The organism is Paenibacillus zeisoli (genome assembly GCF_003994465.1).
GTDB classification, from domain to species: Bacteria; Bacillota; Bacilli; order Paenibacillales; family Paenibacillaceae; genus Fontibacillus; species Fontibacillus zeisoli.
Genome location: NZ_RZNX01000004.1, coordinates 115,343 through 173,013, shown reverse-complemented (window position 1 = coordinate 173,013; position 57,671 = coordinate 115,343). Strand labels below are relative to the sequence as shown.

57 protein-coding genes (2 of these 57 running past the window's edge) are annotated in these 57,671 nt (G+C 49.1%); 17 read left to right on the top strand and 40 right to left on the bottom strand.

Going from position 1 to position 57,671, the window contains the following annotated elements:
• From EJP77_RS12160 to EJP77_RS12150, 3 genes are all read right to left on the bottom strand, one after another.
• On the bottom strand, positions 1-658 hold the beginning of the coding sequence (locus tag EJP77_RS12160; protein ID WP_127199506.1) for a cbb3-type cytochrome c oxidase subunit I. The gene continues 1,325 nt to the left of window position 1, outside the view; the window shows 658 of its 1,983 coding nt (coding positions 1-658); it begins with the start codon at positions 656-658; its stop codon lies beyond the left edge, outside the window.
• A 24-nt stretch (positions 659-682) separates the two neighbouring features.
• Entirely contained in the window at positions 683-1,603 is a 921-nt protein-coding gene (locus EJP77_RS12155; RefSeq protein ID WP_127199505.1) for a ubiquinol oxidase subunit II, read from the bottom strand.
• Between the two features lie 278 nt (positions 1,604-1,881).
• Positions 1,882-2,142 (bottom strand): hypothetical protein, encoded by a 261-nt coding sequence (locus EJP77_RS12150; RefSeq protein WP_127199504.1) that lies wholly within the window; start codon positions 2,140-2,142, stop codon positions 1,882-1,884.
• A gap of 241 nt (positions 2,143-2,383) precedes the next feature.
• Here EJP77_RS12150 and EJP77_RS12145 point away from each other — a divergent pair, with 241 nt between their 5' ends.
• Both EJP77_RS12145 and EJP77_RS12140 read left to right on the top strand, forming a co-directional pair.
• Positions 2,384-3,163, top strand: a complete 780-nt coding sequence (locus EJP77_RS12145; protein ID WP_425464238.1) for a threonine/serine exporter family protein — start codon at positions 2,384-2,386, stop codon at positions 3,161-3,163.
• Positions 3,164-3,183: 20 nt separating this feature from the next.
• A complete protein-coding gene (locus EJP77_RS12140; protein WP_127199503.1) occupies positions 3,184-3,609 on the top strand; it encodes a threonine/serine exporter family protein in 426 nt (141 codons plus the stop codon).
• 3 nt (positions 3,610-3,612) lie between these two features.
• Here EJP77_RS12140 and EJP77_RS12135 read toward each other — a convergent pair whose 3' ends face one another.
• Positions 3,613-5,226 (bottom strand): S-layer homology domain-containing protein, encoded by a 1,614-nt coding sequence (locus tag EJP77_RS12135; RefSeq protein ID WP_246021879.1) that lies wholly within the window; start codon positions 5,224-5,226, stop codon positions 3,613-3,615.
• Between the two features lie 197 nt (positions 5,227-5,423).
• Here EJP77_RS12135 and EJP77_RS12130 point away from each other — a divergent pair, with 197 nt between their 5' ends.
• The 3 genes from EJP77_RS12130 to EJP77_RS12120 all read left to right on the top strand — a co-directional run bounded on the left by EJP77_RS12130 (position 5,424) and on the right by EJP77_RS12120 (position 9,103).
• Complete coding sequence (locus tag EJP77_RS12130; RefSeq protein ID WP_127199502.1) at positions 5,424-7,139, top strand: DUF2339 domain-containing protein; 1,716 nt, start codon at positions 5,424-5,426, stop codon at positions 7,137-7,139.
• Positions 7,140-7,229: 90 nt separating this feature from the next.
• Positions 7,230-8,207 carry an aldo/keto reductase gene (locus EJP77_RS12125; protein WP_127199501.1) on the top strand — a complete coding sequence of 326 codons (978 nt, stop codon included), beginning with the start codon at positions 7,230-7,232 and terminating at the stop codon, positions 8,205-8,207.
• Positions 8,208-8,311: 104 nt separating this feature from the next.
• Positions 8,312-9,103 carry an SDR family oxidoreductase gene (locus EJP77_RS12120; protein WP_127199500.1) on the top strand — a complete coding sequence of 264 codons (792 nt, stop codon included), beginning with the start codon at positions 8,312-8,314 and terminating at the stop codon, positions 9,101-9,103.
• Between the two features lie 104 nt (positions 9,104-9,207).
• Here the strand turns inward: EJP77_RS12120 and EJP77_RS12115 are convergent, their stop codons facing one another.
• The 3 genes from EJP77_RS12115 to EJP77_RS12105 all read right to left on the bottom strand — a co-directional run bounded on the left by EJP77_RS12115 (position 9,208) and on the right by EJP77_RS12105 (position 11,275).
• A complete protein-coding gene (locus EJP77_RS12115) occupies positions 9,208-9,819 on the bottom strand; it encodes an alpha/beta hydrolase (RefSeq protein WP_127199499.1) in 612 nt (203 codons plus the stop codon).
• Complete coding sequence (locus tag EJP77_RS12110; RefSeq protein ID WP_127199498.1) at positions 9,816-10,766, bottom strand: ring-cleaving dioxygenase; 951 nt, start codon at positions 10,764-10,766, stop codon at positions 9,816-9,818. Before EJP77_RS12110 ends, EJP77_RS12115 begins: the two co-directional genes overlap by 4 nt.
• A 68-nt stretch (positions 10,767-10,834) precedes the next feature.
• The gene (locus tag EJP77_RS12105) at positions 10,835-11,275 is read right to left on the bottom strand and encodes a MarR family winged helix-turn-helix transcriptional regulator (protein WP_127199497.1); all 441 of its coding nucleotides are present in this window, start codon (positions 11,273-11,275) and stop codon (positions 10,835-10,837) included.
• A gap of 184 nt (positions 11,276-11,459) precedes the next feature.
• Here EJP77_RS12105 and EJP77_RS12100 point away from each other — a divergent pair, with 184 nt between their 5' ends.
• Entirely contained in the window at positions 11,460-12,386 is a 927-nt protein-coding gene (locus tag EJP77_RS12100) for an exonuclease domain-containing protein (protein WP_127199496.1), read from the top strand.
• A 120-nt stretch (positions 12,387-12,506) separates the two neighbouring features.
• Here the strand turns inward: EJP77_RS12100 and EJP77_RS12095 are convergent, their stop codons facing one another.
• The gene (locus tag EJP77_RS12095) at positions 12,507-13,676 is read right to left on the bottom strand and encodes an MFS transporter (protein ID WP_246021878.1); all 1,170 of its coding nucleotides are present in this window, start codon (positions 13,674-13,676) and stop codon (positions 12,507-12,509) included.
• Between the two features lie 129 nt (positions 13,677-13,805).
• Positions 13,806-14,321 carry a mismatch-specific DNA-glycosylase gene (locus tag EJP77_RS12090; protein ID WP_127199494.1) on the bottom strand — a complete coding sequence of 172 codons (516 nt, stop codon included), beginning with the start codon at positions 14,319-14,321 and terminating at the stop codon, positions 13,806-13,808.
• Positions 14,322-14,893: 572 nt separating this feature from the next.
• On the opposite strand from EJP77_RS12090, the gene EJP77_RS12085 reads away from it, so the two are divergent.
• The 3 genes from EJP77_RS12085 to EJP77_RS12075 are packed head-to-tail and all read left to right on the top strand — an operon-like array spanning position 14,894 to position 15,937.
• Positions 14,894-15,532 (top strand): RNA polymerase sigma factor, encoded by a 639-nt coding sequence (locus tag EJP77_RS12085; protein WP_127199493.1) that lies wholly within the window; start codon positions 14,894-14,896, stop codon positions 15,530-15,532.
• The gene (locus EJP77_RS12080; RefSeq protein WP_246021877.1) at positions 15,505-15,675 is read left to right on the top strand and encodes a YvrJ family protein; all 171 of its coding nucleotides are present in this window, start codon (positions 15,505-15,507) and stop codon (positions 15,673-15,675) included. The genes EJP77_RS12085 and EJP77_RS12080 overlap by 28 nt, the downstream gene beginning before the upstream one ends.
• Before the next feature lie 4 nt (positions 15,676-15,679).
• Complete coding sequence (locus EJP77_RS12075; RefSeq protein ID WP_185897325.1) at positions 15,680-15,937, top strand: helix-turn-helix domain-containing protein; 258 nt, start codon at positions 15,680-15,682, stop codon at positions 15,935-15,937.
• Between the two features lie 199 nt (positions 15,938-16,136).
• Here EJP77_RS12075 and EJP77_RS12070 read toward each other — a convergent pair whose 3' ends face one another.
• The 6 genes from EJP77_RS12070 to EJP77_RS12050 form a co-directional block, all read right to left on the bottom strand.
• The gene (locus EJP77_RS12070) at positions 16,137-16,769 is read right to left on the bottom strand and encodes a DedA family protein (RefSeq protein WP_127199491.1); all 633 of its coding nucleotides are present in this window, start codon (positions 16,767-16,769) and stop codon (positions 16,137-16,139) included.
• Positions 16,770-16,982: 213 nt separating this feature from the next.
• Positions 16,983-17,156, bottom strand: a complete 174-nt coding sequence (locus EJP77_RS20665) for a hypothetical protein (protein ID WP_185897324.1) — start codon at positions 17,154-17,156, stop codon at positions 16,983-16,985.
• Positions 17,153-18,169, bottom strand: coding sequence for a TIR domain-containing protein (locus tag EJP77_RS12065; protein WP_185897323.1), 1,017 nt, complete (start codon positions 18,167-18,169; stop codon positions 17,153-17,155). Before EJP77_RS12065 ends, EJP77_RS20665 begins: the two co-directional genes overlap by 4 nt.
• A gap of 92 nt (positions 18,170-18,261) precedes the next feature.
• On the bottom strand, positions 18,262-18,852 hold the full coding sequence (locus EJP77_RS12060) for an SLOG family protein (RefSeq protein WP_185897340.1): 591 nt from the start codon (positions 18,850-18,852) through the stop codon (positions 18,262-18,264).
• A gap of 385 nt (positions 18,853-19,237) precedes the next feature.
• On the bottom strand, positions 19,238-19,681 hold the full coding sequence (locus EJP77_RS12055) for a hypothetical protein (RefSeq protein WP_127199488.1): 444 nt from the start codon (positions 19,679-19,681) through the stop codon (positions 19,238-19,240).
• A gap of 114 nt (positions 19,682-19,795) precedes the next feature.
• Positions 19,796-20,785 (bottom strand): Gfo/Idh/MocA family protein, encoded by a 990-nt coding sequence (locus EJP77_RS12050; RefSeq protein WP_127199487.1) that lies wholly within the window; start codon positions 20,783-20,785, stop codon positions 19,796-19,798.
• 172 nt (positions 20,786-20,957) lie between these two features.
• Between EJP77_RS12050 and EJP77_RS12045 the strand changes: the two genes are divergently transcribed.
• Complete coding sequence (locus tag EJP77_RS12045; protein WP_127199486.1) at positions 20,958-22,097, top strand: zinc-dependent alcohol dehydrogenase; 1,140 nt, start codon at positions 20,958-20,960, stop codon at positions 22,095-22,097.
• A 132-nt stretch (positions 22,098-22,229) separates the two neighbouring features.
• Here EJP77_RS12045 and EJP77_RS12040 read toward each other — a convergent pair whose 3' ends face one another.
• Complete coding sequence (locus EJP77_RS12040; protein WP_127199485.1) at positions 22,230-23,021, bottom strand: nucleotidyltransferase domain-containing protein; 792 nt, start codon at positions 23,019-23,021, stop codon at positions 22,230-22,232.
• 376 nt (positions 23,022-23,397) lie between these two features.
• On the opposite strand from EJP77_RS12040, the gene EJP77_RS12035 reads away from it, so the two are divergent.
• Positions 23,398-25,827 carry a putative bifunctional diguanylate cyclase/phosphodiesterase gene (locus EJP77_RS12035; protein ID WP_127199484.1) on the top strand — a complete coding sequence of 810 codons (2,430 nt, stop codon included), beginning with the start codon at positions 23,398-23,400 and terminating at the stop codon, positions 25,825-25,827.
• A gap of 152 nt (positions 25,828-25,979) precedes the next feature.
• Here EJP77_RS12035 and EJP77_RS12030 read toward each other — a convergent pair whose 3' ends face one another.
• The 4 genes from EJP77_RS12030 to EJP77_RS12015 all read right to left on the bottom strand — a co-directional run bounded on the left by EJP77_RS12030 (position 25,980) and on the right by EJP77_RS12015 (position 31,067).
• Positions 25,980-26,615, bottom strand: a complete 636-nt coding sequence (locus EJP77_RS12030; RefSeq protein WP_127199483.1) for a spore coat protein — start codon at positions 26,613-26,615, stop codon at positions 25,980-25,982.
• 91 nt (positions 26,616-26,706) lie between these two features.
• Positions 26,707-28,557, bottom strand: a complete 1,851-nt coding sequence (locus tag EJP77_RS12025; protein WP_127199482.1) for an ABC transporter ATP-binding protein — start codon at positions 28,555-28,557, stop codon at positions 26,707-26,709.
• Entirely contained in the window at positions 28,538-30,301 is a 1,764-nt protein-coding gene (locus EJP77_RS12020; protein ID WP_127199481.1) for an ABC transporter ATP-binding protein, read from the bottom strand. The genes EJP77_RS12025 and EJP77_RS12020 overlap by 20 nt, the downstream gene beginning before the upstream one ends.
• Before the next feature lie 31 nt (positions 30,302-30,332).
• A complete protein-coding gene (locus tag EJP77_RS12015; protein WP_127199480.1) occupies positions 30,333-31,067 on the bottom strand; it encodes an HAD family hydrolase in 735 nt (244 codons plus the stop codon).
• A 134-nt stretch (positions 31,068-31,201) separates the two neighbouring features.
• On the opposite strand from EJP77_RS12015, the gene EJP77_RS12010 reads away from it, so the two are divergent.
• Together EJP77_RS12010 and EJP77_RS12005 are read left to right on the top strand one after the other, a co-directional pair.
• A complete protein-coding gene (locus EJP77_RS12010; protein WP_127199479.1) occupies positions 31,202-31,492 on the top strand; it encodes an ArsR/SmtB family transcription factor in 291 nt (96 codons plus the stop codon).
• Between the two features lie 78 nt (positions 31,493-31,570).
• Positions 31,571-32,752 carry an MFS transporter gene (locus EJP77_RS12005; protein WP_127199478.1) on the top strand — a complete coding sequence of 394 codons (1,182 nt, stop codon included), beginning with the start codon at positions 31,571-31,573 and terminating at the stop codon, positions 32,750-32,752.
• 69 nt (positions 32,753-32,821) lie between these two features.
• Here EJP77_RS12005 and EJP77_RS12000 read toward each other — a convergent pair whose 3' ends face one another.
• Both EJP77_RS12000 and EJP77_RS11995 read right to left on the bottom strand, forming a co-directional pair.
• Positions 32,822-33,817, bottom strand: coding sequence for a Gfo/Idh/MocA family protein (locus tag EJP77_RS12000; protein WP_127199477.1), 996 nt, complete (start codon positions 33,815-33,817; stop codon positions 32,822-32,824).
• A 61-nt stretch (positions 33,818-33,878) separates the two neighbouring features.
• The gene (locus EJP77_RS11995; protein WP_127199476.1) at positions 33,879-36,491 is read right to left on the bottom strand and encodes a xyloglucanase; all 2,613 of its coding nucleotides are present in this window, start codon (positions 36,489-36,491) and stop codon (positions 33,879-33,881) included.
• A gap of 271 nt (positions 36,492-36,762) precedes the next feature.
• Here EJP77_RS11995 and EJP77_RS11990 point away from each other — a divergent pair, with 271 nt between their 5' ends.
• Together EJP77_RS11990 and EJP77_RS11985 are read left to right on the top strand one after the other, a co-directional pair.
• Positions 36,763-37,695 (top strand): helix-turn-helix domain-containing protein, encoded by a 933-nt coding sequence (locus EJP77_RS11990; RefSeq protein WP_127199475.1) that lies wholly within the window; start codon positions 36,763-36,765, stop codon positions 37,693-37,695.
• A gap of 130 nt (positions 37,696-37,825) precedes the next feature.
• The gene (locus EJP77_RS11985; RefSeq protein ID WP_127199474.1) at positions 37,826-38,725 is read left to right on the top strand and encodes an alpha/beta hydrolase; all 900 of its coding nucleotides are present in this window, start codon (positions 37,826-37,828) and stop codon (positions 38,723-38,725) included.
• 65 nt (positions 38,726-38,790) lie between these two features.
• Here EJP77_RS11985 and EJP77_RS11980 read toward each other — a convergent pair whose 3' ends face one another.
• From EJP77_RS11980 to EJP77_RS11955, 6 genes are all read right to left on the bottom strand, one after another.
• The gene (locus EJP77_RS11980; protein WP_127199627.1) at positions 38,791-39,057 is read right to left on the bottom strand and encodes a metal-sensitive transcriptional regulator; all 267 of its coding nucleotides are present in this window, start codon (positions 39,055-39,057) and stop codon (positions 38,791-38,793) included.
• Positions 39,058-39,203: 146 nt separating this feature from the next.
• Positions 39,204-39,659, bottom strand: a complete 456-nt coding sequence (locus EJP77_RS11975; protein ID WP_127199473.1) for an acyl-CoA thioesterase — start codon at positions 39,657-39,659, stop codon at positions 39,204-39,206.
• Between the two features lie 24 nt (positions 39,660-39,683).
• Entirely contained in the window at positions 39,684-40,109 is a 426-nt protein-coding gene (locus EJP77_RS11970) for a GNAT family N-acetyltransferase (RefSeq protein WP_246021876.1), read from the bottom strand.
• A 418-nt stretch (positions 40,110-40,527) separates the two neighbouring features.
• The gene (locus tag EJP77_RS11965) at positions 40,528-41,085 is read right to left on the bottom strand and encodes a GNAT family N-acetyltransferase (protein ID WP_127199472.1); all 558 of its coding nucleotides are present in this window, start codon (positions 41,083-41,085) and stop codon (positions 40,528-40,530) included.
• 62 nt (positions 41,086-41,147) lie between these two features.
• The gene (locus EJP77_RS11960) at positions 41,148-42,680 is read right to left on the bottom strand and encodes a carboxypeptidase M32 (RefSeq protein WP_127199471.1); all 1,533 of its coding nucleotides are present in this window, start codon (positions 42,678-42,680) and stop codon (positions 41,148-41,150) included.
• A 175-nt stretch (positions 42,681-42,855) separates the two neighbouring features.
• Positions 42,856-43,467 carry a TetR/AcrR family transcriptional regulator gene (locus EJP77_RS11955; protein WP_127199470.1) on the bottom strand — a complete coding sequence of 204 codons (612 nt, stop codon included), beginning with the start codon at positions 43,465-43,467 and terminating at the stop codon, positions 42,856-42,858.
• Between the two features lie 253 nt (positions 43,468-43,720).
• On the opposite strand from EJP77_RS11955, the gene EJP77_RS11950 reads away from it, so the two are divergent.
• A complete protein-coding gene (locus EJP77_RS11950; RefSeq protein ID WP_127199469.1) occupies positions 43,721-44,101 on the top strand; it encodes a DUF1259 domain-containing protein in 381 nt (126 codons plus the stop codon).
• 115 nt (positions 44,102-44,216) lie between these two features.
• On the opposite strand, the gene EJP77_RS11945 is transcribed toward EJP77_RS11950, so the two are convergent.
• From EJP77_RS11945 to EJP77_RS11920, 6 genes are all read right to left on the bottom strand, one after another.
• Positions 44,217-45,101 (bottom strand): carbohydrate ABC transporter permease, encoded by an 885-nt coding sequence (locus EJP77_RS11945; RefSeq protein WP_246021875.1) that lies wholly within the window; start codon positions 45,099-45,101, stop codon positions 44,217-44,219.
• A gap of 18 nt (positions 45,102-45,119) precedes the next feature.
• Positions 45,120-46,001 carry a carbohydrate ABC transporter permease gene (locus tag EJP77_RS11940; RefSeq protein WP_127199468.1) on the bottom strand — a complete coding sequence of 294 codons (882 nt, stop codon included), beginning with the start codon at positions 45,999-46,001 and terminating at the stop codon, positions 45,120-45,122.
• A gap of 47 nt (positions 46,002-46,048) precedes the next feature.
• The gene (locus EJP77_RS11935; protein WP_127199467.1) at positions 46,049-47,401 is read right to left on the bottom strand and encodes an extracellular solute-binding protein; all 1,353 of its coding nucleotides are present in this window, start codon (positions 47,399-47,401) and stop codon (positions 46,049-46,051) included.
• Positions 47,402-47,591: 190 nt separating this feature from the next.
• Positions 47,592-48,380: a response regulator transcription factor gene (locus EJP77_RS11930; protein ID WP_127199466.1), complete on the bottom strand. Its 789-nt coding sequence runs from the start codon at positions 48,378-48,380 to the stop codon at positions 47,592-47,594.
• On the bottom strand, positions 48,381-50,156 hold the full coding sequence (locus EJP77_RS11925; protein ID WP_127199465.1) for a cache domain-containing sensor histidine kinase: 1,776 nt from the start codon (positions 50,154-50,156) through the stop codon (positions 48,381-48,383).
• A 59-nt stretch (positions 50,157-50,215) separates the two neighbouring features.
• Entirely contained in the window at positions 50,216-51,109 is an 894-nt protein-coding gene (locus tag EJP77_RS11920; RefSeq protein ID WP_127199464.1) for a helix-turn-helix domain-containing protein, read from the bottom strand.
• 148 nt (positions 51,110-51,257) lie between these two features.
• Between EJP77_RS11920 and EJP77_RS11915 the strand changes: the two genes are divergently transcribed.
• The gene (locus EJP77_RS11915; RefSeq protein ID WP_127199463.1) at positions 51,258-53,387 is read left to right on the top strand and encodes a glycoside hydrolase family 52 protein; all 2,130 of its coding nucleotides are present in this window, start codon (positions 51,258-51,260) and stop codon (positions 53,385-53,387) included.
• Positions 53,388-53,612: 225 nt separating this feature from the next.
• Here the strand turns inward: EJP77_RS11915 and EJP77_RS20910 are convergent, their stop codons facing one another.
• The 6 genes from EJP77_RS20910 to EJP77_RS11885 all read right to left on the bottom strand — a co-directional run.
• Entirely contained in the window at positions 53,613-53,906 is a 294-nt protein-coding gene (locus EJP77_RS20910; protein WP_127199462.1) for a hypothetical protein, read from the bottom strand.
• A gap of 4 nt (positions 53,907-53,910) precedes the next feature.
• On the bottom strand, positions 53,911-54,111 hold the full coding sequence (locus EJP77_RS11905) for a helix-turn-helix transcriptional regulator (RefSeq protein WP_127199461.1): 201 nt from the start codon (positions 54,109-54,111) through the stop codon (positions 53,911-53,913).
• A gap of 112 nt (positions 54,112-54,223) precedes the next feature.
• Positions 54,224-54,796: a GNAT family N-acetyltransferase gene (locus EJP77_RS11900; protein ID WP_127199460.1), complete on the bottom strand. Its 573-nt coding sequence runs from the start codon at positions 54,794-54,796 to the stop codon at positions 54,224-54,226.
• Positions 54,797-55,118: 322 nt separating this feature from the next.
• Positions 55,119-55,727 (bottom strand): restriction endonuclease, encoded by a 609-nt coding sequence (locus tag EJP77_RS11895; RefSeq protein ID WP_127199624.1) that lies wholly within the window; start codon positions 55,725-55,727, stop codon positions 55,119-55,121.
• A gap of 151 nt (positions 55,728-55,878) precedes the next feature.
• Positions 55,879-57,111, bottom strand: a complete 1,233-nt coding sequence (locus EJP77_RS11890; RefSeq protein WP_127199459.1) for an MFS transporter — start codon at positions 57,109-57,111, stop codon at positions 55,879-55,881.
• 243 nt (positions 57,112-57,354) lie between these two features.
• Positions 57,355-57,671 carry the 3' portion of a DUF4261 domain-containing protein gene (locus EJP77_RS11885; RefSeq protein WP_185897322.1) on the bottom strand. Its footprint extends 472 nt past the window's final position, so the window shows 317 of its 789 coding nt (coding positions 473-789); its start codon lies off the right edge, out of view — the gene reads right to left on this strand; it ends in the stop codon at positions 57,355-57,357.

Sequence of the window (57,671 nt, the reverse complement as noted above, 5' to 3'; positions counted from 1 at the left end):
TACCTGGTGCACGCATCTTCAAGATCGTTACCAGGAAGTTAATCCCTGTTGCCAGGGAACCGATACCTGAGATCTGTATCCCCCATATATAGAAGTTCTCTCCGACGCCCGGACTGTGAGACAGCTCCGACAGCGGCGGATAACTGAGCCATCCCGCATCAGGAGATCCCCCGATAACGAATGACAGGTTGAACAACATGGCGCCCATCAGGAACAGCCAGAAGCTCAGGGAGTTCAGGAACGGATATGCTACGTCCCTTGCACCCAGCTGCAAAGGCACAACCAGATTAAATAGAGCGAACATCATCGGCATCGCCATGAAGAGAATCATGATCGTACCGTGTGTTGTAAATACAGCATTATAGTGGTCTGCCTGAAGGAACTTCATGTTCGGCAGAGCAAGCTGCGTACGCATCAGCAGCGCATCGACCCCGCCGCGGAAGAGCATAAGCAGTGAAGCGATGAGATACATGATACCAATTCTTTTGTGATCGACGGTAGTGATCCACTCCCGCCAAAGCCACGTCCACTTTTTGAAATACGTCAGTACAAAGACGATTGCGATACTCGTCAGCGCAATGGACACATCCGCACCATAAATTAGCGGATCACCGGTGACGAAGAAAGTGGAGGCGAAATCCTTAATATTTTCCCACATTACGTAACCCTCTTTCGCCTATCATTATGGTTTTGTTGAGCCGTTATAACTGCCGGAATTCATACTATCCATCTCATGCTTCATATAAATTCCGCCGTTCTTGTCCACAATCTCGGTGTACAGATCATCCGGATAAGATGAGAAAAATTCCTGTTTGGCTGTGCTTGGTTTCGCCAGCTGAGTGTAGCCCTCTTTGGTTAACTCTGGTGAAGAAGCCTTGACCTGTTTCACCCACTCATTGAATTCAGCCTGCGGCTTGGACTCCACCACGAACTGCATGTGAGCGAAATCCCTACCGCTAAAGTTGGCACCGGAGCCGAAATATTTACCTGGCTTATCTGCCTGCAGCCACAGCTGCATTGCCATACCCGGCATCGAATATTCCTGACCGCCGAGCTGCGGAATCCAGAAGGAGTTCATTGGTGCATCCGAAGTCAGTTGGAAGCGAATTGGAACACCTGCCGGAATTTGCACATAGTTAACCGTCGCAATCTTCTGACCCGGGTATTGGAACAGCCATTTCCAGTCCAGTGAAGTAACCTGAATCGTAATCGGATTAGCATCCGTTACAGGCGGTTTGGCCAGCTTATACGTATCACGCGCAGTGAAGATACCAAGCACAATAATAATAACGATTGGAATCCCCCACCAAATGGTTTCAAGCAGCTTGCTATCATGCCAATTTGGTTGATAAGGCGCATCATTGTCTGGAGTATCCCGGTATCTCCATACAATGTAGACCATGAGTACAATAACTGGAATCACGACAGCCATACATATTAGTCCTGTTAGAATGATCAGCTTTTGCTGAACTTCAGCCACAGGTCCTTTCGGATCAAGCACGATGAACTTATCCCATCCGAGTGCTACGGACACTGCGATGATCACAGCGTAGCTCAAGACCAGAATCGTGAGCAGTTTCCAGCCGGACCGCTTGCTTTTCATTTTCCCATCACCTCTTCATCAGGTACAGAATGGACCCCAAAACATCAGGAGTTCAAACTGCACTTATTAATGTAATTACCCATACACATCAAAGCTGTTTCAGTTTATCAGATTGCATGTGAGATTTGTCACGTGTTAACCAAATCGTCATAAATTCATTTCCATTTGAAGGCATTATTTTCACGAAGTGTTCACAACTACTAATATGGACGCAAAAAAACCCTTTAAGACATCAATCTTAAGGGTTTTTATAATTATTTATCTCACTTGAGAACTGTTCATTTGTTATCTTTATTCGAGTTGGATTGAACCAGATAAATCGAGGTTCCAATGGTATACACAAATACACTGGAGATCATGGCACCGAGGCCACCCATCAAGGCCATATTTCGGTCATTGAACTCCGCTAGGTTGAAGAGACACAGTACAACACCGAATGCAAGGAGCGCCCAAGATATTACGGTCATATAAAAGGCAACGGTATAGCCATCATCTTTCATTTGCTGAACTTTACTGAAAGGATATACTTTAGCTGACATGTTCATCACTCCTGGTTAAATGTTGAAAGGGCTTGCTTATGAATTAAGTATACCACAAACCGCAACAAAATGTTCATAATTTGTTCAAATTATTTTTATAATTCTGTCACATTTAGAACTTGCCACTACTTATTCATCTCTTACCCTTTCCCCATGATGCTAAACATGTCGGCCTCAGCTTCCGCATGATATAATGTGGACGGTCAAATCGAGTCAGAAGAGCCAAGAGGAGTAGATCAATTTGCAACTTACCCCGGGAATTTCAGAATCCAGCCACAAAGCCGATGTTGAAACCGCAACCGATTTGTGTCTGCTTGCCGGTAAAATCATGCTGCAAAGCGGTGCGGAAACCTACCGTGTGGAGGATACGATGACACGCATTGCAACAAGCCTCGGCATGCCCCTATCACACAGTTATGTCACACCTACGGGAATTATATTTCAAGCCGATAGCGGAGCTTCCTCCAAGCTGATCCGGATTGCAGAACGGACTACGGATCTCCAGAAGGTGACGGCTGTGAACAGTATCTCCCGCAAGCTCACCGGCGGAGCAATTCAGGCAGCAGAAGCGAAGCAGGAGCTGCTGAGAATCGATGCTGCCGCCCACGCTTTCCCGGTATGGGTATTGATCGCAGCAGCTTCCATTGCCAGCGCCTGCTTCACGATTATGTTCCAGGGCGGATGGAGAGACTTTCTGCCCTCGCTTATAAGCGGGGGACTCGGCTACTCCGCCGTCATTTATTTCCAGAGACTGGTGAGGGTTAAATTCTTCGCTGAATTATTCGCCGCCTTCCTCGTTGGTCTGATCTCCACCCTGCTGGTCCGTGCGGGGATTGGCGTCGCTCTTGACAAGATCATTATCGGCTCGGTCATGCCCCTCGTTCCCGGTCTTCTGATCACGAATGCCGTAAGAGATTTAATGGCCGGTCATTTGGTATCCGGCCTCTCCCGGGGAGCCGAAGCTTTCCTTACCGCTTTCGCGATCGGCACGGGCATCGCCGCCCTGTATTTATTTTTCTAAAATGAAAGAGGTCCTGTGATATGGTTACGGTGGCACAGCTGGTCGTCAGCTTTATAGCATCTTCCGCTTTTACAATTCTGTTCAATGCCCCTAAACGCTCCCTGCTCCAATGCGGTCTGGCAGGCATGCTCAGCTGGGTAATCTACCTGCTGCTGCAGCCGCGCTTTGGCCCTGTTCTGGCTTCCCTCTGCGCCACCGCGATTGTGGGACTGATCAGCCTGATCTTTGCCAGATTCTATAAGATGCCTGTCATTATCTTCAGTGTTGCAGGCATCATTCCACTGGTCCCCGGAGGACTTGCCTATGATGCCATGCGCAAATTCGTGGAAAATGACTATAACGCCGCCGTTCAGCTCGCCGCTGAAGCGTTCCTGATCTCTGGCGCCATAGCTATGGGACTAATTTTGTCCGAAGTATTGAATCAAGTGTTCCGCACTGGAAGGTGAGCTTCAGAAGGTGTACCCAGCATATCGGCTAGCATTGCGCAAAGCCGGCCAGATGTCCGCGCTCTCACTGCTAACATACCAATATGCGAACCCGGCGATTCCGCGGCTTGTCCCCATTACATATTTCCTCGATAGCGAACGCCCGTCTTCCAACCAAATCCGGTGACGAACCGTTCCAAGTGTATACTCGGCTGTGTACTGCTGAAGGGTTCCATTCCACTTGGGATGAAGTCCATATCCGGTTACCCGCTTATTCTGCTCTGCCAAAGTCAATTCGGCCGATGACGCCGCGGAGCCATCCTTGTTCAGCGACCAATCTCTTGTATATAGAGGAAGCCCAAGAATGACTTTCCCGGCAGGAACTGCGGCAATAAGCCGATCCAGGCCGTTTTGCTGCCAAGGCAGTGAAGATACTGAACCCGCCGCACTCCCCCCTGCCCAATGCTCATCGTATCCCATCAGCACCATATAATCCGCCGCTTTGCCAAGCGCCGCATAATCGAACGCCTCCGTCCAGTCTGTGCCTAGATCCGGGGATACACTGAAGGAGAGCACCGCCTGCTCATTATGAAGCCTAGTTGCAAGTCCTTGAACAAAAGAAGTCAATCCTGCTTTGTCATACGGATATACATTTTCGAAATCAAGATTAATACCATCCAAGCTGTAATTCCGCACCAGATCTCCAATCTGTTTGATTGCCGCCGCTGACTTGGATTTGTCTGTCAGCATAAGATGTGTGGCATCCGCATCAAATCGATTGCCTACCATCACCCATACCTTTTTGTTATGCTGTCCCGCCCAAGTAATGAGAGATCGGTCTATCGACTGGCTGATCGTTCCATTACTCTCCAGAAACAGCCACCGCGGGGAAAGAGTGTTGACCGCCGACTTTTGCACACTTTGCTCATACTGCGCTGTGGTCTGATTATACTGCCACCCCAGCTGAATTCCCGAAGCAGGAAGCTGATTAATCCTGGAGGCCCAATCCCCAGTCTCCAGGACCCTGTTCATCAAGACCGCCGTCTCCTGGCGTGTAATCGGAGCATTCGGACGGAACATTCCGCCGTCCCCCTTCATTAGTCCGAGTTCCTGTGCAATAGTAATTGACGGCACAGCCCAGACAGCCATCTCTCCCCGATCACGGAAGGCCGGCGCCGTATCCGCTGAAGTGCCTGATTGCTTCAAAGCCCGGACGAGCCATACCGCAGCCTCTTGGCGGGTCAAAGGCTGCTCTGGAGCGAACTCGCTGAGGCTGGTTCCTTCGGTTATTCCAACATCAACACCAGCCTGTACGGTACCGAAATACCACTTGCTTGCAGGTACATCCTTGAATGCGGCAATGGCTCCCTGAACCGGTTCTAGCTTCAGCAGCCGGATTAGTACAGTTAAGCTCTCGGCCCGTGTAATCGGCCTGTCCGGTGAGAACAGGGTTGGCGACGTTCCTTTCATAATACTTTTATTGTATAGACTGGCAATCTCGTAAGTTCCATAAGCACCGACCAGGTCCGTAAATGGAAGATTCTCTTCACCAGAATGGACCTTTCCCTGTGCACCTATGAAACCGCTTAACATACAAATGATCGATAACACCGCTGTTCTTGCTATAATCTGCCTCACCTTAGTCCACCTCTTCTGATAACTTATTGAACCCCGCAATACTATCAGAAAAAGATGTCTCTATCGACACGAAAATATTGGTAGACAAAGCGCGCCACACGCAGATATTTTAGATCTAGATTCGTGATATACTATTACCAAAATTGTGTAATTACAGCAGCCTGGTTGAACAGCAACTTAAAGGAGGCGCCTTAGTCTTGGATATCCATCGTCGGGTCGATGAGCTGGAGAAGAAAGTGCTGCAGCTGGAAAGGCAGCTTGAACGTATGCAGCACCAGAATACAGCTCCGAAAGTAAAGCCTTTTCCCCGATCAGAACGGGAACGCAAGCTCTCTCCTGCAGATCGGCACAACGCACCGGTGCATCATACGTTCCAACCTCATGAACTTAAACCCAAGATTGACTGGGAGCATCTGATTGCCCGGATTTGGCTTCCAAGAGTATTTATACTTGTCCTGCTGCTGGGCTTCTTGTGGGGATTCAATGCTGCGGTTAATTCCGGATTCATTACCGAGCCTGCCCGCTGCATATTGGGACTTGGTGCTGCGGCTCTTCTGTTCTGGTACGGGGAGATTCAATTCCGTCACAAGCGCCAGGCCCTGGGTCAGGTACTGCAGGGCGGATCCATAGCAATCCTGATGCTTACCCTGTTCGCAGCTCACATGTTATATGAGCTGATACCGGCTCCCCATTCGTTCGTTCTCTATATTCTGTCTATTGGAGCAGGCGTCTTCACAGCCATTCGTCACAGGTCTCAGGTGTTAATCATGATTACGATGGCCGGCGGTTATCTGATTCCTTTTCTGATCCGCTCGGAGGTGCCTAACGCCTGGATCTTCGCAGGATATGAAGCGTTGTTCTCGGTTGCGATTATGGTTATCGCGGTACTGTATTCTTTCCGTACTTCTTACTTCACAGCTTTCTTCATGCTTCATATCCCTTTGTTCGCCCTGTACCTGGGTTCTGGCACAGAGTCCATTCGCTATGCTTATCTAACCGCCCTGCTGCTTCAATATTTCGGGCTATTCTTCCTTTCATTCTTAAGACCGATTATTCCGGTCCGCGGCAACCCAGTTCTATTATTCACCGGGTTCGTACTGCTCTCAGGCTGGACTTTCCTCCTGTTTCATGGTGATAAAGCGATCACTTATGACATTGTAGTAGCTGGCTGGGCACTGATTTACAGCATAACCGCCCTCTGGAACTTCATTTGGAAAAAAGACTATTCTATTCACGTAAGCATCGCCTCCTTGGCCTGCTTCTTATGGCTCTTGGACATCCTGAATGCTGCCACGCTTGCCGCTGCCCTTATAACCCTGGGGACACTGGCCCTTCTGCTCGGAATCAAGTCAAGCCGAATTCTGCAGCTTGTGACAGGCGGCATAATTTATATCACAGGGATGTTATGGTTACTAATTCATCCTATTCATGAAGTCTTCTCAATGGAATCTGCAGCTTGGATCGTACTGCTAGGTTCTGCAGCTATAGTTGCAAGGGTGCTTAACGGCCTGCCGGAGCTGCCTTACTTCCTGCTTAAACGTTCTATATGGAATTGGGCCGATCCGATTCTGTTCTTAATATTCATGACTCAAATCACGGATGTTCTTACACACGGGCTCGACTTTGACAGCAGGCACCTTATTCTATCCGCGATATGGGCGCTGTATGCCGTAGCCATTATTATTGCAGGGATTGTTCTTAAGCTTCGCAGTGTAAGATTAACGGGCATTTTCTTCTTATTTCTAACGCTGGCAAAAGTAATCTATATCGACCTTCCGGGTGTATCTCTGGCTATCAGAGCAGTTCTGTTCATGGGTCTTGGCGCGGTTGGAATTGCTGCATCCCGGCTGCTGTACAGGCGAACTCCTCCTGATCACGACCAAGGCAGTCCATCAGATCGCCCTTCTACTTAAAAGATTGGTTATCATCACTTTCTTGAAAGGCAGTTCCTTAAGCTGTATGTTTAATGTGACTAACATCCTTGAATAACCATGGAGGTAACTATGAGAATTATGCCGCTTGAGACCAGAGGAATATCCACGAGCCGCCTTATTCTGGGCTGTATGCCGTTCGGCGGGGAATGGAATGATGCGCCCATTACCGAGGAGCATGTGCTCCAAGCTGAGAAGGCGGTTGATGCCGCACTATCTATTGGCATATCCATGTTTGACCATGCAGATATCTATACCCGCGGCAAGGCAGAACAGACCTTTGGCAGGATTCTGCAAGCCAGGCCCGGAATGCGTGAGCAGATTGTCATCCAGTCCAAGTGCGGTATCCGCTTTGGAAATGACGACGTCCCTGGTCGCTTTGATTTCTCCAAAGAGCACATTCTTGAGTCTGTGAACGGCATTCTTCAGAGACTTGGTACAGACTATCTGGATGTACTGCTCCTTCACCGTCCGGACCCGCTCATGGAGCCGGATGAAGTGGCCGAAGCCTTCGGCAAGCTGAAATCATCTGGAAAGGTGCGCTACTTCGGCGTATCCAACATGAGCGCTGCCCAAATCCGCTATCTCGAACAGGCCCTGCCTGAATCCCTGGTCGTGAACCAGCTGGAGCTCAGCCTGGAGCGGCTGGATTTCCTGGATCAAGGCGTCCATGTGAACCAGAAGGCCGGAACCTCAGTCAATTTCTCTGAAGGTTTAATGGAATATTGCCAATCCAACCGTATCCAGATTCAAGCCTGGGGGCCTTTGGCTCAAGGCAAATTCTCGGGACGGCCGCTGGACGATCAGCCTGAGAACATCAGAGCGACGGCCGCTCTTGTTCAGCAAATGGCTCATGATAAAGGCACCACACCCGAGGCTATTGTACTCGGCTGGTTAATGAGACATCCTGCCAAGATTCAACCGGTCATCGGCACAATCAATCCAGAACGAATTCGTGCCTGCCGGGATGCTGAAAGCCAGTCACGAATGATGACCCGGGATGAATGGTACAAGCTCTATGTCTCTTCACGGGGAGTTAATCTGCCATAATGCAGAAGTGGTATAGAGGGGTTTGATTCACGCTGGGGTACGAGGGTATTTAACTACTGTCTATGCAGTTACAGAACAGTACTTAGTACTTAGGAGGATGCCCTATGCCAGAACAGAGGTTGAAAGGTAAGGTTGCCGTTGTCACCGGAGGCGGCTCCGGTATCGGGAAAGCTGCAGCTATCCGCTTCGCCGAGCACGGAGCCACAGTGTATTTATTCGATCGTACTCATGACACTGCGGAGAAGACCAAGCGGATCATCGAGGAAGCTGGCGGCAAAGCCGTGGTCATTGACTGTGATATCGCAAGACCCGAAATGATTGAACAGGGCTTCAAGCAGGTTGCTGACCAATCTGGCAAGCTGGATATTGTATTCGCCAACGCAGGAATCAACGGCACTATGGCCCCGATTGAGACTATGCAGATTGAGGACTGGGATCAGACGATGAATATTAACCTGCGAGGTACATTTGCCACCGTTAAATATGCCGTACCTTACCTGAAGGATCAGGGCGGGAGTGTCATTATTACAAGCTCAATTAACGGCAACCGGGTATTCTCGGGTGTCGGCTTCTCGGCCTATGCCTCGACGAAGGCTGCTCAGGTCGCCTTCATGAAGATGGCCGCTCTGGAGCTGGCCCAATACAAAATCCGGGTTAATGCGATCTGTCCTGGCGCTATTGAGACGAATATTGATGAGAATACGTATCCTTCTGACGATCTAAAGGAAGTACAGATTCCAGTTGAGTTCCCGGAAGGCAGTCATCCGCTTGAGGATGAGCCAGGATCTCCTGAACAAGTATCCAATCTCGTTCTCTTTCTGGCAAGCAGCGAATCCTCTCATGTGACGGGAACCGAGATCTATGTGGATGGAGCCGAATCCCTGCTGCGAGGGTAATTTGCACAGTTAGCCAGTTTTCAGATTACTATAGACAAGCACAAGAAGCCCTGATCAACGATCAGAGCTTCTTCCTTATTCAGATCAAATTTAGGGTAACCGTTTCAGGATGTGAACTTCCCTTGATACCAAGAGGCTGCAGCACCGACTTCTGTCTGGGTAAGCTGATGCCCGCGCTGCTCCCAGTGAACTTCCACGTGTGCATTTGCTGATTCCAGCAGTGAGGCTAATTCTTCGGTCTCGGAAGGCGGACACATCATATCATTAGACCCAGCCCCAATAAAGACGGGAACCCCAGTTAAGTCAGGCAGCTGAATTCCCCGGCGGGGAACCATAGGATGATGAAGTATCGCTCCTCTCAGCGCATTCGGATAGTGGAATAACAGGCTGCCGGCAATGTTAGCTCCGTTGGAGTATCCAATAGCTACGACATTACTTCGGTCGAATCCGTACTGCGCCGAGGCTGTATTTAGAAAGGTGTCCAGTTCTTCAGTCCGGAAGATCAGATCCTCTTCATCGAACACCCCTTCAGCCAGTCTGCGGAAGAATCGCGGCATGCCATTCTCCAGCACATTCCCTCGAACGCTTAAGTACGAGGCTTTAGGATCGATCAGCCCTGCAAGGGGAACCAGATCCTGCTCGGTTCCCCCGGTTCCATGGAGCAGCAGCAGGGTTGGAGCTGCAGGATCAGTTCCCTTTTGAAATAAATGAATCATGCTTGATCCCCCTCCAATACACGGACTTTGAATGGTAGAAGTCCTGCCTCAATCTCAGCCCGGTTCGGTTCGTACCATTCGGGCAGCATCAGCTTCTCACCCAGCGCATCCGCAGGCTCATCATTATCGAAGCCTGGCGTATCCGTAGCAATTTCGAATAGAATCCCACCCGCTTCCCGGAAATATACGGCATTGAAATACTGGCGGTCCACAATCGGCGTAGGATTGAATCCTTGCTCAAGAATATGGGCTCTCCATTTGGCATGATCCTCATCATCTGCAGCCCGCCATGCAATATGATGCACCGTACCGCTTCCACCTCTTCCGAACTTCACGGGCCCTGAATTAACGTCCACCAGGTTACCTAAATCGCCATAGGCTTGATAACGGACCCACCCATTCTCCTCGCCCACTTTAATGAGGCCCATTACATTCTCCAGCAGATCCATCGTCTTGGCTGGTGCCATACTCAGAAGCTGTGCTCCGCCAAATCCTTTGATGGCTTTGTTCGCAGGGACGCCCCCAAATGACCATTCGCTCTCCGGTCCTTCTTCACGTTCCACAATTTCAAGATGAAGCCCATCGTAATCTTTGAAATTGAGATAGTCTTCGCCAAATCTCTGTGTTCTCTCTGCGGCTACGCCTAACCGCTCCAGACGTTCCTGCCAGAAGGACAGCGTTCCTGACGGTACGGCAAAAGTTATCGTTCCAACCTGTCCTCCACCCACCTCGCCAAGGCGAGATTCAGGCCATGGAAAGAAGGTAATGGCTGTACCCGGGCTGCCGATTTGGTTCCCGAAATATAAGTGGTAGACTTCCGGAGCATCAAAGTTAATAGTCTGTTTCACCAGTCTAAGTCCAAGTACCCCTGCATAAAAATCAACGTTCTCCTGCGGATCCCTTACAAAAGCGGTAATGTGGTGAATTCCTGCGGTTCTTTGTGCCATATTGAACACTCTCCTTAATAGTTTGATTTAGAATATCTTAATATTAAGATTTATAGTAAAAAAATATGTTAGACTGTTTTTTTCGCTGATTTGCCCAGTTTCTTTAGCAGCGTGATCGTCGTCTTCTTCTCTTCGGCTGACAGGCCCTTCATTAAGGATTCAATGACATCTGCGTGCTCGGGAAAAATTTGATCGAATAACGCCTGACCAGCTTCTGTAATTGCAGCATAGGTCACTCTGCGGTCGTCCGGACAGGGAACCCGCTTAAGAAGTCCCTTCTTCTCCAGCTTATCGATGTTGTAAGTAATACTTCCACTCGTTACCAGAATCTTGTCTCCAATCTGCTGAAGTGGAAATTGACCTTTGTGGTACAGCAATTCGAGTACAGTAAATTCGGAGGTAGACAATCCGTACTTCTTCATATCCTTGACTGCATGATCCATAATGATCTTGTGAGATTTGGACAATACAACAAGCAGCTTCAGCGAAAGCTCGCGATCGCTCTTCATAAGTGTCCCCCTTTCAGTGACTGATTATTTATCTCGATGTAATTTATCTTTAATTTAAGATAATTATACATCGCATAATTTCAGCTGTCAAATATTTCGTGAAAGGTTCTTCGTCCCTATTAGGAAACCCAACTCTATTTCGTGTAAAATAGAATAAGATACTAGAAAGCGTGGTGATACATCGATGAATTTTGTCTCGCTAGACTTTGAAACGGCGAATATGAGGAACCGGGGCAGCGTTTGTGCCGTGGGGATTGTAGTCGTCAGAGACGGTGAGGTCGCGGAGGAATTCTATTCACTTGTCAATCCGCTCGATGACTTCGACCCTTATGTTGTTCAAATTCATGGGATCACCGAAGCGATGGTACAAGATGCCCCTACTTTCAAGGAGCTTTGGGACTCCATCGGGCCTTTACTGAACAATCAGGTTGTTGTGGCGCACAATGCCGCTTTTGATATGAGTGTACTGAAGCACTGCATGACCGTCCATGAGCTGCCAAGCGATGGATTCCATTATTTATGCTCTTACCTTCTTGCCAAAAGAATCTGGCCAGGGCTGACCAGCTACCGGCTTAATTCCATAAGCAGACATCTGGAACTGGACGCATTCCGTCATCATGATGCGCTCGAAGATGCAAGAGCTGCCGCACTTGTATTCATCAAGTGCATGGAGAAGGCCGAAGCCGCACTTGCTCCTGAACTCGCTGCCCGCTGTGAATACCGGCTGGGTTCTATTCTGCCGGATTATACACATATTACTTTCGCCTCCACCCGAAGCAGCGGAGGAAGTGTCCGGGCAAGCCAAATTGCTCCGTCCGTATCCGAGTTTGATGAGAATCATGTCCTTTATCGTAAACATGTTGTATTCTCAGGTACGCTCTCTTCCCTGTCCCGCCGAGAGGCGATGCAGCGCGTGGCAGATGCCGGGGGACTTCTGGCTGATCAGGTGCTGCCGAATACTCACTACCTGGTAGTAGGTTCGAAGGATTATATGAAGCACCATAATGGGACCAAAAGCAACAGCAAGATTAGAAAAGCGGAGAAGCTGTCCTCCTCCGGCCGGAAGATTCGAATTCTGCCCGAAGAGGAATTCCTGCCTTTGCTCGGATGAAGCTATCAGAGAGATATCTTAAATAATTCATAAATAACAATATACCCCGGCAGAGAACGTGAGATCACGTTTCGGCCGGGGTATATTTCTATAACCTGTTCACATGGTGTCATATCTAAATTAAATGGCTTGCTCGGCAGCGCTATGCTTCATCGCCCTGGAGACATGCCAGAAGCAGGCTACACCCAAGACTGCGCTTAATGTACAAATTCCATACATTAGTGCCGGGCCCCCGGCATGCAGCAGATATCCATTGAACAAATTCCCCAGGATACCTGCAAATCCCCCGCTGACCATACTGAACAAGCTTTGACCTGTAGCCTGAAGCTCTTTCCTGGCCGCACCTGAGACATAATTTACTGCAGCGACATAGTAGAAACCGAAGGAGATTCCATGCAGTACCTGTACCGATATCGCGACAAACGGATACGGGAATACGGCCTGCAGTGCCCACCGCAGGGCATATACAAGAGACGCCAGAACCAGCGTTCTTTCACGTCCGTACTTGTTCATTACCTTGGCTGCCACGAGCATGGCAGGCACATTCGTTGCAGAAGCGATTGCAAAGGCAATACCGGTCGTTCCGAGTGACCCTCCGATAGACTTAAAGGCAAGCGCAAAATAAGTATTGAAGGCCGTCAAAGTCTGACTAACCAGAAGACAACCGCATAGAAAAATAATGAACCGGCGATCCCGCAGCAGTTCCTGTAACCCAGATCTCATGGAAGAGGCTACACCGGCATGAATGCTCATCGCAGGCCTCGGCATCGAGAAGGCAACTGCTGCTCCCGCCAGACCCAGCAGGGCATAAGGAATCCACAAGCTTGAAAGCGGATAATGTACCAGATAATATCCACCCAGGTATCCTCCGACCGAGAAGCCGATGCTTCCGAAGCAGCGAATCGTGCCATAGGAGGTATTCGCAGATTTGGCTGCCGTGACGGCATAAGTATCAGCAATTGCCGATTGAGGTGTGGAGAAGAGGGCGGTTGCACCACTGATCACTGCGAGCAGAATCAGACTGTGCGAATTATAGCCCATGGCAAGCACAGCCGGGATTGCACAGCTGACAATCAGGGTAAGACGTGTGATCTGGAAGCGGTCTACTGTCAGTCCCCAGATCGGCTGAACCAGCACAGAAATGAACATGCCGAGCGAGGTGACGAACCCAATCTGGCTGCTGGTAAGCTGATTATGTACAAGAAGCAGCGACAGGTAAGGGATGAACACGCCTCCGGAAAGTCCTGTCGCCAGATAGAATCCGCGAATTTTTGTAAGTTCTGTTTTCACCTGATGTTCACTCCCCCATATGAGGCGTCTTTAATCTGGTTTACGTATACAATTCTCTTCTATCAGTATAACAAGCCTCTCTCCAACTTTAAATCTCAATGTAGGCATACACAATCAGCCTTCTAGTTCCTATCCCCCTTCCGGAGAGACAAACTCCTTCAGCCTGCGATAGATTTCCACGATCTCTTCCATTGGCATTCTGACCAGGCCGCTTGAGGAGGGAGCTACAAATTCATGAATCCCTTCCACGAATGAATCCGGCTGTAAGCCCCAATCCACCTTTGTTCTTCGGGTGAGCTCGGTATATACCCCTTTGCCGACAAAGCAGGCAATCTGCGGCCGGAATTGCTCCAGCTTGCTCTTAAGAATCTCCCTTCCTTCGCGGTATTCCTCTCGGGTAATATCCTCAACCCCACGAGTCGGTCTGGCAACAATATTGGTGAAGCCATAACCAAGCTTCAGCAGCTCCTCATCCTCGGCAGCCTCATACAGCCTGGGTGTGAGTCCAGACTTATGAAGAATTCTCCAGAAGTTGTTGCGAGGATTGGCATAATGATGCCCAACTTCACCCGAACGCAGACTTGGATTGAAGCCAATAAAGACAATTTGAAGGCCATAATCAAGATGATCGGCAACTTCGTTCATGAAAGATCTCCTCCTCCTCTTAAAAGTAATTAACCATATAAAATGAATGATAGAGCCTCTCGAGGTTCGTGAGAAACCTCATTTACAAAATTAATAAGTGCAGGTAATATAGGTTGTTTTTCCTCAAACCTGGGACACTTTATTACTATAAGCTTAATATATGGAATGATAAATGAATGCTTCATTCATAGCTCAGGTCGTGTTCCAGAGGCTTAAATATTTAGAGGGAGGGGTTGTCATGGCAGGTTGATGATTCTGATAACTGTAGTCCCTACTCATGGTTATGTCGAGATTTACTTGGCCCGATTCGCTGAACTACCACCGCTATTTGCCGCCCCTCACTCAGCAAAAGTCCTTCTATTTGTCTAATGGATAACCAGCCTATAGACCCATGCCAATTAATTCCATTTATGAAATAATCTATATCTACTGACTTTTTTATTTTTTTCACTGAATTAGAACGTATGTTCATTAACAGGTTTATTTTGGATATAACCCTAATATCTTATTAATAAGAATTGGACGCAGGGAATGATGCTTGGTCAATCATACAAAGAAGGGGGTTTAGACTTATGAAAGTAAGAGCTTTAACCCGCGATGAGCTAAATATTTTTGAGAACTATTCAGCCGTGCATGAAGCCGCCTTCCGCAATCCTGTCATTAAGTCCTTCTTCAGCCACACGCCCCATGCCGTTATTCTGGTAAACGCTCTCAAAGGTCATATAGAAAGCTGGGATCGACTTCAGGAAGCTTTTCGGCAGCATTTGTTCCAGCTTCGCTTCGTAAGATATATGGCTACTGTTGTCCAGCTGTCTACTCTTTCCTTTATCCGCTCCACTCATAAGATTCATAAGAGGAATCCATTAATTATTGACCAAATGAGCTCTGAGGAGAGCCATGGAAGTGACTCTCTACTATTTGATTATTGCCCATCTGTTGATTACTATTTCAAAGAGTATTCGGCATTTGCCGAGAACATTGAAGATGAGAAGCTGTATGGCTCCTTTCGGCTGTTAACCCACAAGCAGCAGCAGATTGTACTTATGTCCTATGTTCTGTGCTACAGGGATACAGAGATTGCCGAAAGCCTACAGGTTAGCCCGCAGGCGATATTCAAGACTCGTCAGTCAGCGCTGAACAAGCTCCGTTCCTCCGTCCGTCCCGATAAAGGAGGTGATGAAAAGTGGATGAAGCACTGCTCAATTTCCTGATGCACGCCATAAACAATGTCGGTTTTCCTATCGTGGTAAGCGGGTATTTGTTCTTCCGATTTGAAAAGAAACTGAGTTCGCTGGATCATTCAATCCAAGAATTAGATGCAGATTTCCACAACACACAAAGAGCAAAGGAGTAGCCGCATGGAGAAGGATACAGATACACTGCTTGATCTGGTAGTCAAGGCACAGCAAGGGGACAGGGATGCGCTCTATCAAATTCTTCGCCAGTTCGCTCCACTAATTAAGAAGCACAGCAGGATGGCCCCCCCCTCCGATCAAGAGGATCTGGAGCAGAGTATACACGAGAAGCTAACCGAGAAGATTCTGTCATACGACCTCAGTCGTATCCCAAGCTTCACGGATTTCATAAGTTCGATAGATAGAGATGAGACGAAATAGAACTTCAACAACCAAAGGCGGCCGCTAACGCTTGTCCGCAATCGTTCGTCTCTCTCCGCAGGCTTCAGCCTAAGCTTTCGAATGCATAAATGGCACAAAGCAAAAGAAGCCAGTTCCTTGGGATGGAAGTGCGAGCAACCATGCCAAGGAGGGCTTCTTTTGGTCTGTCCTTTATGTACAGCTGCACATAACTCCCTTCTTAGTCCTGTTCCTTCTGGCGACTTAAATTTGTTAACCGATGGCGAATAGCCCGGAAGTTCTTCTTGATCAGGAGCACGAATATCACCCCCATCACTCCCGCCACAATAGCCGCTGTAGAATACTGGGAGATAAGGTGAAGCAGCAGCTCTATTTTCTGACCAAAAATTTTGCCGATCATCACATAAGTCAGGACCCAGAGAATTCCTCCTATGCAGTTATACACTAGGAAGGTACGCAGCTTAACCCTAAGAATGCCGGAGAGATAGCCGGTGAAATGTCGCAATCCCGGAACGAAATAGCTGATCAGAATGAGCTTGTCACCATATTTGCCGAACCATCTCGTCAGCTTGACCCTTCGACCCTCATTAAGAAAAAGAAACCGTCCGTACTTCTCCAAGAAAGGTGTTCCGAGCTTATAACCCAGGAGATAGGTAAGCAGTGTACCTAATATAGCTCCGCCATAAGAATAGGTAATAATAAGCGGGATGCTGAAGCTGCCATGCGTCGACAAATGGCCCGAAATGGCCATAGCAAGTTCTCCCGGGAACGGGATGGCCACAGATTCCGCAAATAGACCGCAGAATAGAACGAAATAGCCGTATTGTTCAAATAGATTGCTGATCCACTCCATGATTACGCCCCTAACCGTCTATGATTTACTCAGGTGCTTACCAGTTTACCTGTAAAAAACCATATTTGTAATTGGCTGGGGTTTAGTCTTTGAACTGGACTTTGGTCTTGGAGAACCCTGGACTGCTGCATTCACGTATAAAAAAAGAGCTGCCCTGTCGCACTGTCCATCGTGCGGGGCGCCCTTCATTAAATAAGGAACATGATCCTGGTATTAAATACGATATACTGGCTTATCATACTCTGCCTTACGTTCATAAAGCACCGTGAACGCCTCTTCATCTTCCCCATCCAAGGTAGGAGCCAGCACGATCTTCAAGTGACCTGGCAGCAGAATCGGACTCTTGAGTCTGTATCTTCTGAAAGTCATCCTAGGTCTGGATTTCATGACGTTTCCCCTCCCAGCAAATCATGGATTGAATCAAGCAGCGCTTTATTTACATAACAGATCGTCTCGAACAAGGTCTCATTCACCTGATCAGTACCTTTCAGATGGATGGTAAATACATACCTCTTAGCTAGAGGATAACATAAGATATATTCCTTCACAATGGATTTACGGTTACGCTGGCTAAAAGATACATTCCCGCTCAGGTGCACATCAACCACATGAATGATCTCGTGCGCCGCCTTCCTATCCTGATTGACCTCGAGTGAATATTCGCGCCCAAGTTCACCGATCCCGTCACTGCCGACCTGGCGGATCACCCGCTCCTCCGCCTTGAAGAGCGCCGAGCCGCTAACGGTATAGGGGGCTGCTACGAAAGATAGACGCAGCGCACGGCATATCCGGTTATACAGCTCCGTTCCCATGGAGGGTTTATGGTTGAGTTCTTCGAAGAAACCAATAATTCGCAGCAGACGCTCGCGCTCTTCCACGGATTGCCGCAGAAGCTCCGCCGGGTCTGTATTCTTGAAACCCAGCTCGGTAAATCTGGCTCCCATCTTGCCGCAAGCTACCCCAACAGAAGAATTCCAGTTCTTAGGATTGAACTGATAGGTTAGCGTAGTCATGCCAAGAAGATCAGAAGGCGTACGAAATCCGTCGATTTGCATCTCCTCATCGGCTTCCTGAACCGGAATATGGGCCGGGAGAAGGAAGAAGACTCTATCTCTGCCCAGCTGGCTCCAGAACAACCCCATCTCAAATACGGTATTGTCTCTTGCCGTATAATATAACTTTCCTCTAATCGTGGTGACATCGTCCGGATGAAAAATAAATACAGCGAAATCGCTCTCATGAATCTGGACTTCCAAATCCTCCATGGTATAACGTCCCGCCTGAAAAACTCCCCTGTGCCATGGGGTAACCATTGCAAAATGCTCAAGCTCTTCCTGAACCGCATTTACAATCGGAATGGCTTCCCTTGATGAACCGATAAAAACGGAAGGTTTACTCATGTTATCCCCCATATCACCATAATCTTCCTTATTGGAATATTATAACATGCGGGTGTCGTCCAGAGACACGGGGAACCTTAGATTTCGGCAGGTTACCAGTCCTCAGGCAGCCACATAGACTCCTCACCCGAACGTTCGTTCATGGCCTCTTCTTCGGCAATACTCTGGATGTCTTCCGAGGTTAGACTGAGGTACAGGTAACCTTCTTCTTCATGCTTCTTCAAAGCCCTCTTCTTTATAAATTTGGGGCTGGCATCCCCGGCATCCTCGTCGTAGAAAAGTAGAATTCCTTCTGTCTTGCGCAGCAGCAGGTTATCCCGGGCTGTAAGCTGCCATACTCCGTCATAGGGCTGGTTGCTGACCGCCCCATAGTAATCGAGCTTTCGGATGAGCTGCTCATAATACTCCTTCTTGTCTTCCTTCCAGTTCTCCTCTGGATTCTTGTAGGCCGTGATGATCGAGCATTTCAGATGAGGGTACACTTCCTTAAGTTCAATTGCCGCTTCACAGGCCCATAGATCGACCCCATACTGGCCTGGTGTGATCACCCACTCCAGTCCTTCTTCAATCAGCGGAATTAATTTTCCCCGAATCGCCTTGCGTATATAAGTAATCCCTTCGTGCTTCTGATTGTAAATCCCGAGTTCATGGGCACGATAGCCGGTTACGAGCAGATTTTTGATAGTCATAACATGTCACACCTTTACGCTGTATAAGCACACAGAAAATCTTTACATTCTGGGTAAGGTCGAAACTACGAGGAATGCTTGGACTTTCGGCCGCTGCCCGCCTCCAGATTTCTTTATTAAATCACATTGTTCGGTTGAAATCCGGAGACAAAGGCATATGCTTCCGATGTAGCTTTCTTTCAGAAAGCTTGTAGGCGATCGCTTTCGCTCCTACAGTTCCAAGCTTCCCCTCCGTTACTCCTTTCCGGCATGCCAATTTCTCTAAGTTCTTTATAAACAGCCTAATCTTGTGAAGGCATTATACCATGCAGGCGCACAAAAAGGGACGCTCCCCAAGGTCCCCATTGACCTTGTAGAACGTCCACATTCACCACACTTATTACTCTACCGGTGTTGACTGCTGAGGCTGAATTGGCTGTACAGTCTTAGGAGCAGCGATACGCCAAGCCGGGACTACAGCTAGTGCCAAGAAAAGGATATCTAGGGCGTCAAAAATTTCTCCGCTCATTTCCTGGAACATGCTAAAGGTATAACTGTTAAACATGCCGTCAAATCCATCATTACCAACATAGGCAAACAGGAAATACTTACCTAGAAGGACTCCAATGGCAGCTGCAACTGCTGCAATAATTTGATGAACTCTTGTTGTGCGTTTGTTCGCCAAGAGTTGTACCGCGAAACCAGTTAATGCCCCTACTCCCAAAGCGACATAACCTACTTCACGTTCGGTGCTTACGCCAACTACGGTCCAGAGTACAGCACCCAGGACTGCTGCGACGAGCGCTCCCAAAATCGGTAAAACTAAGTTGTTCCCTCTTTCCACTAAAAACTTCCTCCTTGAATAAACAATTAGGTACAATATACCATTTACATATTGTCACATAATTTACCTTTATTCAACAGATTTCTACCTTTTATATCCTGAATTGGCTGTTTTTCAGTGGCTATCCGACTTGAATTTCAGACCTATTTGCCGTCTCGCCTCCTGCATGATCTCGGCGACAGCCAGCGAGGCAGCATGGGAGTTAATCTCACTGATCCGCTCACCGCTTAAGATCAAGTCTATAAATTCACGGGCTTCATAGTACATGGATTCATGCATTTGAGGCTTGGTAAGATCCTCGATCGTTCCATCCCGATAATGAATCTTTACGGAATAAGGCTGATTGATCTTATCAATCACCATGGTGCCGTTCTCCCCCTGAATTTCAGTCGGCAAATAGGAGTCGCTAATCTTGGAGTGCATAACCACGCCCTCCATTTCATCATATTTCATAATTATGCTGCCTTCCCCGTCCACGCCTGATGACAGCATGACCCCAACGGCCTGAATAGTATCCGGCTTACCGAAGAGTGCCACCATTGGATACAGGCAGTAAATCCCCAGGTCCATCAGAGATCCGTTGGAAAACTCGGGATTAAATGCGTTAAGCACAGTCCCCTGCTTGAAAGCATCATACCGGGAGGAGTACTGACAGTAGCTCGCCGTATAGCGGCGTACCCGGTCTAATTTATACAAGTTATCTTTGATCACTTTAAAGTTAGGCATCAGCGTTGACTTTAGTGCTTCCATCAGTACCACATCGTTCTTCTGTGCTACTTCAATCATACGCTGCACCTCTGCCGCGTTGGACGCCATAGGCTTCTCGCACAGGACATGCTTCCCATGGTTCATACAGAGAATCGCCTGCTCCGCATGATAAGAATTCGGACTAGCGATATATACCGCATCCACTGTATCGCTTGAGAGCATTTCCGTAAGATCCGTGTACACCTGTGGATCATTGAATTTTGCTGCAAAGGAACTGCCCTTTTCTCTAGTGCGTGAATAGACGGCCGTAAGAACAAATTGATCGTTCTCTAGAGCAGCCTGTACAAATCGTTCTGTTATCCAGTTCGTTCCGATAATACCGAATCGTACCACCATATCTCATTCCTTCCCTCAGAATATCGATATGATTATTCTCTCACTCTGTAAAGTCGATGTCTACCTCGTTAGGTAAGGTTCATAAGTTTGGAAGTTAATTTCCATAAGCTTAGTTTAAAAGATAAGATACCGGGTATATTTCAACTATTACTACTTAGGAGGTCGAACATATATGAAAGCAGTTACTTTTCAAGGAGCTAAGGATATCCAGGTAAAGCAAGTGGAAGATCCCAAGCTGGAGAAGAAGGACGATATTATCGTGCGCATTACCTCGACAGCTATCTGCGGATCGGACTTACATATTTATCTAGGCGCACTTCCTGCCGCCAAGGACTACGTCATAGGTCATGAACCTATGGGCATTGTGGAAGAAGTGGGTCCTGAAGTGACCCGTGTCAAAAAAGGGGACCGTGTCGTTCTCCCGTTCAATATCTCCTGCGGGCACTGTTTCTACTGTCAGCACGATATGGAGAGTCAGTGCGACAACTCCAATCGTAACGAAGAGATTGATACGGGCGGCTATTTCGGGTTCACGGAGCGTTATGGGAACTATCCCGGCGGACAAGCCGAGCTTCTGCGAGTACCCTACGGTAACTTCATGCCTTTCGTGATTCCCGAATCCTGCGAGCTTCCGGATGAATCGGTGCTGTTCATGTCCGACGTGCTTCCAACCGCCTATTGGAGTGTGGAGAATGCCGGTGTGAAGCCAGGAGATACCGTAACCGTCCTTGGCTGCGGTCCGGTCGGTCTAATGGCCCAGAAATTCGCCTGGATGAAAGGCGCTAAGCGGGTCATCGCCATTGACAACGTCCCTTACCGCCTGAACAAAGCCAAGCAGATGAACAATTCGGAAGTGTATAACTTTGATGAGTTCGATGAAATGGGCAAATATATTAGGGAAATTACGCATGGCGGGTCGGATATTGTGATCGATTGTGTGGGAATGGACGGGAAGAAGAACGCTTTCGAGGCCATTGGCCAGAAGCTCAAGCTCCAAGGCGGTACATTGAGCGCACTAGATATCGGTATTCATGCTGTCCGCAAATTTGGCACCATGCAGCTTACCGGAGTGTACGGTTCCCTGTATAACATGTTCCCGCTTGGAGATATTTTCGAACGGAATATTACTTTGAAGATGGGACAGGCTCCGGTCATTCACCTAATGCCGAAACTGTTCGACATGATCACCGCAGGTGAGTTCGACCCTACCGAGATTATCACGCACCGGGTTCCGCTTGATCAGGCCAGCGATGCATACAAAACGTTCTATGAACATGAAGATGAGTGTATCAAAGTCATCTTGAAGCCTTAAATTCTGCAAGAACACAAGGGGGGTGTCCCGCGAGCCAAATTAACGGCTGCATAGGGCACTCCTCCTATCTGTTAATAAGTATTTACGTAAGCGATTGATGTGCAATACCATCCGAGAGCTGGCCGTCTCTGCCTATACTTTTAGCGGCACACCCCAAACCTCCTGTAAGGCTCCAATAAACAGCTTATCCAGCTGTCCATCAAGGCCTCCATCTGCCTGCTTCTGTTCAATAATCGTCTTCTCATAGTAGGCAATTTGCTCAATCAGATACTCGTGAATCCGTGTAAGCCGAGGCTCATAATCGAGTTCGTCCCCTGCCTTCTTTCTATCAAGCAGCTCCCTGATCGCCCTGTTAAGCTCACTATCCTCTGGAATAAGCTCTCTTACCAGGTAATCAAATTCCATGGGCGGCATAGTGCCGTTACGTTCAATCCAACCGCAGGCAAGAAGCGGTCTTAATACATAGAAGTATTTCTTGATCCGCACCGTATCCCCTGTTAAATAGTCGCGGAAGTTACCCCTCGCCATATTGAGATAATGATACATACAGGATCTCGGGGAAAAGGTAAGCGGAGATATCCGGCGGATCTGTTCCGCCACGGTAGAGGTCTCCAGATACTGAATCGGAGATTGCAGCCATTCGAGCAGAGGCGGATTAGATTTTCGGAATAAATACAAGGCCTTCTTAAGGTCCCACCCGTTAATATCAAGCAGGTCACTGATCGGCCTTTCGATCACATCCCGCTTCTCATGGATGGATAAATACCACTCAACCTCTCTTATATAGATGAACCGAACGTCATAATCGCTATCTTTGGAAGGAAATCCCCATGCCCGGCTTCCGGATTCACAGGCGTATAGAATACGCACCTTCTCTTCCTGTTCGATTTGCTGCAGCTCTAGTCTAATCTTATCCTCCATCATTGGCTCTACACACCTCACTGTTGGTTCACATAAATAGCCACGAACTCCTACGTCCATGGCAGAATGTACATCATATGAAAACCGCTTTTAATTCTCAGTGAATTATACATACTGCCCTAAAATTTGTAAACCATTTTATACCAAATAAGGACGTCTCCGCACCAGCCATTCTATTAGTAGATGAATTAATTAGACTTTGTCATCTCTGTGTCTTGAGAACCAAAGAAATATATACAAATGAATGAAAAATATGTTTAAAGTCCCGGTTCAAAGGTTTATTATATGATAAAAGGCTCTAGTTCTTTCAGTCCTTATTCTTCATAGGAACTATCTTAATTTCCCTATTTTCTACATACTCCACGAGAGAGGTCGAACTATGCCTACCCTTCTTGAACCTTTGCAGCTGAACCTATTTGATTTATCCGTAGCATTTCTGGCCAGTCTAGCCGGAGCTGCACTCCTTACTTACCGCTCTGCTCCTTCCCTGACTTCCATACGCAGCAAGAAGGACAGGCGCCTGCAGCAGTTTGGTCTTTTATCGGGTTCGATTGGCTTCAGTCTATCGCATATCCTGGTGCTTTCTTCTACCAATGTCCCCTTCGTCCGAACTTATTACTTTCTTCATGTGCTGTTCACGATTCTAGGTTGTTACGCAGCGGCTAAATTCGGCCTTCGCTATGCCGGGCAACCCCGTAGCGGGTTCAGACAATATTTCCGTACCAGTCTGATCATCACGTTCATCATTCTGTCGTTCGATTATGCGAATATTCTGCTCCTATTTGGTACCCATCTCGCATGGAGACTTGAGCTTGTCCTGTTAAGTATAGCGATCGTGCTCATTTTGTGCTTTGCCGTCATTAAGCTGCTTGCCGTATCCAATCGCAACCGTGAGCATAGTCTTCATACCTGGACCCGTCTCCCAGGTGTTGTACTGGCTGGTGCGGCTCTATTTGGAACTCCGCTGCTCTGTATTCTATCTGTAATCCCAAGTAATGATATAGGGACGAAGCCTGTATTCTTAGTGCCTTATGTATTCATGCTCTTCATCACTTCAGCCCTATATATGATTCCTGATGCTTTTCTCGAAGATCGGCAGCGGCGCCAGAATCAAAGGATCATCGAGACCGAACAGCATTATATGTCTCTCTATGAATACAACCCCGACAGCGTACTGGCATTCGATCCGAGTGGAAGGATTACAGGCATGAATCGTCAGGCCGAGCTTCTGGAGCAGCGTCTAGGTCTACAGCTTAGCGGCATTCGCTTTTACGATCTACTGCAGGAGGAACAGAAGCAGCCGGCAAGCCAGCATTTCAATCATGTCTTAAGCGGGAAGTCCAGCAGCATTGAACTTCAAGTGAAAGCGGCCGATAGTTCCATTCTGCACCTATGGCTTACATCCCTGCCCATTATGATCGATCACAGACTGGTGGGAGCTTACAGTATCATTAAAGATATGACCAGCCACAAGAAAGATCAGGAGCTTATCCGGCATCTTGCCTATCATGATGAGCTGACCGGCCTCGCCAACCGCCGATCTTTCAAGCATTTGTTGACAACCAAAACCGCCAAAATCGCCATGGACACTCATAAGTCCGTTCCTTTCTCCGTCCTTTTCATTGACTTGGACCGGTTCAAAAGGATCAACGATCTGTTCGGTCACGACTTCGGGGATAGAGTAATCAAGCAAGCTGCCCAGAAGCTCCAGCATTGTCTCCCGGCTAGCTGTACCATTGCCCGGATCGGGGGCGACGAGTTCACGGTCCTTATCCCTGATGTTAAGGATAGAGCGGCGCTTGAGATTTTGGCTGGCTGTGTGGTTCATGAATTCGCGCAGCCTTTTGAAGTGGGCAATCATTCCGTCAAGCTGTCCGCCTCAGTGGGGATCGCCACTTTTCCCGAAGACGGGCTCGATGCTGACGCGCTGATGAAGCATTCGGATGCAGCCATGTATAATGCGAAGGAGAACGGCAGCTCCCAATATCAGTTCTATGATGCCGAACGCGACCAGACCAGCATTGAGCAGATCATTCTTGAGAATGACCTTGAGCTCGCCATTCAAGCAGATCAGATGCGCCTGGTCTATCAGCCCAAGGTGGATATCCGGACAGGAGAGGTCATTGGACTCGAGGCGCTTGTACGCTGGCAACATCCCCTGTTAGGCGTAATCTCACCAGGCCAGTTCATTCCCGTCGCGGAGAAGTCTGGACTTATTGTTGGTCTTGAGAAGTGGGTTCTCCGAACCGCCTGCACCCAGGTAAAGAAGTGGCTGACAGAAGGCCGCCAAGTAAGGCCGGTAGCCGTTAATATTTCGCAGATCCACTTGATGAAGCCGGACATATTCGATTCTATTATGGAGCTATTAACTGAGCTTGCGCTCGATCCGGAACTGCTGGAACTCGAGATCACCGAAAGTGCCATGATGCATAACGAAGAACATGTGATCCGTATTCTGAATGATCTGCGAAAAGCGGGCATTTCGGTATCGATGGATGATTTCGGGACAGGCTACAGCTCCTTAAGTTATCTGCACAGTCTGCCGATTGGCTGTCTGAAGATCGATCGGTCCTTCGTGAGTAATATAACCAGCGATAGTGACAGCAGGGCGATTGCTGAAATGATCATCTCCATGGCCAGACAGATTGGCCTAGCGATTGTAGCCGAAGGTGTAGAGACGGAAGCCCAGGTAGCTCTGCTCAAGGAGCTGCAGTGTTACAATGCACAAGGCTTCTACTATAGTAAGCCTTTGACTCCCGATGAAGTGTCGGTCCACCTCCCGGTGATCTTTGAGGATGAAGTTTCCTAAACGGTAACGGGTACATATCCGTACACAAAGGCGACCGCTATCGCTTGTCCGTATACGTTCGTCTCTCTGGAGGCTTCCTGTGGTATTCCACCCACCAAATACAAATCGCCAGCCCAAGGATCATCTCCTCAGGCTGGCGATTTCGCTTTTTTTTAGTGAGCTTGGCCCATACCCATACCTTGGTTCCCGCCCATAGATGGTGCGAATCCGTTCAACATGGCATGCATATCCTGCCCGGGAAGCTGTGGAAGCTGGTAATAACCACGCACATTCTGATATTCAAACAGCTCATAGGCCATCTCCACAAAATTCTGAGATTGGGAAGCCAGTACCCGTCTCAATACAGGATTAACTACTTCTGTCGCCGACCTGGCCAGGGCGGAAGCATGCGGCTTAACAATATTCAGCATTAACGTGCTGATTGCCGCGTCATTAATCTCAGCTTGGGAAGCTGCCGGTTTCTTAGGCTGGCTTTGCGGCTGAATTCCGTATACCGGCTGTTTCATTTGCGGAATCAGATAAGGTTCCGTCTCCTGACTTGGCTTCAGCCCAGACTTGAAGCATTCTACCGTCAAATTATACTGGGTACGAATATAGGCCGCTTGACGATCCAGGATACCCATCAACTCCTGGTCCTTCACGAACGGTCTGTAAATGGTATAGTTATCGAGCAAATTGATGGTGCACTGGATAATTTCATTGGCCTCGAAGATTTCATGACCACCGCGGTTGAATTGTGGAATATTCTGACCCAGATTTTGCTGTTCTGATCCATATTGCTGCTGCATCAGTAGACCCTCCTTTGGGGTAAGTGTATTGAGTGAACCTGAAATAGTATTCATAAAAAGATGATCTATTATTCAGGCCCCGCGGCCCTCACTACATTTCCTCATTCCTAAGCTGTCCATGATACAGCTTGCTATAGAACCCACCCGCAGCAAGCAGCTTCTCATGTGGTCCCTGTTCAATCAGTCTTCCATCCTTCAGAACCAGGATCTTATCCGCCTGACGGATCGTATTCAGCCTATGTGCAATCACAAAGCTGGTTCTACCCTGCATCAGACGCTGAAGACCTTCCTGAATCTTGATCTCGGTAATCGTATCGATACTGCTCGTAGCTTCATCTAATACAAGAATCGAAGGGCTTGCAAGAATGGCCCGGGCAATAGCTAACAGCTGCTTCTGTCCCTGGCTGATGCCATTTCCGCCTGTCTCCAGCACTCGGTCGTAACCTCCACCCAGCCGCATAATGAAAGCATGAGCATTGGCAAGCTTGGAGGCTTCCTCCACTTCCTCATCTGTTGCATCCAGACGTCCAAAGCGGATATTCTCACGAATGGTCCCCTGGAAGAGAAAAGAGTCCTGCAGTACAAAGGCCATATGCGATCTCAGGCTCTGCCGCTGAATCGTCGTGATGTCACGCCCATCCACTGTGATGAGGCCATCCGAAGGATCGTAGAATCTCGACAGCAGCTGGATTAACGTAGTCTTGCCAGCTCCTGTCGGGCCGACAAGGGCAATCATTTCACCCGGCTTTGCCTCAAAGCTGATGTCCGATAACGTATCTCCATTCTCTTCATAAGAAAAGGCAACATGGGAGAAGCTGACTGCGCCCTCCACATGATCCAGCTTCACAGACGCCCCTTCATCCTTGACCTCGACCTCTTCATCCTTGACCTCGACCTCCTCATCCATAACCTCAAATACCCGTTCTGCTCCGGCAATTGCCGACAGCAGGGTATTCCACTGGTTAGCCAGGTCATTCAAAGGTCTGGTGAACTGCCTAGCATACTCTACGAAGACAATAATGATCCCGATCGTAACTGCACCGCGAATCGCAAGAATCCCTCCGACCCCGGCCACAATGGCAAAACTCAGATTGTTAAGGCTGTTCATCAGCTTCGGGATGAAGCCTGATATGGTCTGAGCCCAGAAGCCCGAGCGGCGGATGGCCTCATTACGTTCTTTGAAGCCCCGGATGACTCTCGGTTCCTGCGAGAATGCCTTAATGATCCGCTGTCCGGACAACGTCTCCTCAATGTATCCGTTCAGCTCCCCGAGATTGTTCTGCCGCTGCTTGTACAGCGGACCTGTACGCCGGGTAATCCAGCGCATACCGAGGATCATGAGCGGCACGACCAGAAAGGTCAGCAGCGTTAGCAGCGGACTAAGATACAGCATAACGCCAAGCGTACCTACCAAAGTCAGAATACTTGAGAAGATCTGAATCGCGGAGCTGTTCAGTGTGGAGCTGACGTTCTCCATATCGTTAGTCAGACGGCTCATGATCTCGCCCTGCTGTCTTTTTCCAAAGAAGGGAATGGGCAGCTGGTGAAGATGGGTGAACAGATCCATGCGCATCCGGTATACCGTTTCTTGAGAAATTTCGATCATCCAGATGTTCTGTAGCCAGGAGGTTACGGAATACAGCACATATACAAGGCCCAGTCCGGCCAGGAATAGACCGAAGTGAGCCCGGCTGCTCTGCAGATAGTCATCCACGGCTTTCCCAATCATGTAGGGGCCCAGAAGAGCAAGCCCGGAGCTTAGAACCACCATGAACAGAACCAGGATGAGCTTCGCCTTGCGGCGAGCAAGGTAAGTCCAGATCCTTCCCACCGTGCCCGATACGTTCTTGGCTTTTGCCTTTGGCTTCCTCCCTCCGCCTCCCTTACGCAGTTCAATCTCGGGAAAAGGATGCTGAAACGGTTCAGTTAAGGCTTTGAACATGCTGTGATCCCTCCCCATACTGAGATTCAAAGATCTGCCGGTACAATAGCGACGTCTGCATCAAGTCTTCATGCTTGCCACTAGCAGCAAGCCGGCCTTCATCCAGAAGCAGAATCAGATCAGCTGACCTTGTTGAGCTGATCTTCTGAGTGATCAGGAATGTCGTACAGGACAAGTCCCTCAATTCTTCCAGGAGGGCAGCTTCTGTAGCCACATCCAGCGCACTTGTGCTGTCATCCAGAATCAGAATCGAAGGTTGTCTGACGAGTGCCCTGGCAATGGACAGCCGCTGCTTCTGTCCCCCTGACAGATTGACTCCCCGCTGGCCGAGCTTCGTATCATAGCCTTCAGGCAGCTGATCAATCGTCTCATGAATCTGGGCCTGTCTGGCTGCGGTCTCAATCTGCCTATAAGAAGCATTCTCTTGGCCCCAAGCGATATTATCCCTGATCGAGCCTGTGAACAGCATGACCTCCTGCGGAACATAACCGATGGATGCCCGTAAGCGGGAATGGGAGATGTCTCGGGTATCTACCCCATCGATATGGATCTCCCCCTGTGTAGGCTCATGCAGCCTGGGAATGAGCTGAATGAGTGAGGATTTGCCGGAACCCGTCGCTCCGAGAATAGCCACCCGCTGACCCGCTTCCACCTTGAAGTTGATCCCATCCAGCACCGTAATGTCACTGCCGGGGTAACGGAAACCTACATTACGGAATTCCACCTGTCCTCGAATAGGCTCCACCAATTCACTGGATTTCCCAGCTGCGTTCACCGAGTCAGGAAGAGGATCTTCGGCATGATCTTCTGTGTTCATCACTTCCTGGATCCGCCCAGCCGAAGCGATAGCCCGGGAATAGTTCATAAGTATCCAAGACAGCGCCGAGAGTGCGCCGATAATTCTTAAGGAGTAATTGGCAACCGCCACGACCTGGCCGACAGTGGCATCCCCTGCGGCGATATCTATTCGGCCGAACCAGAGTACGGCAATGATGGCACAGTTAACTAGCAGTAGGATGTATGGCACCGTAGACTCCATGAGTCTGAGCGACCTCACGGTCTCCTTCATCAGCGCAAGGCTGAACTTTGCGAACCGTTCAATTTCATGCCCTACTCGGACGAATACCCGGATTAGCCGAATTCCCGTCAGATTCTCCTGAATGACTTCATTCACCTTATCCAGCCGCCTTTGGACTCTGCCGAAGTTGGAAGTCGCTATCTTCATCATCCACACTACAAAGACAATTAGAAAGGGAATGGTCAGAACAAGCAGCAGGCCGAGCTTGACATCTACAATAAGCGCCATCAGGATACTGCCGAATACAACAAGCGGTACCCGGGTTGCGAACCGCAGACTCATGAAGATCATATCCTGCAGCTGTGTAACATCTCCGGTCAGCCGGGTAATCAGCGAAGAAGATTCGAATCGGCTAAATACTGAATAGGTAAAAGATTGCACTTTATCATACAGCTTGTCCCGCAGATCGAACGCGAAGCTCTGGCTCGCATGGGAAGCGAAGAAGGAACTGGAGATACCCGCGATAAAAGCGATAACCGAGCTTCCAAGAAGCACACCACCCCACAGCCATACGACAGACAGATCTTTTACACGTATTCCGTTATCAATGATTTTGGAGATCAGATACGGCTGCATCAGCTCCACGGACAGCTCAACCAGCATCATTAGCAGAGCGGTAATTGAGGCGGCCCGGTATTTTCTCAGAAAAGACAAAACCATCCCCATAGGTGTATTCCTCCAAGGCCCTGGAAGGCATTTAGTTGGTTCCTTTGTGCACCTCGTTCACTCCATACAATGTACCAATCTCCTCAAAAGTAGACACGATATAATGAGGCGTATGATCCGACTCCGGCTTCGCCCCCCGGTGATTGAACCAGATGGAGGTCCAGCCTGCGCCAAGACTGCCTACCACATCATTGCGCCAGGAGTCTCCAATATAATGACAGTCAGCCGCAAGCGTTCCCGTGCTTGCATTGACATGAGTGAACAGACGCGGATCCGGCTTGGCAATTCCCACAGCACCGGAGACGAAGATGTGACTTAGAGGCACCAGCTTCTCCATCTCCATCGCCAGAATTTTACTCATTTGATGTTCCTTAGGGCCATTGGTGATCAATCCGACTACATAACCGGCCTCACTCAACCTGCGAATAAGCGTTACCGCGCCCTCGAACGGTCTGATCTCGAACTGTCCCCGCAAATAGGCAGCCTGCAGCCGGCCAGCCTGTTCCTCCGTCACGTGGACTCCAAGCTCAGCAAGGCTCAGTATGAATCTTCTTGTGCGCATACGCTCCATTTTGGACTTGTCCGGAACCGCAGATAATCCTTCCTCGTCAGAAAGAAGATCGCTATAATAGCGGAATAAATAGTAGGCCCGCTCATACGGAAAATCCTCCGGCAATCCGAGAACCTCCATCAAGGCACTGCGCAGCGGGGATAAATGATCGTAGAGCGTGTCATCCACATCGAAAAATACAGCTTTGTTATTCATAAGTTACACCTCATGTACCTCTCCATTTAAATATTGAAATATATTAATATAAATTTGATTTTAATACTTCACGGGATGTTTATCAAAGAAATACAAAAACTTGATTTGCAGAAATATTTTAGTACAATGGTTTTATGACTATTCAAAAAACTTTAGATAACGAACACCGAGTCAAAATGTTTCAAGCCTTAGCTGACGAGACAAGATTGGAAATCATTCGAGTTCTATACGCCAATAAGAAGGAGATGAATTGCGGGGAAGTTGGGGACATTTGCAATACTTCGAAGTCGAACACTTCATATCATTTGCGTGCTTTAAGGGAGGCGAAATTGATCAGGGTACGAAAAGAAGCGCAGTCGAAATATACGAGTATCGATTTGGAGACGTTTGAAGCTTATTTACCGGGATTTCTTGATACGTTGTAGAAAGAAATTCTTTTTTTCATCATTAGTTCAAAAGTTATTGTACTACGAAACTAAGGTGGATAGGAGAGAATGGATACTATGGTTAAGTTAATTGCCTTGCTCTTTCTTATTATGTTTGTTATTGGTACGGATACATTTTTGATTTCTCCGCTCATCCCTACTCTTCAGGGGTTATTTCATATCCCAACCGAGTATACCGGTTGGTTGGTCGGGGCATACGCGCTCGGATATGCCCTATTTGCTTTGGTAGCCGGACCGCTGTCGGATGGATTGGATCGCAAAAAAGTCATGTTATACGGCATGATCGGCTTCTCGGCTTCAACCCTACTATGCGGCTTCGCGACAGGATTCTGGACGATGTTCCTATTCCGTTTCTTAGCGGGAGTCAGCGCAGCATTCACAGCCCCCCAGGTCTGGGCTTCTATTCCTGCACTATTTCCTGCGGCAAAGATCGCCAAAGTGTCCGGGATCGTCATGGCCGGCCTGGCTTCTTCCCAGGCTTTCGGTATCCCGATTGGAGGCTTGCTTGCGGCAGCCCATTGGTCTTATCCTTTTATTACAATTGGTGCTTGCTCGCTGCTCGTGGCTGTATTCATCTTCTATGCTTTGCCCGAGTTGAAGCCCGAACAAGACCTGACAGTCAGGCTTTCGCTGCTCCAAAGATACGTCCCGCTGCTCAAGAGCCGGGTCGCAAGAAGAGCTTTTCTAGCTCACTTTTTATTTCAATGTGGATTTTTTGCCGCCTTTTCTTTCATCGGGAAATGGATGGCGGACCGCTTTCACCTATCGGTTGATCAGGTAGGGTTCGTAATATTGGTTCTGGGCCTTGGAAATATCGTGGGGAGCTTCAGCGGGGCTTATGTGATCAAGAAGTTGAATCGTTTCAATGCGATGGTTGTGGGCATTCTCGTCTCTATTGCAGCTTTTGTAACGCTGCCTCACCTTTCCTCGGTTGCGGCTTTCGAAGGAGTATACTTTTTCATATTTATGACGATGGGTATTGTCTTTCCGCTCATCATAGGCATGCTGAATTCATTGAATCCGGCAATTCGGGGAACGATCGCAAGCTTGGCCAATTCGATCATGTACGCGGCGACAACACTCGGCTCATGGTTCGCAGGCTTGATCTATGCGGCATTTAACGGTTTCTCCGCCGTAGGGCTGTTTGCAGCAGTTTGCTTTGTCGGTTCGCTGTTCTCTTTTATACGAAGTGGTATTTTGACTAATGACGCTGGGGCGAAAAAGGACCATGCAGCATAGCTGCATAACAAGAAAAGGCGCCACACTTATGAGAGCCGTGGCGCCATTGATATTTGTCAGGTCTTGATTTTATTCAAACGGATATTTGAAGCCCCACTGCGCGCGTACTTCATCAAGAAGCTTCATAATGCCGAGAGATTCGTCCAGAGAGATTACCGGACTTTCCAGCTGGCCTTCACGAAGATACTGCCCCACCGCCTCGGCTTCGTAATTGTAACCTGCCGACTGACGATTATCGGTGAACACTTCCGCTTCTTCCTCGCCTACATGCAGAGCAGCTGTCTTCGCATTCAGGAAGGAAGGGATGCGAATGTAACCTTCAGTTCCGTAAATATAGGCGTCATTCGTCATTCCGAGTGAGATGGCGCCGCTTAGCAAGGCGGACTTGCCGGAGCCATAATCCAGCAGGATCGAGAATTGCTCATCGACTCCCGTAGTGCCCATACGGCTTGTACTGGAGATCCCCTTCGGCGCGGCTCCAAAGATCATGGAGGCAAAGGAGACGGGATAGATCCCGGTGTCGAGCAGAGCGCCTCCGCCCAGATCCGGATTCAGCAGACGATGCTCTGGATTCCAGTCCATTTTGAAGCCGAACTCGGCCTTCACCAGCTGCACTTCGCCGATTCTTCCTTTCCGGATCCATTCTCTTACTTTGACGATTGAGGGAAGGAACCGGGTCCACATGGCCTCCATCAGGAACAGCTTCTTCTCCCGGGCAAGCTTAATCATCTCTTCAAGCTCAGCGCTATTCACGGTAAAAGGCTTCTCACACAGCACAGCCTTCCCGGCCAACAGGCTGGTCAATGTATTATCTTTGTGAAAAGGATGCGGTGTTGCCACATAGATGACATCCACGTCCGCATCTGCTGCGAGTTCCTCATAGCTTCCATAGGCGCGGGCTGCGCCGTGCGCATCAGCAAACTGGGAAGCGCTTTCGAGTGAGCGTGAGCCTACAGCCAGACACTCGGCATTCTCCACATACGCCAGATCGTCTGCAAACTGCTGGGCGATCCATCCTGTACCGAGAATGCCCCATTTTACTACTGACTTCTTGTTGTCTCCCAAGACTTTAAGCCTCCCATCAATTCCGTTGTCCCGATTAGTCTAACACGTTCTTCTACTCAATTCATTTTTTGCGAATCTTGTATTGCACCGTAAGCTTCTTCACAGAACGGTTGCCTGCCAGGTCCACGGCCGTTATCTCAAAGTTATTCTTCCCTTCTGCCAAGGTAAAAGCTTTGGTGAATATACCATTTACCACTGCGATCTGTTCGGGTCCTCCGCCGTTGAAATTGACCGTAACCTCTCCGTTCTCCAAGTCCTCGTTTACCTTGCCGCTCAGAACATAAGTCTCCTCATGAACAAGTCCGCTCTTGCTGATCATATCTATCTTCGGCGGTTTGTTATCCTTCTCAGTAGACTTCCCGGAAGGATTCCCGATTACAATACCAAGTCCGTTCGTGCCTACATATACCCGTCCATATACCCTCGGATCCCCGGTAATCGTGACATTCGCAGCCCCAAATTGATGCTGATCGTCATTGATCCGAATCCAACTCTGACCAAAGTCATCGGATCGGTAGATTCCAAATTTATTATTGATACTCGCATAAGAATATAGAGCCATAGTCTTCTTGCCTGGTGCTGCCTTGCCAAAACCAATCGTAGCGGCTTCTTGTACTTGATCCAGCCTCTTAAAGCTGGTTCCTGAATCGACCGAGTGCCATAATCCAAATACACCGGTGCTATTCTTGTTGTCTCCTGCAGCAGCAATCCAGATATCTCCCTCTACGCCAGGCATGGCTTTGAAATTGCTCGTAAGCTGGGTTGGCAGCCCGGCTGCTTGAGTTACTCTAAAGTTCGCCCCACCATCTGTACTGAGATAGAATTTCCCATCTGCTATCCCGTAAAATTTAGCTGGATTCACCCGGTCGGAAGAGACTCTTGCTCCGTTCGGAATTCCCGCGGAAGCCATCCAGGTAGCTCCCCTATCTTTCGAATAACTAACAGGACGTGGAGCTTTGTCATAGGAAGGACTCCAGACCAGCGATGAACCATCGGCAGCTACAGCCACATGCCCGCCGCCAGTCTCATCCTCCTTCGCCGCAGGCCAGGCATTGGCCGCCGGCTTCCAGGTCCTGCCGTTGTCAGTGGATGTGCCCATTCGCGGCGCCTCACCGCTCGCATTGCCTACACGAACCACAATATCCGGATTCAGCTCCGCATAATCAATGTCCGTGCTGGTACCCAGAGTCGGATTCGTGATCATGCTCGGAGCCTTAGTCAGATCCTCATGACGGAAGCCGCCAATATCGCCCATGGCACTGAGCAGGGGCGCTCCGGATGGAGGACTGATCAACCCTAAGATAGCCGTCTCTTCAATCCCTTCAGCCATCACAGAGATGTTCACGTTCTGCCCCTTGTCCAGTTCACTCACATTGTTCGAGCCATACAAGGTTGCGCCTGTTCCATACATGATGCGGTCTGAATTGAACGGATCGATCTCCAGATCCCCGATCATCCAGCCGAGCTTCGGATTCTGCTCAGGAAGGTTCTTCTTCTCTCCCCAATCCAGCCATGGCGCAGCCGAATAGTCGATCGTATAGTTATTCTGTCTTGATGGATCCTTCGAGTAATCCAGTGTCCAGAATGATTTCCAAGTCTGACCCCCGTCAGTGCTGCGGTAAATGAACTCGTCCGGCCACCATTTGTTCATGGTTGCGACCATAAGGGTATCCGGATGCTGGGCGTCTACGGCCAATCCGCCATAAGGGCTGTCGGTTGCCCCGGCCCCGGTTGGGCTGATGTCTGTCCATTTGCCAGTAGTCGTATTATATTTCCAGACAGATCCCTCACCGCCGTTATAGGGACCAACCTCCTTCGTATAAGTTACATACAAATTGCCATTGCTCGACAAAACGCCGTGATGCGGCAGGAATCCCTGCTCCGGCTGACCCGGCAGCACTTCCCAGGTCTTCCCGCCGTCCATACTTCGGTAAATGCTATGCTCGGTATCCGCTACTCCGACGTAGATCGTCTGTGTATTGTTCCCCCGGCTTCCCGTAGACGGATCAAAAGTCACCCAGACCACGCCGACCTGGTCGTTATAATAATCCTTCACATTGCCCACAGCCGTGAAGCTGGCTACTTTGTTCCAAGTAGCCCCGTAATCAGTACTGCGCCAAAGCCCATTGCCGCTTCGGGTCCCCAGATAAATCACACGGTTATTGTTCGGATCAACCGCCAAGCGTTCACCCATCGAGCGGCCGGGCATATTTCCACCCAATTTGAAGGGCAGTTCCGTTCGCTTCCAGGTATTTCCCCTGTCTGTGGAGCGAAGCAGGACACCGTTCATATCTGTCCAGTCGTTCGTATATGTCCCGGATGCCACGTACAGCCGGTTCGGATCGACCGGATCTGTGGCGAGACTCTCTACCCCAAGCATGTTCCACTCTTTGAAGCTGACCGAATCCAGCAGCTGAACCCAGGAACCGGTCGCCGGATTCCAGCGATAGGCGCCGCCCATATCTGTCCGGGCGTAGATCAGATCCTTCTCCTTCGTATTGTAGACAATCCCTGGAATGAATCCTCCTCCCACCACCTTGGCACGTCCCCAGTCATAGGCTTGGCTCTTAACCGCCGGCTGACTTTCCTTGGCCTGAGCGTCGGATGGGGATCCCCCCATAATAGGCAGAGCTACGGCAGCGGTGATAGCGAGACTAAGCACTTTCTTGAACATAAATTCCCTCCTGTTCTGGATTGATCTATTGTAAGCGCTTCCCAAAGTTGCTGTTTAACATTCTAATGGGCTCCTCCCCATGAGAACACCCTAAGAATTGGTGCAATTTTCATGTGAAAATTGGAGATGGCGGCCTAATTCAAATTTCTCTTAAACCAAGTCTCCAGCATTCTCCACAATTTAGCACTAAAAACCGTTGATTCTATGCCTAAACGACTGTTATTATGCACTTAGACTATTTGGTAAAAATTACAATATTAGGAGAGATGTTATGGAGGAGTGGACCGAAGGAAGAACGTTTCATCCCGGCTATAGAATGGGATTACTCTGCCGAAGAGAGGGGATCATGCCCAAAGAGACTCGAAAGCTCCCATCCACATTTAAATATGCATTGATTCTGATCGAAGAAGGACATGGAATGATTGAGATTGGGACACAGGTCTATCCTATCCTTTCCCCTGGCGTATATTGTTGTCAGCCCCAGGAGCAGATTTCTCTTACCGCCAGTATGCCTCTTTCCTCTTACATATTGTCCTTTACTCCCAGCGTATTGAATGAAAGACTCGGAAATCTGGATGCCCCGGAAGAAGAAGGGCATGGATTTACAGTCACGGATTCTCAAGACTTGTGGCTGCTTGAACCTTTCACAGAACGTAAAGATGGCTACTGCGGATGTATTCCGCTGGATCCCTCAGCAGCCAAGCACGTAGCAGAGCTTCTTGAAGAGATGAGTACCAACCTGCAAGAGCAGATGGATTACTACTGGCCCTGCCGCAGCCGGTCTTATCTGATGGAGTTGTTGTTTCTCATCCGAAGATCTTATCAGAGAGCCGTCTTTACCCCGGCCGCAGTTCCCCATAATGTTCCTGACACGGTGAAGCCCGTCCTGGAATATCTGCATACCCACTATAGAGAGAAGATCAAGCTGGAGGATTTGACTTCAGTGTTTCACCTTAACAAGACCACGCTCGGGGAACAATTCAAAAGATCCACCGGCCTTTCGTTGATCGCCTATGTGAACAAGCTCCGAATGACAATGGCAGACTCCATGCTTCGCAATACGCTTCTGCCGACTACAGAGATTATGGAAAGAATCGGATTCCGTGATGATGCCCATTTCATCCGTCATTTCCGCAAATACTCCGGATATTCGCCAGCAGAATACAGGAATAAATACTGCTGGATGCTTAAAGGCCATAGCTGAGACCTATGATTCTGCCACAACTGCCGATTTGCAGGAAGAACCTGCCGATTCTCAGTACACAGCCCGGTATGCCGCCTGCTAGACTCTGGATAAGCCTTACTAATCCATTAAGAAAGCGGGAGATTTGGGTATGAAAATGATTAAAGGTCTAATCCTGGCGCTAATGATCGCTCTGCTTGTAGAGCCCCTTGCGGTGGCTTCAGCAGCCAAGGAACGTTCCACTTCCTCAACTATGAAAGTGAACTTCTACAGCAATTCGCTCCAGAAAAATATGCACCTTAACGTCTACCTGCCTCCGAATTATGAGGCTCACAGCAAGTATCCGGTACTCTATGTGCTTCATTCTTACAAGCTGAACGAGGACCATTGGTGGAACAGCCTTAAGATCACGGAGAAGGCGGATGAACTGATTGCCAGCGGCAAGATCGAACCCTTGATTATCGTTGCTCCAATGATTGATAACAGCTTTGGCGTGAACTCGGCGGAGCAGACCGGTACCGTGCCCGAGAGCGGCAAGCCCGAAGATGAGGGTGTTCTCTACAAAGGTAAATATGAGGATTACGTTACTAAGGATGTAGTCCATTACATCGACACTCATTTCAAAACGAACAAGTCCCGCAGCAGCCGTTACCTGGGCGGAACCTCCATGGGCGGATTCGCAGCCCTGCACATTGGATTCTCTCATCCTGAATTGTATGGCAAGGTAGGCGGTCATTCCCCGGCCCTGTTCGTAGGACCGATGTGGGATGTGCTGGAGAAAGTCATCTATCCGACTGAAGCTGCCCGCAAGCTGAACGATCCTATTCTTCTTGCCGGAACCCAGAAGCTGAACAAGCAGCGGATCTACCTGGACATGGGGGATAAGGATGATTTCCTCGGCGCCTTGAAGACGCTGGATCAGGTACTGGCCAAGCGTCAGACCAAATCTTACGAGCTGCATGTGAATCCGGGCGGGAAGCATGATGATGCCTACTGGAGCAGCCAAATGGAGAACTACCTGCTGTTCTATGCGGGGATTGATCAAGACTAATCTGCAAAAACGGCCTCGTCCTTAACCTAAAGGACTGAGGCCGTTCTATATGACCAGCTGATGAATTAGCGGCTTTTAACCAGCAGCTCAATCGCTTCCTGGACCATTTTGCCCGAGTCGCCACCGGATTCCTGCTCATCCAGGATACATTGCTGCAGATTCTCAGCTACGATCTGAGCCAGAGCCTTGTCCGCTGCATTACGAATCGCAGACAATTGGCTGACGACCTCCTTGCACGATTTCTCCTCTTCCATCAGCCGTAGAACGCCGCGCACTTGGCCTTCGATCCGGCGAAGCCGCTTCTTAATATCATCATGATAGACATAACTCATCATTATACTGCTCCTTTCAAGCATATACCTATACAGGTATTATACCAAGAGGGCCCTTTTAGACAAACACATTGAGGCATGACCTATGCGGTATCTCCAAGATAAGCTGGCACGACTATGCTTGGCATACGTCAACTCTAAGTTAATCAGGCCATTCTCTCGTACGAGCGGATCACTTCGCGTGCGGAATCAGGAATCGGGGTGCTCTTGCCGGTCTTCGTATCCATCAGGACAATCGCACCACGCCCAGCTGCCTTAAGCTCTTCATTCGCTACTAAAGCATATTCGATATCCATAGAAGAACGGCCGATCCTCGCTACTCTTATGTACAGCTTGAGCGGATCTCTTAAATAGATCTGTGCCAGGTACTGGCACTCCAGATCAGCCACCACAGATACTTGTTCATCGCTGAACAGATCGTCCGTTAAGCCCAAATTCTCAAAATATTCAATCCGCCCTTGTTCAAAATACATGAAATAGCTCACATTATTCACATGCCCGAGCAGATCCGTCTCGCAGTAGCGGACCTTAATGGGGATAGAGAACTGAAATTTACTAAGCCAGCTCTGCGGATCAGGCTGGACGAAGGATTCTTTTCGCATATATAAACCTCTCATTCTGAATTGCTACCTATCCATTACCGTGAACATCCCCGTCATACCCGGCGAGTAGTCCCTGAACCCGTGCTTCTCATAGAACTTCTCCTTGCCTTCCGAAGCGAATAGTCCTATAAAAGCTGCTCCACTAGGATGCGTCGATGTCCTAATGAAAGTGAGAAGCTGCTCCAGAATACGGCTGCCCACCCCCGACGCCTGATGTTCCGGAAGAACAGCAACATCCTGGATGTAGAAGTACATCGCCCCATCACCAACAATCCGGCCCATTCCAACCGTGACGCCCTTGTGAACGGCAACTACGCCATACACCGAGGCTGCTATAGAGGCCTTCGTCATCCCGGTATCCACATCTCCCCAGCCTACGGATTCCCATAGGAATTGATGCTCGGCTACGGTTGGCAATCTTTCTATAATCTCATATTCATCCATTGTCATATGGGTTGACCACCTTTAATTAAATTGAAGGGTGGCTGTATCTTCTGAGACAACCACCATGGTTATTTGCCGCTTGGGTTAGTCAGCTCCATGTCGTTCATCTCCTCTCATTTATTCATTGAATATCATAGTACGGAATCTATAATTTGGATAGATGGACAGCTTGATTGTTAGAAAGTAGATAGGTAGCCGAATCAATATCCAATTGTGCTCTGTGCGACGCTCTCCGTGCAACGCTCCACGAACGGAAGGTTGCTCCCCTCGCTGTTGTTTCCAGATTTAATGAAATAGTGCCACTCAAGTTCATAAGTTATAAGGTAGCATGAACAACCTCACCTATTTCAACTATAAGACATAAAAAGCCCAAGCCTACAACGGCTTGAGCTTATAAATAAGTTGCACTTATGCTGCCCTGCGATTACTTCACAGGAATATATTCATCCTTGAAGAGTCCCATCAGGATGTTGTCATAATACTGACCTTCGAAATACAGGTCTTCCCGAATGATCCCCTCTTGAACAAAACCTAACTTCTCGTAAGTCTTAATCGCTCTCTCGTTGAAAGCATACACATTGATGTTGATCTTGCGAAGGTTAAGCGTATTAAACATATACGGAATGATAAGATGTAATGCTTCACTCCCATAACCATGGCTCATATAAGCCTCATTCGTGATCGCAATACGGAAGCTGCCTTTTCTCTCCCGGTGATCTACATCCAGAACGGCGAGGTCGCCGATCACTTTGAAGTCAGACTTCAGGCAAATGAGCAGATCCATTCGGCTGTCATCCAGACTCCATTTCTCAATAGCCTGTTCCAGCTGGTTCTTCGTGAAGAACGAGGTAGTTCCGGTAAGCTTCCGAATCACTGGATTTGACACGGCCTCCAGCAGATAATCCACATCGGTCTCCGCGATCCTGCGGAGGAAAATTCTCCGGCCATCCAAATATTTAAGCGATTTAAGATCTTCAGTCATTAGTCTACTCCTTTCTGTGTGGCAAAAATGTGCATGTGCTGTTTGAGACGGCCCTTTGCCAGCTACAGACTGTAAATCCGGCTGTACTTCTCTTCTAAATAATGGACCAGATAATCCGCCTTCAAATCCTCACCCGTAACTTTACGGATTAATTGCTCCGGTGTGTACAGCTTACCGTACTGATGAACGTTCTCTTTCAGCCAAGCTTGAATAGCCGCAAAGTTACCCGCTTCAATATTGGAGTAGAAATCTGGAAGTTCGCGTACAATCGTGTTCAGCAGCTGCGCTGCGTACAGATTGCCGAGAGAATAAGATGGGAAATAGCCGAATCCGCCAAAGGACCAGTGAACATCCTGCAGTACGCCCTCCGTATCCGTAGCCGGGGTGATGCCCAGATACTCATGCATCTTCTGATTCCAGACCGCGGGCAGGTCCTTGACTTCAATCTCTCCGCCGATAACCGCCTTCTCAATCTCATAACGGATCATAATATGAAGGTTATAGGTCAGCTCATCCGCTTCCACTCGAATCATCGTAGGCTGTACTGTGTTCACGGCTCTGTAGAAATCCTGCTGACTTACGTGTCCCAGCTGCTGCGGGAAGTATTCCTGAATCTTCGGATAGAACAACGTCCAGAACTGCTCGCTGCGGCCGACCATATTCTCCAGGAACCGGGACTGGGACTCATGAATTCCAAAGGATACACCTGTAGACAGGGCCGTTCCTTCAAGCCGCGGATCAATATTTTGCTCATAAATACCGTGCCCAGCTTCATGTATGGTTCCAAATACCGCCGAGCGCACGTTGTTCTCCACGTATCTTGTCGTTAGCCGGACGTCCCCGGTATTCATCGTCTGAGCGAACGGATGAACGGTCTCATCAAGCCGGCCGGCCTGCATATCGAAGCCAATGATAGGCAGGAAGTAAGTATTGAATTTCTTCTGCTGCTCCACATCGTAATCCTGCTCAAAAATCTCTGTAGACGGTTTATTGCCAGACTTCTTAATCTTCTCAAGCAGGGCAACACTCGTCTCTCTTAGCTTGGCGAACAACGGGTCAAGCACGGCCACACTAAGGCCAGGCTCATATTGATGAAGCAGCGCATCATAGGGATGCTGTTCATATCCGTAAATCTCAGCGACTTTTCGGTTATAGTCAACAATCTTCTCCAGATAAGGCTGGAACACGCCGAACTGATTCGTCTCTCTTGCCTCTTCCCAGGCATCGTTCGCCTTAGCGGTAAGGACCACATAGTCGCGGTACATCTCTGCGGGAATCTTCTTGGAGCGGTTGTATTCCTCTGAGCGTTCGCGGATCTGCGCCTGCGTAATTTCGTCCAGCTGTTCATACACGTCTTCTGCGGATAAGATATGTAGAAGTTCACCCATCTCCTCGGAGATGGATAATTTGAATTCCTCTGTTCTGAAGGTGCCGATTGCTTTCGCGAAGATGGCTCTTCCCTTCTTCGGGGCGGTTACCTTCTGATCCCATTCAAGCAGCCCCCCGATCATGACGAAGTGAGCAATCTTCTCTTCCAGAGCTTTATATTGTTCCAATGCCAACTGAATCTTAGGGTCGAGAGTTTGTGATTCCATAAGATAAGCCTCCCATAAGAAAATATGTTTTATTCGCGCCTGAAAAAATCGACTGAATAGTCTATTTTATTTAAGCACATTTTTTTCCTGCTTTCAAACTAAATCCAGCCTCTTTCCACGCAAAAAAGCCTAATCCTGGAAAGTCCGGAATTAGGCTCGTGCACGTTATTTATACTCAACTTAAATAGTCCAGAAACATCTGCTTCATTTGGGTTAGTGCTGCCTTATAAGGATAATCCGGGTCTGTCACCACACAGATGGATGCCCCGTCAATCAGCCCCCAGAATGTATGTGCCAGAATATCTGCATCGAGATCAGCCCGAATCTCTCCTCGGCTTTGTCCATCCGTCACAATATCCCGGATCAGATTAATGAATAAATCCTGTCTCCGCTTCTTCAGAAAGCTGGCAATCTTCTCATCACGGCTGGACTGCAGCCGAAATTCATAATACACCTGAAACAGGGCCCTCTCGGTTTGATCCTCATGATTATTACTGAGGTAGGTATCGAACAGGAATGACACTCTATCTATGGAAGCGGGCAGCTGCTTAAGCTGCTCCTTGACCACCCCTTGAAGGCTGGACGTATTCTCATTCACGGCTTCGAAATAAATCTCATCCTTGGATCTGAAATAATTATAGATTGCCCCTTTACTGAACCCGGATTGCTCCACGATATCATCCATCGTAGCCTGCTGGTAGCCTTTCTTGGCAAAGCAGATCAGTGCGCTGGACAGGATTTCCTGCTTTTTCCGCATTTTATAATCTTCCGACACGACCGGCGCCAAATGCAGCCACCTCCTTCAGGTCTTGAACCGTTCCTTGCGTCTCGAGTTCAAATTTAGCATATATTTCCTGAGTGTACAAACGTGGTATTGCATAACCCCCCTTACATTCTACTTAGATCCCTCTTAGGAACAATACAGCTTATAGACTACGCTTAATTACTGAACAAATTAACTAGAATGACAAATATCTAGCACTCTATCGAATTATTGTGAGTATTATGTATTGCTTCTTAACATAGAGAGGATGAACGATATGGGGATTAGCGAAGATCTTTGCCGACGTCTAGCGCGCATTTTAGGTGGAAAAGGACAGCATGAGAATAACCAATGTTCAATTACAGTTAAACGTAATCTTAATGCGAGAATTTTGGGCAAAAAATATGACACTGAGCACGAAATCGTGATTCAGTCATTAAAGAATGGAAAATCTCTGAATACCGCTGAAATTACCTTGTTACAGAAGGAAGTTCAGTCATTCGTTCGCAAGGCCGTGAAATTACACTTGAAAGTTACAGCTGTACACAATCACTGGCTATTTGATAAACCTAAGCTGATGTATGTACATGTTGAGTCCGTGGAAAATCCAATTGTATTCGCCAGAAAATTAGAGTCCATTCTAAAGTGTCTTAAATAGTACCTGCACAAGAATGGTACTATATGAAGGCGGAAGTAGGGCACAGCGTAAATAAGAACAAACTGGCGCCGGGAGTTCCCCGGACGCCAGTTCTTTTCAATGTCTATTAATATGGCTAACCCTTCACCGATCCCGCGGATATCCCTTCCACGATCCGGTCACTCAGCAGCAGGAACGCGAGCAGAATCGGCAGAATGCTGATCATCAGCGTGGCCCCGATCGCTCCCCAATCGGTTGTATATTGACCGATGAAGTTCTGTACCCCGACGGTTAGCGTCTTGTATACATCTGAGCTGATAAAGGTATTCACGAAGATAAATTCGTTCCAGTTATAGATCATATTAATAATTCCCGTGGTAGCCAGGACGGATGAGGTCATCGGCAGGATGATTCTGAGGAACATCCGGTTGACCGAGCAGCCGTCCATAATCGCAGCCTCCTCGACCTCCTTCGGCAGAGCATAGTAGAAGCCCAGCAGGACCATAATGGTCGTCGGCAGATTAAAGGCCGTGTAAGAGAGAATCAGCGATAAGGGATTATCGATTAAATGCAGCTTCTGGAATGTGCTGAACAGTGGAATCAAGGTGGAATGAACCGGAATCATGAGTCCGACCATGAACAATCCTAGTACAAATGAACGTCCTCTCCACTTCATTCGGGTAACTGCATAAGTTACAAAGCTGGCAAGTAATACCGTCAAAGCTAGAGCACAGGCGGTTATCCACACACTATTGAGGAAATACACTCCGATATTCCCGCTCGTCCATACATTGACATAGTTATCCCAATGCGGATGCAGCGGAATCGAGAACGGGGGCTCGCCCAATACTTCCTGATTGTTCTTCAGTGAGAACAGGATCAGCCACACCAGCGGCAGAATCTGCAGCACCGCTACAAGCATAAGCACGAGATACATGAGCAGGGTTCCGGTTCTGCGTAAGGTCTGCTGAACAGCACCGGAAGTTCCGAGCGGATATGCAGGCATTGCTTCCGTCTTCACAGATATCCTTCTCCTTTCTTAATGAAATTGAACCGTGTCCTTGGAGGCCGTGGCCTTCCGGATCAGGAACGTCGCAATCAGACAGATCAGGAGCAGGAAAAAGCCGATAGCACTGCCGTAGCCGAAGTCAAAACTGCGAAATGCTTTGTGGTACATGTACGAAGCCATGACTTCACTGGCTCCATTTGGCCCTCCATCCGTCATGACATAGATCAGGTCAAAATATTTCAAGGAGCCGACGATGGATAATACGATGGTTACTTTAATAATTTCCGTGACGAGCGGAAGCTTGATCCGCGTGGCAATCTGCCAGCTGCTGGCCCCGTCTATGCGGGCAGCTTCCATCAGCGATTCCGGGATATTCTTGAGCCCGGCATAATAGATGAGAATGTAGAAGCCCGCATACTGCCATACAATAGGCACGAACAGAGAGAACAATACAATCTTGGGATCGGCTAGCCAGGACGGCGGGTCACTGACTCCGAGTGAGCTAAGAAAGGCATTTAGAACGCCGTTACTCGGATGATAGATTTTGATCCAGAGCTGGGCAATTGCCACGGAGGAGAGCAGCATAGGAATCAAGTAGATTTTGCGCAGAAGGTTAGCTGCCTTGATCTTCCCGGACAGGACCAGGGCAATTCCTAGATAACCGATCAGGCTGAGACCTGAGAACACGGCCAGAAGCAGGGAATGATAGGCACTCTGCCAGAATGCTGAATCCTTGATCAACGCTTGATAGTTATCCAGGCCAATGAAGATCATCGGACTGATTCCATCCCATTTATTAAGACCATAGTAGCCGGTCAGAATGATAGGAATATAGACAATCCCGAGGAGAAGCAGCAGCGATGGCACCACATACAGGGCAATCACCCGCTTGTTCGATATCACTTTATCCATTAGGCATTCACTTCTTTCATACTGGACTCGGCCTGAGCAAGGACGGGCTATTTGCCCGCCTGCACCGCCTCTTGATGCTTCTTCGCGAACTCTTCAGGAGTGACTGCTTTGCCGAACAAGGCCTGAATCATGTCCAAATGTGTCTGGGCAGCATCGGGCTTCAGCTGTACATCTGCGAATAAAGTGATATTGCTTGCTTTGTTCAGCTCCCCAAGCAGATCGACATACATCTGAGGCAGCTTCATATTGGCCGTGTCCACCTTAGTGGCCGGGATAACGCCTGCATCCTTCACGGACTGCTCACCCCATTTGGCAACGAAGTATTCTACGAACTTCTTGGCTTCCTCTTTGACCTTGGAATTCTCGGCTACGAATAAGCCTACTCCAGGTCCGCCAACCCAGCTGTCCACGTTCCCTTTGCCGCCATCCACAGTCGGAAATTTGAAGAAGCCTACTTTATCCTTGAAATCCTGAGGAATATCCGGGTTCGTCGTGAAGTTCGGAATCTCCCATGTTCCCATCAGGTACATGGCGGCTTTCCCATTCATGAATTCAGACTTACCTTCGTCGTTGGAGAGCCCGTTAAAGCCTTTGTTAAAAGCATTCATACCGACCAGATTCTGCACTTCGGTAGCTGCCTGAATCAGACCTGGATCTTCAAAGCTGCCTGATCCATCCATCGCTTTCTTTAGCGTCTCGCTGCCAGCGATCCGGTCAGCCAGATACATATACCACAAGGAGCCGGTCCATCTGTCCTTGTTGCCAAGCGCAATCGGTTCAACTCCGGCTTTGGCCAGGGTATCTACCGCTTGCTTGAATTGTTCGTAGGTAGTAGGAACCTGCAGATTATTTTTCGCAAATATTTCTTTGTTGTAATAGATTGGCGTAATATTCAGTTCAATCGGAAGCGCATAGGTCTTGCCATTAATGGCGTAGGCTTCGGCAGTACCCGGTACGAATTTATCCTTGAGCTGGCCTCCGCCCAAGATGTCATCCAATGGAGCGAACAGGTTCCCTTTTACATAAGGTTCCAGGAATCCTGCGGCCCACGTAATTCCGACATCTGGCAGCTCATTGGAGGCCGACAAAACTTTGAGTTTGTTCTTATACTGTTCATTCTCCATGATCTCCGTCTTGATGGTGACATTCGGATGATCCTTCTGGTATTGATCAATGATCTGGGTCACGAGCTTATTCTGCTGAGCGGAGCTACCCGCCGGCCATAGATGCATCATCTTCAGGGTAACCTGCTTGTCCCCAGCCCCATTTGCGCCTGAGCTTGCATTGGAACCAGCGTCCGCAGTCCCGTTATTCGCTTTGGAACCTCCTCCGCAGCCCGATAGGAGCAGCATCATGGTTAAGGCCAGAAGCAGGCTGGACATCGTCATCTTTTTGAACATGAATAGACCTCCTCATTGATTATCGCCGTGTATGTAACCGCTAACAATTTGATTGTAGCAAAGGGCGTCTCCTCCAATAAGGGCACTATGATTAGGAATAATTCCACTTTGATTGGATCATCTGAGAAGAGGAGTTTCGCGCGAGGCCGTATACACACATCTCGCCAAGGCGACTTGAACCTGAGGAGACTTAATGAATTGAGCCGGAATTACCGCTGATCTCCTGTCTGTAACGGCTGGGGCTTAACTTCTCCTGCTGCTTAAATACTTTAATAAAATATTTATCTGTCTGGTAACCCACGCGCTCTGAGATTTCGCCAACCGGAAGCCGGGTCTGGAGCAGCAGTTCCTTAGCCCGCTGTATGCGTCTGCGTGTTAAATATTCCGTGAACGGGATTCCCATCTGTTCCTTGAACAGCACACTGAAATAGCTGGCGTTCATATGCAGGCGTTCGGCAAGAAATGCCAGAGTCAGGGGCTCATCCAGATGGTTCTCGATGTACTCCGCTGCCTCTTTCACCTGCTGGCAAAGTCTCACATTCTGATCTTCAAGCGCAAGCAGCTTCGGATCGACCAGCTTCTCCATTCTCTCGATCCGGTGTCTGTCTTCCTCCTGCTTGAGCGCCTGCGTAACCACCTCCAGCAGCTCCTGCTTCTCAATCGGCTTCAGCAGATAATTGACCGCTCCATAACGAAGCGCAGTCTGAACATATTCAAATTCAGCATGTCCCGATATCACGATAGCCACGGGTTTCATCTGATGATCTCTCAGCGCATGGATCAGATCGAGGCCGCTGACCTCCGGCATACAGACATCGGTAATGAGCAGGTGGGCCGTCTCCCGGGAGAGCCATTCGAGTGCCTGGACCCCGCTATCTACGCACTCGATCCGGTAATTCCCGGCTGCCCATATATCCAGAGCTTTCTTGATGCCAAGCCGTGTTCTCGGTTCATCATCCACAATCAATATGGTTCGCAATTATTCATTCCCTCCGCTTCCTGTCAGATCATGTTCATCCGGGATCTCGAAATACACCCGGGTCCCCTGATGTAGCTGGCTATCGATCCTCAGCCCCTTGTCGCTAGCGCGCTCCGGTCCATAATAAAGCTTCAGCCGCTGCTGTACATTCACAAGTCCAACCCCTGTGCTCTTGGATACAAAAGAGTTGCCTTCTGCCAATCCCTGCCGCAGGGAAGACAGCGTCTCGTCATCCATCCCGGAGCCATTATCCTCTACGCAGATTAAGATTTCTCCGGGATTCACAGACAAACTTACGCTTACGGTCACGGTGCCACACCCAAGCTTGTTCTCCACCCCATAGCGGATCGAATTCTCAACGAGGGGCTGGATCAGCAGCTTTGGAATGGGCACAAATGCCGCTTCGGGAGAGAGATGGATGTGCCAGGTTAATCTCTCCCCGAGCCTCATACGGATAATTTTCAGATAGCGTTCCACCTGATCCAGCTCCTCCTGTATCGTCACCCATTCACTGCTCTGCGAGCTGCTGATGTTGTACCGGAACAGTCTGGACATCGCAACGACCAAGCCCGCGAGCTCCTCTTCCCCCTTGTCCTCCAGTGACCAGTTGAATGCTTCAAGCGTGTTGAATAGGAAATGCGGATTAATCTGCGCCTGCAGCGCTTTGAGCTCCGCCTTGCTCTGCAGCATTTCTTTCTCATATACAGCCCGTATCAATTCATTGATATGATAGACCATTTCGTTATAGGAATGATTCAGTTCCCGCAGCTCCATCGTGGAGACCGGCTCAGGACTCGGCGTCAGCACACCCAGCCTGGATCTGCGCATGGCCCGAATAAGATGAATGATAGGTCTGGTAAGCATAGTGGACAGGATGAAGGACAGGATGAGGAAGCCCAGAACAGCGAGCCCTCCCGAGACAAGCAGTACGGTTCGCAGGACCGAAATTCCCTTGGTGACATAACTAACCGGGGTGAGGATGATGAGTGTCCAGTTGGCCGATTCCGAGTACTGCTTGACCATCACATATTCCTTGCCCTGAAACATGACCGTCTGCTCCTTATTGACCAGAAGCTGGGATAGGTCTAGTCCCGACGAGACATTTCCAATTCCGAGCAGCTGTCCCTGGTCATTAGCCAGCAGAATCGATTCCCCATTTCCGCCCCCAGCGGCCGGGTCATTAAGCTGGAAGTAGCCCCGCTGGATACGGGCGATCAGATAACCACCCGGAGAGAACCAGCGATCGAACAGGTTGACCCGGCGGATCGCCAGTACCGACTGGGCATTATCCGGATCGATTCCGATCCAGACCAGTCGGCCCTTTTGCACATCAGCCTCATGGATGTACCTGGGATTGAGCCTTCCGTCCAGGCTTCCTTCCCGAATCGGGAACACCTGCTTTCCGTCATTGGTATAGAGCTCCAGCGCTTCAATTCCGGGGGTGTACGCTTGATAGCTCCCCGCGATCTGGAGCAGTGACTGCCTTTGATTGAACGTGATGTCCTGACCATTCACTTTGTTCAGAAGCAGCTTCTGGACGAAGGGATGCCCGGCTACCTGGGCCGTCATGCTGTCAATCTGGGTCATCAGGGCATCAAGCCGACCGCTCGCCTGAACAGCAGTCTGCTGAATATGCTTCTCGGCATTGTTCTTCAGCAGTGTAGACACTTTGTCAAAGATGAAGAAACCAGCCACACTGAAGATGACCACCATCACCAGGAAAAACCCGATAAAAATCTGATTACGCAGGGTATTGAATCTTTGAAGACTCCGCATCTGCTATGCCTCTCCCTCTATTTGATGAAGCTGTTCTATACGGTGGATACTCTGGATTCTTAGATGTGATTACGCGCTCTGAACTTGCCGGGCGGTTCCCCGGTCCAGCGTTTGAACTGGCGGCTGAAATGGGCAATATCCCCGTATCCAAGCAGACGGGATACTCTCTCCACGGACAGCTCAGGCTGCATCAGCAGCAGCTTGGCCTTCTTAAGCTTAAGCTGGGATAAGTACTGGCGCGGGGATATGCCGTACACGCCTTGAAACATCCGGGCACAAGCGGAAGCACTGTATCCGAGACCCATTATTACGGATTGGACCGTCTCTCCGGAATCCTCATCCATCTGAAGCTTCCCTTCCGCTCTTTCGAGCACCACACGCTCAAGGCTTGCCGCAATCGTCTCTGCAATACGGGAAGCGCGTGTGTTCGCAAGTGACGGGCCTGTCTGTTCGGACAGACAGCCGGTTATGGCTCCGAAGAGTTCAAATACCGCAGAAAGTGTCATCATCTTCGTCTGAAGCTTCCATTCATCCTCGTGCAAGGCCAGAGAGATCAGCTTATCCAGACTTGGCCGGATGGCCAGCGCGAGTGGACTTCCCTGCGAGTAGCAGCGCTGCTCCCCCTGAAGGAGCAGTTCCCTCAGTGCACGCTCGTCGGAATCGAAATGAATGCAGTAGTACGTCATCACCCCAGCTCCAGCATTGCGGCTCTCATGTGCGTCTTCCGGCTTCAGCAGCATGATATCCCCTGGATTCTGCACATAGCTCTTCCCATTGATCACCATCTCCTGCTTCCCTTCCAGCAGCAGATTAATTTCAAATAGCGGATGTGTGTGCTGGGGATAGGTCCATTCCGGGGTTACCTTGCGCCAGTGGGCGGCAAAGATCCGGAAGGTCGATTCCATATCCGGCAGCATGACTTCCTTGATTTCAAACTCTGATCTCGCGTCCATTACACCCCTCCTAAAGTTATGATATCTGATCCACTCACCTGCTGAATTTGGGTAAATAACATCCAACTCTGGACATGGGAAGCGCTTTAATTCCTTGTTAGTATGAAGATATCACATTCCAATCGGTAAAGGATAGGAGGCAGTTAAATTGGATAAAAAAATATTTTTCAATGCCCACCACGCTCCCGTTGGTGCATTTGCAAGCTTTACGTTAGGATTCCCGGGGCGCAGCGGGGGCTTTGACCTGGAGTTCGGGAGACCTCCCGAACAGAACGTATATCTCGGTCTGCAAGAGCTGGACGGGGACACCTTCCAGGCGCTGCCTTTCTATAATCAGGCCGGGGACGAATCGACGAGGTACACAGCCGGGACTGGCGAGACAGCCGAAGAGCCGGCAGCTTCCATGATCAGCCCCTTTTCACCTGAAGAGATCCGCCGGACATTCGGAGCGGCCACCGATACATGGGAAGCTGGTGATCTGACATTTCGCCTCTATTCCCCATTCGATTCCGTACCGGAGCCGCAGTCCGCAGATGAGGAAGAGCTGAGGTTCGCTCTGCTGCCGGCAGTGCTTGCCGAGATTACTATAGATAACACGGAAGGTACCTCAACCCGCCGGGCTTACTTCGGCTTTCAGGGCACTGATCCATATACGGCTATACGGAGACTGGAAGAGACTACGGATGGCAGACTGTGCGGTGTCGGACAAGGACGCCATACGGCCATTGCCTCAGATGATCCGCGTGTCTACAGTGCGGGGCATTTCACGATCGAGAATATTTTGCAGCCCAAGGTGCTGGAGAATTTGAGATTTGGACTCGGGCCTGTCGGGGCCCTGCTTATGGATGTCCCTGCTGGCAGACGGGAGACTTACCGCTTCGCCTTGTGCTTTTACCGAGGGGATTATGTAACCACGGGTCTGGATGCGGCATACCTGTATACCCGCTATTACGCCAATATTGAGGAGGTAGCGTCTTACGCACTGAAGCATTTCGACCGCAAGGTTGAGGTTAGCCATAGAAATGACGATCTGATCGCTTCCTCTCCGCTGTCGGACAATCAGAAGTTCATGCTCGCTCATGCCATCCGCAGCTATTATGGCAGCACCGAGCTGCTGATCAGCGAAGACAAGCCGCTGTGGATTGTGAACGAAGGTGAATACCGGATGATGAATACGTTCGATTTGACGGTAGACCAGCTGTTTTTTGAGCTTAAAATGAACCCCTGGACCGTTCGAAATGAACTGGACCTGTTCACCTCCCGTTACAAGTATGAGGATACGGTGCGCTTTCCCGGCGACGAGACCGAATACCCCGGCGGGGTAAGCTTCACCCATGATATGGGGGTGGCCAATTCCTTCTCACGACCAGGCTACTCGGCATATGAACAGCATGCCATCACGGACTGCTTCTCCCATATGACACAGGAACAGTTGGTCAATTGGGTGCTGACTGCCTCGGTATACGTGCATCAGACCGGTGATCAGAGATGGCTGGAGCATAACTTGGACCTGCTGCAGCAGTGTCTGATCAGCTTGGTGAACCGGGATCATCCCGATCCTGCCAAGCGCAGCGGCCTGATGGGACTCGACAGCTCGCGGACCATGGGGGGCGCCGAGATTACCACTTACGACAGCCTCGACATCTCGCTCGGCCAGGCGCGGGGCAATATTTATCTGGCGGGTAAATGCTGGGCGGCTTATGTGGCTATGGAGCGGATTTTTGCAGAGAAGGGCCTGGAGGACATGAAGAGCCTGGCTGGAGATCAGGCCGAGCGCTGCGCGCGGACCCTTACAGCTCATTCCACCGCGGAGGGTTATATCCCAGCCGTGATTGGAGAGGGCAACGATTCCCGGATTATCCCTGCTATCGAAGGACTGGTGTTCCCGTTATTCACCGGCTGTGAAGAAGCCTTGGATCCAAGCGGGCGCTTCGGGGAGTATGTATCTGCTCTGAAGCGTCACTTCGATGCCGTGCTTCAGCCAGGCATCTGCCTGTTCCCGGACGGTGGCTGGAAGCTCTCCTCCACCAGTGATAACTCATGGCTGAGCAAAATTTATCTATGCCAGTTCGTGGCCCGCCGCATACTTGGTCTGAAGCAGGGAGTGCAGGAGCACGCGGCCGATGCGGCTCATGTGGATTGGCTGACCAGAGAGGAGAATGCGTTCTGGAGTTGGAGCGACCAGATGATGGCCGGCTCGGTCTGCGGCAGCCGTTATTACCCGCGCGGCGTTACCGCGATCCTGTGGCTGGACGAAGCTGCGGCGGAGAACGTGTAGGGCTTCCGGGACAATTTAGCAGCCTCCACATGATGATGGATACCGGAATTTAGATACCTTACTTATTACAAGACACAAGAATCGTGGTTCACAATTAAATGAGTCCATTCCGCACAAAGAAAGACAGTCAGTCTCCGTATTGGAGGCTTACTGTCTTTGCTATTAGCGGCTTCCGTGTAGATTATTGCTTATTGCTTCTAAGCAAGTTAATCAGTTTATTCTAACTCAGTAATTCCTTTGGGTCTTGTTAATGTATGTGAATACCCCACCAAAAACGCTTAACGTTAGAAATAAATATAACAATATATCGGGTAAATATTTGGTCGAAACAATATCTAATAAATTTAAAACAATCAACATAATAATGCCTAAATACATAACATTATACAGAGTGCTATTAGTTTTATATTGAATCTCCCTACCTCTTTCATCTTTTCCTTCCCCGCTTGACTGGAATCTAATCACATACATCTGACAAACAAATACCACAACAATGAATGCAACTTTTAACCATAACATACTATCACTCCTCCCCATAATCAAAAACTTCGGTTAACGGCTTCTCAAATGCATTTGAAATTTTAAAAGCGAGAATTAGGGAAGGATTATATTTGTTCTTCTCAAGGGTAGCAATGGTTTGACGACTGACTCCAACTCGATTGGCAAGTTGTTCTTGAGTCCATCCCTTTTCTGCACGGAACACCACTAATTTATTGGATAACAACAGAACCACCTCTACCATTATTGTAAAATATTTCATATATTTTGTAAACTATTTCTTACAACTGGTTTGTAATTTAAGAAGAGTCCCTTGGAACAGCAAGGAACTCTTCCGCCTACCCAATCTTGTACTCACCCTTAAGCTGACTGTACATCTCCAGATCCACGATGCCCTTGCCCGCCCATAGGGAAGCCTGCCGCAGGGTCCCTTCGTACACATAACCGTTCTTTAACAGCACCTTCTTGGATGCATCGTTGGCTGGCATCACTTCCGCCTGTATCCGGTTCACCTCGGCTTTCTCGAACAGGAAGCGTGTAAGGAGCCTCACCGTTTCGGCAGCCAGTCCTTTACCCCAATAAGAATCCCCCAGAAAATATCCCATCGTAACCATGTTCACCTTCTGATTAAAGTTAAAGGCTTCCGCAATGCCAACCAGTCTGCCATTGTCCTCACTGCTGAAGATGCCCCATTTAATTATGGACTTCTTCAAATAATCTCTCTCGAAATGCGGAATCATTTTCTTCACGGTATCCTTGTTGTGCTTCGGTATAATTCCGCAGTAATCAAACACCCGGTCGTTGCTATAGATCTCGAACAGCTCCTCCAAATGTTTCTCTTCCACCTTGGCCAGCTGCACCCGATCAGACAGAAGCTCAGGGAACACTCCGAACAGGGCTTCCATATTCATTTCCATCCCTCTTTTCGTTCTAATTCTTATTCTACTCGTTATTCCCAGCCACACTGCTTCCAATCTTGTCTAATTCATCCATTCTAACTAGTTCTTCAACTGGGAACAGAATCCTTGTACCCGCCATGCCTTAGTCCCTGTCCAAACCAAAAAAAGCGCAAGTCCCCTTAGGTACTCCGCGCTTAATGGTACTCCATCTTAGTTGCTACTTCACACTGCAACTTTCTCTTCCTGGCTCCCCTACTCCCGATCCAAGGTGTACCCGATTGATCGTCCGCATAACGCAGTACGCAGAACCCAGTACGCAGACCAGCTTAGTCTCTCAGTCTCTTTTTCTGCTGGACAGCCTAATCTTCTTGGCCTTGCCGGAGTCCTCCTCGTCCATATCTAGAATCAGCTCCGGTTCCTCCTCAATCAGATCCATCACCTGCGTATGCTGGCTGGATTTGAACAGATCGATCATATCGATAAGCTCGGATCGGTCTATTAATCTAACCCCATTGCAGCTGGCCAGGATCTCGCAAGCCTCGGTATACCGGCTTGAAGCAATCACGGTGGACTTGCTCGCTCCGTAATATCTCATAGAGGTGTAGATCTCCTGAACGGCACTGAGTCCTACGGGATTCGACTCCGCATAACGCTTGGCCTGAATCACATTTCGTTCCCCATCCCGATCGGTAAAGACCAGATCCGCCCCAAAATCACGGCTGCTGACCGTCTTGTAGGCATCCTCATATCCAAGAGCCAGGAACAAACGGTACAAGTACTCTTCGAACTCCTTACCGTCCTCCATCCGATCAATATCCTTAATACTCACTTTCATGGGGTCTATGATCCCTTTGCGGGTGTAAATACTTTTTCGTTTCAGCCATATGCGGATCACAATTACAACAAGCATCAACGCAAGCAGTGCAGCTAAATACAACTCCATCGAACCGAACACGGCTCTCCCCCTTCCTATTAACCCTTCAACAATAACGACTTTAGATAAAAAGAAACCGTCGGCTGCGTTCTCCCGTTACGGTTTCTCTTAAATTGAGCAGTTTAAGCGGCCTGCAAGCTTAACCTTGCATTTGCGCCGGTTAGCTCGGCCCAACACCTCGGGCCTGCCCAGACGTCCCGCTTTCGCGGCGCTCTATGTACAGGCTCAGGCATGCGCCCACGCAGCCAAGCAGGGCGAGAACAGAAGCGAGCCACGGCACGTGAGGCAGGCCTGCATATGTAATCACCAGTCCGCCCAAATAAGCCCCGCCAGCATTGCCCAAATTCAGGGCAGAGTGGCTTGAAGTTGAAGCAAGAAGGGGCGCATCATGGGCTAGATTCAGAATACGGACCTGAAGGCCCGGCATGATTCCGAAAGCCGCAACTCCCCATATGAACACAGTAATAATAGCAAGAACTGCATCGTTCAGCGTAACCGATAATACAGCCAAGATCACACCCAGCAGCGCAAAGTTAGCGATCATGGCAGGCATCAGCTTCCAGTCCGCTAATTTGCCGCCAAGCAGGTTGCCCAAGGTAACGCCTGTACCGAATAAGACCAGAATCCAGGTTACCTCATGCTCCTTATACCCGCTAAGGGTCTCCAGTGCCGGGGTTAGATAAGTGAACATCGAGAACAAGCTGGCACAGCCAAATGCTCCCGTAAGCAGCATCAGCAGTACCTGCGGATTCACCAGGCTCCGGAATTCCTGTACCAGGCTTGTTGGCTTATCCTGGCGGATGTGCGGGATGAACCGTATGATTCCAACCAGTGACAGACAACCTAGCAAGGTAATAGCCCCGAAGGAAGACCTCCAGCCCAGCTGCTGTCCTATAAAAGTTCCGAAAGGAACACCGATGATATTCGCTACGGTAAGCCCAGCCAGAACCATAGATACGGCACCCGCCCGCTTATCGGGGCGTACCAGCCTCGAGGCTATCAATGAGCCCACACCAAGAAAAGTCCCATGAGCCAACGCCGTCATAATCCGGGCGGCGATCAAGAGAATATAATTGGGTGCGACTACAGACAATGCGTTACCGGCAATGAAAATACCCATCAGCAGCACAAGCAGTTTCTTCTGCGGCATCCGGTGTGTCAGTACAGTCAGCAGTGGGGCTCCTACAGCAACACCCAATGCATAGCTGGTGATAAGCTGACCGGCAGCCGGGATACTCACATTCAGGTCATGAGCTACATTGGGCAGAAGGCCCATAATGATAAACTCGGTCATGCCAATAGCAAACGCGCCCAATGTCAGACATAACAAGGATAGCGGAAATCTTTCCTTTTGCGGAGACGGTTCCAATAAGGGCTCTGCAGTCAAATTCATGTTGTCTCTCCTTCATCTAGCGATCTCTCTACCTCTCACAAGCATATCACTAGCGTCAAGAGGACGGGTTCATGAGCCGCATGTCTGCTGCCTCGGGGCTTACAACAACACCATGGATAACATAACAAAAGCAAGACCCCTATTCCGATAATGGAATACGGGTCCCTGGTAGCAACCAGCAGCAAGCTGGACAAGGTCACAACCTGTTATGAAGCTTACTTGTGGAACTAGATTGGAACTGCGCTAGAATCCGATCTTAATGCTGTCCCCTTCAGCCGCTACGCCCGGGGAGCGTGTAAGTGACAGCTTCTGCTCTGCAGAGAACCCAATCGTCTCCCCGTCTCTCAGCGTTACATCATTCTCTATAATGAAGCTCACAATTACAGTAACCAGTTCAAATACATCACCGGCACTTTGATTGGAATTCACAATTTCGATCTCATCCTTGCCGAAGCTTCGGAGTCCAACAGTATACGCACCCACACCCTGCTCATTCTGATACATGCCTATAAATACCCAGAGAACCACGGGAAGTGTATCTTCCTTCAGGGATAGTGCCA

What these genes read in the sequence shown, in the direction of transcription:
- EJP77_RS12115 (WP_127199499.1), bottom strand. Translation starts at nt 9,819, where the DNA reads ATGATTCATTTATTTCAAAAGGGAACTGATCCTGCAGCTCCAACCCTG.
- EJP77_RS12050 (WP_127199487.1), bottom strand. Translation starts at nt 20,785, where the DNA reads ATGGTGGTACGATTCGGTATTATCGGAACGAACTGGATAACAGAACGA.
- EJP77_RS12155 (WP_127199505.1), bottom strand. Translation starts at nt 1,603, where the DNA reads ATGAAAAGCAAGCGGTCCGGCTGGAAACTGCTCACGATTCTGGTCTTG.
- EJP77_RS11925 (WP_127199465.1), bottom strand. Translation starts at nt 50,156, where the DNA reads ATGCGGAGTCTTCAAAGATTCAATACCCTGCGTAATCAGATTTTTATC.
- EJP77_RS12040 (WP_127199485.1), bottom strand. Translation starts at nt 23,021, where the DNA reads ATGATGGAGGATAAGATTAGACTAGAGCTGCAGCAAATCGAACAGGAA.
- EJP77_RS12140 (WP_127199503.1), top strand. Translation starts at nt 3,184, where the DNA reads ATGGTTACGGTGGCACAGCTGGTCGTCAGCTTTATAGCATCTTCCGCT.
- EJP77_RS20665 (WP_185897324.1), bottom strand. Translation starts at nt 17,156, where the DNA reads ATGAAATCCAGACCTAGGATGACTTTCAGAAGATACAGACTCAAGAGT.
- EJP77_RS12025 (WP_127199482.1), bottom strand. Translation starts at nt 28,557, where the DNA reads ATGTTCAAAGCCTTAACTGAACCGTTTCAGCATCCTTTTCCCGAGATT.
- EJP77_RS11900 (WP_127199460.1), bottom strand. Translation starts at nt 54,796, where the DNA reads ATGAATATGGAAGCCCTGTTCGGAGTGTTCCCTGAGCTTCTGTCTGAT.
- EJP77_RS11960 (WP_127199471.1), bottom strand. Translation starts at nt 42,680, where the DNA reads ATGGAATCACAAACTCTCGACCCTAAGATTCAGTTGGCATTGGAACAA.
- EJP77_RS12015 (WP_127199480.1), bottom strand. Translation starts at nt 31,067, where the DNA reads ATGAATAACAAAGCTGTATTTTTCGATGTGGATGACACGCTCTACGAT.
- EJP77_RS12100 (WP_127199496.1), top strand. Translation starts at nt 11,460, where the DNA reads ATGAATTTTGTCTCGCTAGACTTTGAAACGGCGAATATGAGGAACCGG.
- EJP77_RS12150 (WP_127199504.1), bottom strand. Translation starts at nt 2,142, where the DNA reads ATGTCAGCTAAAGTATATCCTTTCAGTAAAGTTCAGCAAATGAAAGAT.
- EJP77_RS12075 (WP_185897325.1), top strand. Translation starts at nt 15,680, where the DNA reads ATGGAGAAGGATACAGATACACTGCTTGATCTGGTAGTCAAGGCACAG.
- EJP77_RS11940 (WP_127199468.1), bottom strand. Translation starts at nt 46,001, where the DNA reads ATGGATAAAGTGATATCGAACAAGCGGGTGATTGCCCTGTATGTGGTG.
- EJP77_RS11965 (WP_127199472.1), bottom strand. Translation starts at nt 41,085, where the DNA reads ATGACTGAAGATCTTAAATCGCTTAAATATTTGGATGGCCGGAGAATT.
- EJP77_RS12120 (WP_127199500.1), top strand. Translation starts at nt 8,312, where the DNA reads ATGCCAGAACAGAGGTTGAAAGGTAAGGTTGCCGTTGTCACCGGAGGC.
- EJP77_RS11995 (WP_127199476.1), bottom strand. Translation starts at nt 36,491, where the DNA reads ATGTTCAAGAAAGTGCTTAGTCTCGCTATCACCGCTGCCGTAGCTCTG.
- EJP77_RS12125 (WP_127199501.1), top strand. Translation starts at nt 7,230, where the DNA reads ATGAGAATTATGCCGCTTGAGACCAGAGGAATATCCACGAGCCGCCTT.
- EJP77_RS12110 (WP_127199498.1), bottom strand. Translation starts at nt 10,766, where the DNA reads ATGGCACAAAGAACCGCAGGAATTCACCACATTACCGCTTTTGTAAGG.
- EJP77_RS11975 (WP_127199473.1), bottom strand. Translation starts at nt 39,659, where the DNA reads ATGCGAAAAGAATCCTTCGTCCAGCCTGATCCGCAGAGCTGGCTTAGT.
- EJP77_RS12005 (WP_127199478.1), top strand. Translation starts at nt 31,571, where the DNA reads ATGGTTAAGTTAATTGCCTTGCTCTTTCTTATTATGTTTGTTATTGGT.
- EJP77_RS12010 (WP_127199479.1), top strand. Translation starts at nt 31,202, where the DNA reads ATGACTATTCAAAAAACTTTAGATAACGAACACCGAGTCAAAATGTTT.
- EJP77_RS11920 (WP_127199464.1), bottom strand. Translation starts at nt 51,109, where the DNA reads ATGGACGCGAGATCAGAGTTTGAAATCAAGGAAGTCATGCTGCCGGAT.
- EJP77_RS12035 (WP_127199484.1), top strand. Translation starts at nt 23,398, where the DNA reads ATGCCTACCCTTCTTGAACCTTTGCAGCTGAACCTATTTGATTTATCC.
- EJP77_RS12045 (WP_127199486.1), top strand. Translation starts at nt 20,958, where the DNA reads ATGAAAGCAGTTACTTTTCAAGGAGCTAAGGATATCCAGGTAAAGCAA.
- EJP77_RS12090 (WP_127199494.1), bottom strand. Translation starts at nt 14,321, where the DNA reads ATGAACGAAGTTGCCGATCATCTTGATTATGGCCTTCAAATTGTCTTT.
- EJP77_RS11890 (WP_127199459.1), bottom strand. Translation starts at nt 57,111, where the DNA reads ATGAATTTGACTGCAGAGCCCTTATTGGAACCGTCTCCGCAAAAGGAA.
- EJP77_RS11935 (WP_127199467.1), bottom strand. Translation starts at nt 47,401, where the DNA reads ATGTTCAAAAAGATGACGATGTCCAGCCTGCTTCTGGCCTTAACCATG.
- EJP77_RS12105 (WP_127199497.1), bottom strand. Translation starts at nt 11,275, where the DNA reads ATGAAGAGCGATCGCGAGCTTTCGCTGAAGCTGCTTGTTGTATTGTCC.
- EJP77_RS11950 (WP_127199469.1), top strand. Translation starts at nt 43,721, where the DNA reads ATGGGGATTAGCGAAGATCTTTGCCGACGTCTAGCGCGCATTTTAGGT.
- EJP77_RS12030 (WP_127199483.1), bottom strand. Translation starts at nt 26,615, where the DNA reads ATGCAGCAGCAATATGGATCAGAACAGCAAAATCTGGGTCAGAATATT.
- EJP77_RS12020 (WP_127199481.1), bottom strand. Translation starts at nt 30,301, where the DNA reads ATGGGGATGGTTTTGTCTTTTCTGAGAAAATACCGGGCCGCCTCAATT.
- EJP77_RS12070 (WP_127199491.1), bottom strand. Translation starts at nt 16,769, where the DNA reads ATGGAGTGGATCAGCAATCTATTTGAACAATACGGCTATTTCGTTCTA.
- EJP77_RS12085 (WP_127199493.1), top strand. Translation starts at nt 14,894, where the DNA reads ATGAAAGTAAGAGCTTTAACCCGCGATGAGCTAAATATTTTTGAGAAC.
- EJP77_RS11985 (WP_127199474.1), top strand. Translation starts at nt 37,826, where the DNA reads ATGAAAATGATTAAAGGTCTAATCCTGGCGCTAATGATCGCTCTGCTT.
- EJP77_RS11895 (WP_127199624.1), bottom strand. Translation starts at nt 55,727, where the DNA reads ATGGAGTTGTATTTAGCTGCACTGCTTGCGTTGATGCTTGTTGTAATT.
- EJP77_RS11970 (WP_246021876.1), bottom strand. Translation starts at nt 40,109, where the DNA reads ATGACAATGGATGAATATGAGATTATAGAAAGATTGCCAACCGTAGCC.
- EJP77_RS12065 (WP_185897323.1), bottom strand. Translation starts at nt 18,169, where the DNA reads ATGAGTAAACCTTCCGTTTTTATCGGTTCATCAAGGGAAGCCATTCCG.
- EJP77_RS11980 (WP_127199627.1), bottom strand. Translation starts at nt 39,057, where the DNA reads ATGAGTTATGTCTATCATGATGATATTAAGAAGCGGCTTCGCCGGATC.
- EJP77_RS11990 (WP_127199475.1), top strand. Translation starts at nt 36,763, where the DNA reads ATGGAGGAGTGGACCGAAGGAAGAACGTTTCATCCCGGCTATAGAATG.
- EJP77_RS20910 (WP_127199462.1), bottom strand. Translation starts at nt 53,906, where the DNA reads ATGTTATGGTTAAAAGTTGCATTCATTGTTGTGGTATTTGTTTGTCAG.